This is a genomic window from Streptomyces sp. NRRL S-1022 (assembly GCF_000720135.1).
Classification (GTDB): domain Bacteria; phylum Actinomycetota; class Actinomycetes; order Streptomycetales; family Streptomycetaceae; genus Streptomyces.
The window spans coordinates 222,315-270,940 of sequence record NZ_JOIU01000004.1 but is presented as its reverse complement, the minus strand read 5'-3'; the positions used below and the strand labels follow the sequence as shown (position 1 = coordinate 270,940).

Below are 48,626 nucleotides of genomic sequence, written 5' to 3'. Positions count from 1 at the left end.
GTGTGCGGTGCAGCTTAGACACCTCCACCACACCGGAGGTCTTCGCCATGATCAAGACCCCGGCCCTGTTAACAACGCTCGTGATCAATACACCTAGGCTGGACCACCGTGCCGGCGGAGCCGCCTCCGGCGCCGAGTGCCTGCCTGCCCGGCCGCGGGGGAGGGCCGGTGGCCCACTCCGACGGCCCCTCGTCCGGACGGCCCGCGAACCCGCGCAGGAGTTCTCGTGCAAGACGACGTTCCGGCCCCCGAGGCCGAGCCTGTCCTGGAGCGGCCCGCACGCGCCTTCGCCGAGGCGCAGGAACTGCCCGCGCCGTCGGACACGGACGCGGACGCGGTGGCCGCCAGGGCGCGGATGGCGTCCCTGTGGACCGGGCACGCCGGTACCGAGCCGGACGTCGAGGAGGAGTGGCTCGCGCTGCCGGGACACGACGGCGGCCGGATCCGGGTGCGCGTCCTGCGCCCCGTCGGCAGCGACGAGGCCCTGCCGGTCGTGCTGTACCTGCACGGGCTGGGCTGGATGCTGACCGACGCGTACGCGCACCGGCACCTGGTCACGGACCTCGTCCTCGGAGCGGACGCCGCCGTGGTCGTCCCGGAGTACGACGCCCCGGACGACGTCCGCCACCCGGCGGCCGTCGAGCGGGCGTACGCCGTGGCCGGGTGGATCGCCCGGCACGGGGCGGGATGCCGGCTGGACGGGAGCAGGATGGCCGTCGTCGGGGCCAGCGCGGGCGCCCAGCACGCCGCCGCGCTCACCCTGCTGGCCGCGCGGCGGCGCGGTGGTCCCGGCTTCCGCCACCAGGTGCTGATCTGCCCGGTGACCGACGCGGCCATGGACACCCCGTCGTACCACCGGTTCGCCGAAGGCTACTTCCTGACCCGCGCCGCCATGCGCGACTACTGGCAGCGGGACGCGCCGGACCCCCGGATCCGCACGCACGACACCGTCTCCCCACTGCGCGTGGCCACCCGGGACCTGCGGGGGCTGCCACCGGCGCTCGTCCTCACCGCGGAGGCGGACGTGCTCCGCGACGAGGGCGAGGCGTACGCGGCGCACCTGAGGGCGGCGGACGTCCCCGTCGTCTCCCTCCGCTACCACGGGACCATCCACGGCTTCCCGCTGTTCGACCTGCTCCGCGGCACGGACGCGTCCAGGGCGGCGCGCATCCAGGTGACGGACACCCTGCACACCGCCCTGCACGCCGTCTGACCCGCCGGGTCCGGATCGCGCCACACCTCGCGCGGACGAGCCGGCATCAGAGCGTGGGCGCAGCCCGTCCACCCGCGCCATCCCCATGCGGGCGTGCACCCTGAGGCGGGCTGCTCGTGGACCACGTCGTCGGGCACCGGCGAGTCCGTCAACGCGTGGTGGAACGCGTCGACCCGGTCACGTGGCGCCACGGCGGGGAGACCGGGCAGTAGCACACACCCCCCGGCACACCCTCCCCGAAGTCGGGTGCCCGGCCGTCGCGGTCGACGATACGGCGCACCGGAACGGGCCGGCGGCCGGTGAGCGCGGACGGACCACAACCGGTGCACGCACGGTCAAGCCACCCCGGCCACCCGCCCTTAGGGTCTCGTACGTGCCGGCGGCTGCCCCGGGCACGGTGCCCCGCACGCGCTCGGCGCGCCGACCTGCCCGGCCCCACCGGCGAGGCGGACCGCCCACGGTGCGGGCAGCGGTGCCCGGCGAACCGACCAGCAGATCAGGAGCCAGCGTGTCCCGTACCCGCCTTCGCGGTTTCTCCCGCTCCGACACCGGCCGCGCGGAAGCCTTCAGCGACGGCGTGCTGGCCATCGCCGTCACGCTGCTGGCCCTCGGCCTCGCCGACCCGCCGCACCGGCCGGGCGGCCTCGGCCACGCCCTGCTCGCCCAGTGGCCCTCCTACCTCGGCTACCTGGCCTCCTTCGGCTACGTGTCGGTGATCTGGCTCAACCACCACCAGGCCTTCGTACGGGTCCGCGTCATGGACCGCGGGCTGCACGCCGCCAATCTGCTGCTGCTGTTCACCACGGCGGCGCTCTCCTTCCCCACCGCGGTGGTCGCCGACGCCCTCCAGGCGGACCCCGCGGGCTCCGACGCACGGGTCGCCGTCGCGCTCTACGCCGGGCTGGCCGCCGCGATGTGCCTGAGCTGGGTGGCCTTCTACCAGCAGCTCGCCCGCCGGCCCGAACTGCTGGCACCGGGCGTGGAACCCGCGTACGTCCGGCACGGGCGGCTGCGCTCCTGGGCCGGTGCCCTCGCGTACGGCGGGGCCGGGCTGCTCGGCGTGCTCGCCGCGCCCCTGTGGGCGGTCGCCGTCTTCGTCGCGCTTCCGGTCTTCTACTTCCTCACCAGCGAGGGCCTCCCCGGAGGACGGGACGGCGCCCCCGCCTGAGAGCGCGGCACGCTCCCGCTGACACCGGCGGCTTCCGTCCCGTACACTAGGTAGACCTACCTACCTAGTTTCACGGCGACGAGGAGACCGGTGTGACCACCGCGGAGAGCGGCCGGCGGCGGCCGGCCCGGGAGCGGCTGCTGGCGGCCGCGGCCCGCCGTTTCTACGCCGACGGCGTGGCGGCGACCGGCATCGACACCATCACCGCGGAGGCCGGCGTCGCGAAGATGAGCCTCTACAACAACTTCGCCTCCAAGGCCGACCTGGTCAGGGCCTACCTCGACGCCCGGCACGAGGAGTGGCTCGGGCTGTACCGGGCCCGGCTGGAGCAGGCCCGCGGCCCGCGCGACGGCGTCCTCGCGGTCTTCGACGCCTACGCCGACCACGCGGCGTTCGCCTACGAGCACGGCTTCCGCGGCTGCGGCCTGCTGAACGCCGCCGCCGAACTCCCCGCCGGGGACGCGGGCCGGGCGGTGGTGCGCGCCCACAAGGAGGAGGTCGAGCGGCTGATCGCCGGCCACGTGCGCGAACTGCTGCCCGGCCGTCCCGACGAGGTGCGTGCGACGGCCGAGCACCTCGCCTTCCTCCTGGAGGGCGCGATGGCCCGTGCCGGTCTGGAAGGCGACGGCGACCGCCTCCGGCACGCCCGCTCCCTGGCGGCGGACCTGCTGGACCGTCTGTGAAGCGGCCCGCCGGGCACGGCCGGTCCGCCGGAACCGGCGCCCTGTGCGTCCTGGCCGCCTCCGTCCTGTGGGGCACGACGGGTACGGCCGCCACCTTCGCCCCGGAGGTGGGCCCGCTCGCCGTCGGTGCCGTCGCCATGGGCCTGGGCGGGCTGCTCCAGGCCCTCGCCGCCGCCGCGCCGCTCGCCCGGCACGCACCCGGCCTGCGCGCGCGGCGCGGCACGGTCCTGCTCGGCGCCGCCTCGGTGGCCGTCTACCCCCTGGCGTTCTACAGCTCCATGCGTCTGGCCGGAGTCGCCGTGGGCACCGTGGTGTCGATCGGCACCGCCCCGCTCGCCTCGGCCCTGATCGAACGCGTCGTGGACCGCCGCCGGCTCACGCGCCGCTGGACGGGCGCCGCCGCCCTCGGCCTGCTGGGCACCGTCCTGCTGTGCGTCGCCGAGGCCGGCCGCTCCGCCGGCGGCGCGGGACCGGCGTCCGCGGGCGGCACGCTGCTCGGCGTGGGCCTCGGCCTGGTCGCCGCGGTGACCTACGCCCTCTACTCCTGGGCCGCGCACCGGCTCATCAGCGGCGGGCTCCCCTCGCGCGCGGCGATGGGCGCCGTCTTCGGGCTCGGCGGACTGCTCCTGCTGCCCGTCCTGTCGGCCACCGGCGCCCCGCTCCTCGGTTCCTGGTCCAACGCGGCCGTCGGCACCTACATGGCGGTGGTCCCCATGTTCGCCGGGTACGTCCTGTTCGGCCGGGGGCTCGCGCGCGTGCCCGCCAGTACGGCCACCACCCTGTCGCTGCTCGAACCGGCCGTCGCGGCCGTCCTCGCCGTCCTCGTCGTCGGCGAACGCCTGCCCGCGGCCGGCTGGGCGGGCATCGTCCTCGTCATCGCCGGCCTCGCCGTCCTCACCACCCCGGCACCGGCCGCCCGCCGCCGGCGGCGGTCCGGCGGGCCGGTCCCGGGTGGCGGGGCGCGCGGTACGGCGCACCCGGCCGGGGTGCTGCCGCCGGGTGCGGACGCGGACGGCGGCTGAGGACGCCTCAGACGGCCACCCGGGGCTGGGCCGGGTCGAGGTGATGGACCGCGGTCCGTGCGGCGTGCGGGGCGAGCAGCCCCTGCAGCTCTTCCGCGGCGGCCTTCAGCAGACCGGCGTCGCGGTCGGCGTGCAGGGTCTCCAGGACGAAGGCCACCCGGGCGGAGTCCGCGGTGACCCGGGTGCGGTGGGCGTCCCGGTGGTTCCAGTGCCGGGTCAGGACGCCGGCGGCGTCCGCGTAGATGATCTCGCCGGGCCTGGGGTGCTCGACGGTGCCGGGTTCGCCGAGCGGGGTGAAGGACTCGGTGCCGTCCGCGTACCGGATGTCGACGTCACCGCTGACCCGGTCCAGGTCGAAGGCGCCGGCGGGCAGGCCGTGCCGTACGGAGACGGCGTTGTACGAGTCGACGGCCGGGTTGATGCGGGGCAGCGAGCCCTTCTTGGCGAGGCGGCGCCCGAGGGCGTCGACGCTGGGGCGGACGCGGCGCGGGTTGGTGCCGAAGGCGCGGTAGGCGGTGTGCCAGGCATCGATGCGGGGGTCGGTCTCGTCGGCGGGCTGCCAGGTGCCGTCGGCCTGTTGCTGTTCCAGTTCCGCCAGCGCGGCGGCGGTGTGCGGCCAGGGCTCGTGGCCGCGCAGTCCGGTGGCGGTGACCAGGGCGATGAGGGTGCCGGGGAAGGCGTCGGCGACGGCGGGGGCGATGCGGAAGGCGGGCATGGGTGGTGTTCCGTTTCCTGCGGGCGGGGCGGGGTCAGGGCTTCCAGGGGCCGATGCGGTCCAGGCGGCGGCGCTGCCGGCGGGCCGTGGACAGGTCGAGGCCCTGGCCCCGCGCGGTGAGGTGCTCGGCGACGGCGGTGCGGTGCTCGACGGGTTTGTGGTCGTCGTACTTGAACTTGGCGCGTACGTCGGTGACGTCGAGGCGCAGGCCGCGGATGCCGGGCAGCATCCGGCCGTACGGCGGCCGGCCGGCGGCGACGGGCGCGTGGTCGCCGTCCGGCTGGAAGTGGGCGAGCTGACGGCGCAGCAGCGCGGCCTTGGCCTCGGGATCGTCGACGATGTGGGCCCGGCAGGTGAACTGCACGGCCGTGTAGTAGCTGGTGGGGACGCCGTCGGTGGGCGGGGTGCCGGCCGGGGCGCGCCACGGCCCGGGGACGAAGGCGTAGTCGCCGAAGACGGTGAAGGTGACGTCCGGGTCCTGCTCGATCGCCTCCCAGACCGGGTTGGGCCGGGCGAAGTGGATCAGGAGGTGGCCGCCGTCGACGGTGAAGTGGGTGGGGACGGCGAGGGGTGCCCGGCCGGGCGGGCCGTTGACGCTCAGGATGCCGAAGTCGTGGCCCTCGGCGAGCCAGGACCGCCATTCGGCCTCGTCCAGGCCGGCGTCCCAGGGGTGGATGAACATGCGGTTTCTCCTTGCGGGTGTGCCCTGCGCTCAGGTCAGGGCGAGGAGGCCGACGGCGACGGCGGCCGTGCCCAGACCGACGAGCTGACCGCGGTGGACGCGTTCGGCGAGCACCCCGCGGGCGAGCAGGACGGTGCCGGCCGGATAGAGGGCGGTGACCACGGCGACGACCGTGAGGTCTCCGCTGCGGGCGGCGAGCAGGAACAGCAGGTTCGCCACGGAGTCCAGCACGCCCGCGGTGGCGGACAGCGCGTAGGCGGGCCGCTCGGTGCCCAGCCTGCGGTGCAGCAGCCCCGCCGCGGCCAGGGTGACGGCCGAGGAGACCGCCCGGCCGGTGATCAGCGGGGCCACCCCGCTGCCGGACGGCGCCTGGTGCAGGAAGACCAGCTGGAGGGCGATGGCGGCGCCGGCGCCGAGGGCCAGCAGCAGCGCGGTGCTCGAAGGGCGCGCCGCTCCCGCGCCGTGGCCGGCGCTGACCAGCACCACCGCCACTAGCGCGAGCGGCAGACCGACCAGCCCGGCGGCGGTCAGGTGCTCGCCCTGCACCAGGCCCACCGCGACGGGCAGCGCCGCGGACACCAGGGCGGTCACGGGGGACAGCACGTTCATCGGGCCGATCGCCAGGGTGCGGTAGAGCAGGGCGAACGCGGCGGCCGAGGCGACCCCGGACGCCGCGCCCCAGCCGAGTGCGCCCGCGTCGAACGTGGCACCGAGGAACGGCCACAGCAGCAGCTCGACCGCGAGCGAGGCCGGAGCCGCGACCATCACCGTCCGCAGCACATGGGCCTTGCGGGCGCCGAGGCCGCCGAGGAAGTCGGCGCATCCGTAGGCGAGGGAGCTGCCCAGAGCCAGCAGCAGAGCGATCACGGTACATCCCTTACAATCATCGGAACGACCGAACCGTACAACGAAACGACCACCCGGTGTCAATCGAACGACCGCGCGGTACATTGTGGTGGTCCCTCGCGAGGATGTGATCGGATGGCCGAGACGGCCGCAGCCCTTCAGGCGCTCGCGCGCAACGTCCGGACGGCCCGCACCCGCGCCGGCCTCTCCCTGGACGAGCTCGGCCGGCGTGCCCAGGTCAGCAAGGGCGCCCTGGTCGGACTGGAGAAGGCCCAGGGCAATCCCAACTTCGCGACCCTGGTCCGGCTGGCCGACACCCTCGGGGTCTCGGTGTCCGCGCTGATGGAGGGGCCGGCCGAGGACCGCGTCCGGGTGGTCGCCGCCGACGCCGTGGCACCCCTGTGGACCGGCGCGCGCGGCAGCGAGGCCCGGCTCATGCTGACCACCACGGGGCCGGCCCCCGTCGAGGTCTGGCGCTGGCGGCTGGAGCCGGGGGAGGAGTACCCCAGCCACCCCCACCAGTCGGGGGTCGTGGAGACCGTCAGCGTCACGGAGGGACGGATGACCCTGGTCGTCGACGGCACCGAGCACACCGTGGAGGCCGGCCAGACCGCCACCTTCGAGGCCGACGCCCCGCACACCTACCGCGGCTCGGGCACCGGGACCTGCCACCTGATCATGACGGTCCAGCTGCCGCCCGGCCCGGCAGCGTGAGGACGGCCGTCCGCCGACCGCCCGCCCGACCGGTGCGGACCCGCTGAAGCCCCGCCGGAGGGGACGCCCGTCCCGGCGCCCGCTCGCACGCGGCGGCGCCGCCCGGCCGGTGGCAGCGGGGCGGCGCGGTGCGGGCGGCCGAGGCCGCTCAGCGGGCGGGGCCGAGGACGACCGGCAGCTCGGCGAGGCCGCGGAAGGCCGGGAAGGGCACCTCCAGCCACCGTGGCCCGGCGGCGGGGTCGGCCAGGGCCATGCCGGGGAACCGGTCGAACAGCCGGGTGAGGGCCAGCTGCGTCTCCATCCGGGCCAGCGGGGCGCCCAGGCAGTAGTGGCCGCCGTGCCCGAAACCGAGGTGGGCGTCCTGCGCGTTGCCCGGCCGCTGCACGTCCAGCTCGTCGGGGCGGTCGAACTTCAGCGGATCGCGGTTGGCCGAACTGATGGCGATCTGGACCAGGGCGCCCTTGGGGATCAGGGTCCCGCCGTACTCCACGTCCTCGGTGGCGTAGCGGAACGTGGCGCTCTCCACCGAGCCGTCGTAGCGCACCAGTTCCTCCACCGCCGCGCGGATCAGCTCCGGGTCCTCCCGTACGGCACGCAGCTGCGCGGGATGTGACAGCAGGTGGTGGACGGCGTTGCCGATGAGGTACGCGGTCGTCTTGTGACCGGCGAACATCAGCAGGAACGCCGTGGAGACCAACTCGCTCTCGGTGAGCCCGTCGTCGTTGTCCCGGACCGCGATGAGCGCGCTCAGCAGATCGTCGCCCGGACGGTCCCGCTTGGCGGTGATGAGCTCGGTGAAGTACGCGTGCAGATCCTCCTCGGCCTGCTGCTGGGCCCGCTTGGCCTCCTCGCCGAACCCGGTCTGCGCCACCGTGGTGGACAGGTGCTGCATCCGCGACCGGTCCTCGGGCGGTACGCCGAGCAGGTCGCAGATCACGATGATCGGCAGCGGGAAGGCGAACCGGGGCAGCAGGTCGAAGCGTTCCCGGGTCGGGCACGCGTCGAGCAGACCCTGCACGATCTCCTCGATCCGCGACCGCAGCGCCTCCACGCGCCGGGGCGTGAACGCGGAGTTCACCAGCCGGCGCAGCCGCGTGTGCTTCGGCGCGTCGGAGTTCAGCATGTTGTCGTCCAGCGCGACGGACGAGTCACCGAAGATCCTCCGGTAGGCGTCCATCGCCCCGTACATGTCCTTGCTCAGCCGCGGGTCCGCCAGGGCGGCCCGGGCGTCGTCGTACCGGGTGATCAGGTACGTGTCGTTGCCGTGCGGCGGTCTCATGGGGCAGACGGGTGCCGCGGTGCGCAGATGGGCGTAGAACGCGTGCGGATCGCGCCGGAACTCCGGGGTGCACCGCTCGGCCGCGGTGACGGCCTCTTGCGTGCTGGTCACGGACGACTCCTGAGGTCGAAGAGGGCTTGGGCGTTGCCGCCGAGGATGCGCTGCTGGGCGGCCGCGTCGACCGGCAGCTTCTCGATCAGGTGGATGAAGTCCTCCAGCGGCGCCGCCATCGGCGGTGAGTCGGTGCCGAACAACATCCGTTCGGGGCCCAGCACGTCGGCGTTCAGGCTCAGGTGCGCCGCACTGAACGGGCTGGTGTCGACGTACATCCGCCGCAGTGCCGCGGCCGGGTCGGCCGAGGGCCGCGGGGCCGCCGGGTCCTGCCGGGGTGCGGGCCGCTCCGCCGGGGAAGCGGAGGCCGCCCCCGGCCGGCCGGCGGGCGGCGCGCCCCCGGCCCAGTGCCGGGGGCGCGCCGCGGTCTGCAGGCGCTCCGGCAGCAGCGCCAGCGCGCCGCCGCCGGTGGCGCCGATCAGCCGCAGACCGGGGTACTTGTCCAGCCATCCCGCGAACGCGATCGCGGCCATGCCCAGGGTGACGTCGCCGAAGCGGCCGATCTGCTCCACGAAGCCGGTCTCCTCGACCCGCTCCGTGCCGACCGGTTCGGCCGGGGCGTGCACCAGCACCGGCACCCCCGCCTCCGCGGCCAGCGCGAAGAAGGAGTCGGCGCGCGGCGAGCCGAGCAGTTCCCCGTGCACGCTGGACGTGGTGATCAGGCCGACGAAGGCCGGGTCCGCCAGGGTCTCCCGCACGCCTTCGAGGTGGTCGTCGTCGCCGAACGGGTTGGCGTAGACGTACCCGCGCAACTGGTCCGGGAACTTCCGGATCAGCCCCGACATCCAGGCGTGGAATGCGCGCAGCCGGTCGCGTGGCTGGGCGTAGTTGTCGACGCCCGGGACCCGGGCCATCGCACCGGCCCCGACGGGACTGCCGATGACGGTCAGGTCGATGCCGGCCGCGGCGCGAGCGGCGAGCATGCCGTCGACGTCGGTCAGGCTGGGGGGCATGGGGAAGCGCTTCGCCGCTTCCGGTGGGGACAGGTGCCCGTGGATGTCGATGATCACGTGTCGGTTTCCGGTTTCGGTGCGAGTGCGCGGGTGACCGCGGCACAGTCCTGGTCGCCCAGTCCCTGCTCGGTGGCGCGGACGTGGGTCTCCGCCGCGGCGGTCGCCAGCGGCAGGCTCAGGCCGACTGCTGCTGCCTGCTTGGAAGCGAGCATGAGGTCTTTCGCCATCAGCCGCAGCCGGAAGTCCGGCTCCTCGAAGCGGCCGGAGGCCAGGCGCCGCGACTTGAACGCCATCACCGGCGAGGCGAAGCCGCTGCCCGCGATGGTCTTGAGGACCAGCTGCCGGTCGAGGCCACAGGCCTCCGCCAGTTCGGTGGCCTCGGCCAGGGCCTGCACCTCTATGCCCATCAGCAGGTTGAGGAGCAGTTTCATCCGCATGCCGGACCCGAGTGCGCCCAGATGGACCACTTCCTTGCCCAGCGTCTCCAGCAGCGGGCGGGCGGTCTCGAACGCCCGCTGCTCGCCGCCGGCGAACAGCCGCAGCTCTCCGTCGCGGGCGTGGTCGCGGTTGCCTAGCATGCCGACGTCGAGGACCGCCGCGATCTCGCCGGTGATCTGCACGACCTCGTCGGGGGCGACGGTGCTGGCGCAGATCAGCACACCGGGGTACGGGCCCTCGGCCAGCACGCCGCCCGGCCCGTGCAGCACCGCGCCGAGGGCCTGGCCGTCGGCCACGACACAGAGGGCGGCGCTGGTGCCCGCGACGGCGTCGGCGGGGCTGGCGGCGGCGTAGGCGCCCGCGCGGGCGAGCGGGGCGGTGCGCTCCGGGGTACGGTTCCAGACCCGGACCTGTATCCCCTGGTCGAGAAGGCGGCCGGCCAGGCCGGCGCCCATCGTGCCGAGACCGAGTACGGCGACGGAGCCGCGCACGGGGGGCGTCATGCCGACACCCCCTTGGTCTCCTTGACCACCCGGAACCGCATCGACTGCCGCTGGTCGACGAACTCGCGCAGCGGGGCCACCAGCTCCTGGTGCTCCTCGCTCTGCTGCCAGGCGAAGAAGTCCTCGGCGCTGCGCCATTCGCTGGTGATCACCCACTGGCGGGAGTCGTCGACGGGTTCGCCGAGCCGCTCCACGATGTGTCCGGGGGTGCTGGACACGGACTTCCGGAGCTGCTCGTACAGATCCAGGAATCCCTGTTCGCCGCCCTCGATCACGCGGACCGCGAAAACCACGCTCAGCTTGCCGGCCGATCGGCCGTTGTCGTTGGCGCCCATGTCTCCTCCTGTGTGAGAGTCGGACGGACACGACACCAACGGACTCATGTCCCTCGGACGGCTGCAACTCCGAACGGGGGACGACCCAGTGGGGACAAGGGATACACGCTCCGTCATTAGTCATTTCGGGTGACTGAGGCCCGGTGTGCGTGAATCCGGTCCCAGGACCAGGGGGCGACTCGGCGCGCGCCGGTGATCGGCGTCCGGGCCGGGGCGGCCCGGTGTACGAGCCGCTGAGCGGGCGCCTGATCGTGGCGCGGGTCAACGACCCCCGGGGCGACGCCACCTGGCAGGACGTGGCCCGTCGTCACCAGGCGGCCAAGTCCCGTACGGCGGCCGGGTGACGGGTCGGCACCCCTGGATGACATGATGGCCGGCGACACAAGGCGACGGCGGTCCGAGGAAGCCGGTGCGAATCCGGCGCGGTCCCGCCACTGTGACCGGTGAGCGAGCCCCGGCAGGCCACCGCCCCCGAGCGGGGTGGGAAGGCCGGCCGGGACTCGCTCACCGGGAGCCAGGAGACTCACGCGGTCGCCTCCTCACACGACACCGGGGCGGATCTCCCCGGGAGGGGAGCGGCGCGGTATGCCCGGGAGACGGACGGAACAGACAGCGGACGGAACGGTGCCCTGCCGGGTCGTGGTGTGCCGGGACTGCTGCTGCGGCAGCCCCAAGGTGACGGGTGACCACGCGGCGCAGACCGCGCGGTTGCGGGCGGAGGTGCCCGTGCGCGTCTCCGACTGCCTCGACGTGTGCGACCAGGCGAACGTCATCGTCGTGCAGCCCTCCACCGCAGGCCGGGCCGCCGGCGCGCGGCCGGTCTGGCTCGGGCTGGTCAACGACCCCGGGGCGACCGAGGACATCGTCACCTGGGTACGGGCCGGCGGCCCGGGCGTGGCCCCCCGGCCGGACATCCTCGACCTGTACGCCTTCACCCCACCGCGCCGGCGCACGCGGCCCTGACCGGGGCCGGCCGGATCGCGCCCCCGCCGGCCCACCGGGCACACCGCCGCCCACCCGGCACGAGAGGAAGACCACGCTGGTCGGAGGCGGTCCTGGCGGGGCGCCGGTCCCGCGGTACGGTCGGTCCGACACCGACGACGGCATGACGGAACCCGGTGTGAATCCGGCACGGTCGCGCCACTGTGTGCGGGCCCCGCGAGGGCGCCCGTGCGTCAGACCCGGGGCCGTCGGAGGCCCCTCGGGAACCGTCCGGGGGCCCTCCGACGTCCGAGCGACTCCCACCCGACCCGGAGCGCAGCCGCAGACGCAGGTCGCGCGGCGCGGGCCGGCCGGCCCTAGTCCGCCTCCGGTGCCGTCAGCGGGCGGCCCAGGCGCAGGTTCCACCGGCCGGTGCGGCCGGTGAGTTCGGTCATGGTGAGCGGTGGCACGTCGAGCCGCCAGAACAGCGCGGCAGGCAGGTCCAGCGCCTCCACGACCGCGGCGCGCACCACCTCCGGCTCGACCACGGCGAGCGTACGGCCCGCCGCGGATCGCGCGTCGGCCAGCCAGCGCGCGATCCGGCCGCACAGGTCCCGGACCGACTCGCCGCCGTGCGGCGCGCAGGCGGGATCGGTGAGCCAGCGGCCCACCGCCTCCGGCTCGGCGGCCCCCACCTCCTCCAGGGTGCGTCCCCGCCAGCGGCCCACGTCCAGGCCGGCCAGGTCCGCTGCCGGCACGCCGTCCAGGCCCAGTGCCGCGGCCGTCTCACGGCAGCGCGCGCCGGGGGAGACCAGCACCCGCGCCGCGGCCGGCAGCGACCCGGCCGCCGAACGGGCCCGCCGCGCACCGCTGTCGTCGAGGGAGCCGCCGTCGTCGAAGCGGGCCTGCCGCAGCGACACGCTCGTCGCGGGCGAGACGAGAAGGACCCGGCTGGTCACAACAGTCGCTCCTGTCACTGGTGTCCTGGTGTCCTGGATGCGGGCCCGGCCGGGCGGGGCGCCCGCGGACACCGGCGCCGGCCGCGCACCGCGCCCTCGCGAACTTAGCACCGGGTGAGGAGCACCCTCCGGGCCCGGTGCCGCCCCGATGTGCGGCATGCTTCGGCATGGGGGCTGCGGAGGTGCCGTGAGCGGGAGAGCAGCGGGAACCGGAGGGCCGGGGCCGGGCGGGATGAGGCCCTGGCGGTTCGTGGTGTGGTTCGGCGTGGTCAGCCTGCTCGCCGACTTCGTGTACGAGGGGGCCCGCTCCGTCACCGGCCCCCTGCTGGCGTCCCTCGGCGCCTCCGCCCTGGTCGTCGGTGTGGTCACCGGCGCCGGTGAGGCGGCGGCACTGGGACTGCGCCTGGTGTCCGGCCCGCTGGCCGACCGCACGCGCCGCTTCTGGGGCCTGTCGATCGCCGGGTACGCCCTGACCGTGCTCTCCGTGCCGCCGCTGGGCGTGGTCGGCGTCCTGTGGGCGGCCTGCGCCCTGGTCGTCGCCGAACGGGTCGGCAAGGCGGTGCGTTCCCCGGCGAAGGATACCCTGCTCTCGCACGCCACCGCCCTCACCGGACGCGGCCGGGGCTTCGCCGTCCACGAGGCGATGGACCAGGTGGGCGCCCTGGCCGGCCCCCTGACCGTGGCGGGCGTCCTCGCGCTCACCGGTGATGCCTACGGCCCCGCGCTCGGCGTCCTCGCCGCGCCCGGCGCGGCGGTGCTGGGCCTGCTGTTCTGGCTCCGGGCACGGGTCCCGGACCCGGAGGCGTACGAACGGCAGGCACCCGGGCCGGCCGGGGCGCCGCCGCCGGACGGCCGGCTGCCCGCCGCGTTCTGGACCTACGCGGCGTTCACCGCGGCCACCACCACCGGCTTCGCCACCTTCGGCGTCCTGTCGTACCACCTCGTCCAACGGCACCTGATGGCGGCGCCCTGGGTGCCGGTGCTGTACGCGGCGGCGATGGCCGTGGACGCGGTGGCCGCGCTCGCCACCGGCTGGCTGTACGACCGGATCGGCCCGCGGGTGCTGGCCGTGCTGCCGGTGCTGGCCGCCGCCGTCCCGGCACTCGCCTTCACGCCCACCGTCGGCCCGGCCGTGGCGGGATCGCTGGTGTGGGGCGCGGCCACGGGCATCCAGGAGTCGACGCTCCGGGCCACCGTCGCGGACCTCGTGCCCTCGCCGCGCCGGGCCACCGCGTACGGCGTCTTCGCCGGGGTGGTGGGCGCCGCGAGCCTGGCGGGCGGAGCCCTGACCGGAGCCCTGTACGGCCACTCGATCCCCCTCCTGATCACGGTGGTCGCGGTGATCCAGGCCCTCGCCCTCGTCCTGCTCGCCGTGACCGGTCCCCGCCACGCATGACGAGGGCCTGACCCGCCCGCTCGTCCCTCGCCGAAGGGAGCGGGCGCCCGGCGGGTCCCCGGCGCCCGGGGTGCGCGTGCGGGCGCAGGGACGCGCCGACGGGGACCGGGGCCCGGGCGTCGGGGTGCCAGGGTGCACAACTGCCGCCCAGGCGCATGTGGTTACGTGTCCGACGACATCGCCTGCCCTGCCCGGAAGGAACCAGGACATGACCACCCCGCACGCCTTCCCCCTGGAACCCGCCCCGATCCACGTGTCCGACGAGGTCCTCGACGACCTGCGCGCCCGTCTCGCACGGACCCGCCCGCCACTGGACGAGGGGAACGAGGACGGGTCCTACGGCGTCCCGGACGGCATTCTCCGTGAGCTGGTCGCCTACTGGCGGGACGGCTACGACTGGCGCAAGGCCGAGGCCGCCATCAACGTCTACGAGCACTACCAGGTCGGCGTCGCCGGTGTCCCGGTGCACTTCATGCGCAAGCCCGGCCGCGGCCCCCGCCCGATCCCGTTGATCCTCACCCACGGCTGGCCGTGGACGTTCTGGCACTGGTCGAAGGTGATCGACCCGCTCGCCGACCCGGCCGCGTCCGGCGGCGACCCCGCCGACGCCTTCGACGTCATCGTGCCGTCCCTGCCCGGCTTCGGCTTCCCCGGCCCGCTCACCGGCTTCCCGGACGTCAACTTCTGGAAGGTCGCCGACCTCTGGCACACCCTGATGACCGAGACGCTGGGCTACGCGAAGTACGCCGCCGGGGGCTGCGACATCGGCGGCGTCGTCACCAGCCAGCTCGGCCACAAGTACGCCGACGAGCTGTACGGCATCCACATCGGCTCCGGGCTGCCGCTCGACTTCTTCGCCGGACCCCGCGCCTGGGACTTCGCCCGGAACCGGCCCCTCACCGACGACCAGCCCGCCGATGTCCGTGCCCGCATCATCGAGATGGACCACCGCTGGGCGTCCCACCTCGCCGTGCACATGCTCGACGGAGCCACCCTCGCCCACGGGCTGAGCGACTCGCCCGCCGGACTGCTCGCCTGGCTGCTGAAGCGCTGGAACGACTGGAGCGACAACGGCGGCGACCTCGAATCCGTGTTCACCAAGGACGACCTGCTCACCCACGCCACGATCTACTGGGTGAACAACTCCATCGCCACCTCCATGCGTTACTACGCCAACGCCAACCGCTACCCCTGGACCCCCGCCCACGACCGCACCCCGGTCGTACAGGCTCCGGTCGGCCTCACCTTCGTCACGTACGAGAACCCGCCCGGCATCCACACCGCCGCCGAGCGGGTCCAGGCGTTCGAGAACGGCCCGCAGGCCGGCTGGTTCCACCACGTCAACGTCAACGCCCATGACCGGGGGGGCCACTTCATCCCCTGGGAGAACCCCGACGCGTGGGTGGGCGACCTGCGCCGCACCTTCCGCGGCCGCAGGCCCTGAAGTCAGGAGGTCCGGGCCTGGTCGTACAGGGCCTTGACCACGTCACCGAAGTACGGGCCGAACATCCGGTTCGGCAGGAACGTGTAGCCGAAGCTGTTCACGGAGGCCTGCAGACCGGTGCCGGACGCCTCGTCGAAGCCGGTGAACCAGGGGCCGCCGCTGGAGCCGCCCGTCATGTTGCACCCGAGGCCGTGGTCCTGCGAGAAGAGGAAGTCCTTCGAGCTGTTGCCGCTGCAGTAGATGAGCTTGGTGCCGTCGTACGGCGACGCCGCGGGGAAACCGAAGGAGTGCATCGGCTTGTTGTAGCCGCCGTTGAACTGGACGCCCTGCGCGCCGACGACCGAGGTGAGGGTCCTGCCGTTCAGGGGGGTGACGACCGCGGCTCCGACGTCGTAGTTGATGTCCTCGCTCGCTTCCCATTGCGGGGTCGTGAGCGTCTTGGCCGCGGTCCACTGGCCGTACGGTGCGTTGCCGTTGTCGTAGCCCGGCACGAAGACCCAGTTGGTGTGCCAGCTGCCCTGGTACTTCACGCAGTGCCCGGCCGTGAGGACGGTGCTGGCGTTCTGGCTGGTCACGGCGTCGCCGGTACAGGAGGCGGTGCGTCCCTGGAAGGTGAAGAAGACCCGCCCCGAGGTTCTGACGACGGCGCCGCCGCCGGTCCAGGGGCCACCGGCCTGCGGGAAGGAGGCGAGTGCGGGGCGGGTGGGGGCCACGGAGACCGGACGCCCCGTGTGCGGAGGGGACTTGAGGTGCCCGGCGGCCTGCTCGGTGAGCAGCAGATCGAGGGGAGTGGCGCTGCGCATGCGCTCGGCGGTCCAGAAGGCGCGGGCCTCGTGCTGTGCGGCGGCCGGGGCGGTGTGGGCCGCGGCCGCCGGCCCGGCGGGTGCGGCGCCGGCGGTTCCGGCCTGGAGGAGGCCGCCGGCGAACAGGGCTCCGACGGCCAGCGGAATGCCCGCGGCGGTGCGTTGGCGTCTCACGCAGGTCTCCTTCTGCCGTGCCCGGGCCGGTCGGGCCCGGGCAGGGTGGGCGAACGAAGAACGGTGCGGAAGGACGTGCGTGAGGCAGGGTGCCACGGCAGCCGTGAATTGTCAGGAGCACGTAAAGAAGAAGTCGTCGGTGCGATCAGCGGCCCCGGCGCCGCAGCAGCAGATCTGCGACCACCGGCCGGTGGTCGGAGGCCGTCGTCCCGGACTCGTACGCGCCGGTCACGGTCACGTCCGGGGAAACGGTCACGAGGTCGATCCGGCTGACCGGGCCGGCCGCCGGATAGGTCTTGCCCCCGTCCGGATCCGCGTCGGCCAACGGCCCCCACAGCCGCGCCAGTTCGGGCGCGTCCGGTTCGGCGTTGAAGTCGCCCAGGAGGACCTTCGGGCCGCGGTCCTCGGCCAGGACCTCCAGCATGTCGTCGACCTGGGCCCGCCGCACCGAGGGGTCCTTGCGGTAGTCGAGGTGGGTCGCGTACACGTGCACGCGGACGCCCCGGACCCCGACCGCCACCTCGGCGAAACCCGGTGCGGGGGCCGGCACCGGATCCGGCGTCTGGGTGGACAGCCGGGTGATCTCGTGGTTCCAGGCGCCGCGCACCGGAAAACGGCTCAGCACCGCCACGCCGTACTGCCGTCGCTCGCCGCCCGGGGTGGCGGGAGGGAGGTCGTAGATCGGCGCGAAGAAGACCCGCATGTGCAGCCGGCCGGCCAACTCCCGGGCCTCGTCGGCGAAGTCGCTGCGGGTGCCCCAGTGCACGTCGACCTCCTCCAGGCCCACCACGTCGGCGTCGAGGTCCCGGATCGCCGCCGCCGTGCGGTCGAGGTCGAAGACGCCGTCCTGACCCGCTCCGGCATGGATGTTGTAGGTGGCCACGCGCAACGGCACGCGTGCGGTGCCCGGTTCGGTGCCGTCCGTCCGGTCCGCCGCGGTGGCGCCCGGAGCCGCCACGCCGAGAGCGGCGGCGACGGCGAGCACGGCGGCGACGGCGGCGGCCGGTGCGCGGTGAAGGGAGCGTCGGGGCTTTCGGTCCACTGCATCCTCCAGCGGTGATCCTGTCGGGTTCGGCGGCGTGCGTTCACCCGTGGCGCTGCTGTCCGGGACCCGTCCCGTGGACCGCGGGCGCCGGATTGCCCTGGTGGGTGAAGGCGGCCCAGTGGTGGACGTGGTGCAGGTCGCAGCGGGCCGCCTCGTCCCGGAGCGGGTCGTCCAGCGGGAACGGGAGACTGCGGTGCGGGTCCAGCATCCACGACTGCGCGGCGCGCAGGGCGTCCGGCGGAGCCAGCCCGCCGGCCGTGAGGTGGTGGTGGAAGACGGCCATCATCACGGCGGTCGGACCGTCCCGGACCGCCCACCGCGACCCCACGACGTCCGCGGCTCCGCTCGTGACCAGCGCGGTCGCGAGGGTCAGCGCCTCGTCGTGGTCGCGGGTGCTCAGGTCGGTCTCGCAGGCGCTCAGCACCACCAGCGGACCGGCGCTGTCCGGCGGGACGTCGGCGGCGGCATCCAGGATGCCGGCCACGGTGAGCCGGCCGGTGTCCCGGTCCGCGCCCGGAGCGCCGGCCAGCCGCAGCGCGGAGTCCGTGGGCCGCGGCGCGGCCCGGGCGTGACAGGCCAGGTGCACCACGGACGCCGGTGCCGTGCCGCCGGGCAGCACCGCGAGCAGCTCCGCCGGTGTGCCCGCGGCGTCCGGTGCCTCGTCCGTGCCGAGGAACTCGCCGTAGCGCAGCGCCCCGGGGTAGCACGCAGCCCGCAGCGCCTCCGCCTCCACCTCGGCCCAGGGGAGGGTCAGTTCGGGGTCCGCGACGAGCACCTGCCGCCCGTCGGCGGGGGACATACGGCGCCGGCCGGCCGCGGCGAGGAACCCTGCGCCGGAAGGGGCGTAGCTGATGACGGCTTCCTCGCAGGCGTACCGGTGGCCCTGCCCGCCGGCGCTGCCGGTCCGGGCGGCGTGCCACGGTACGACGCCGAGCAGGCCGCAGGGCACCAGCACGATCCGCGGCGGCCGGGCCGACGGCCGCCGCGCGGACGGCGATGGGCGCACCGCCGAGAGCACGGGCCCCATCACCGCGGGCCAGGCCCAGTCGCACAGCTCACGCAGCGTCACCTGCCAGTGCCCGTCGTAGGCGGACTTCCAGCTCACGTGCAGGTGCGGATCGGCGAGCGCCCGGGAACGCCGCGCCGCGGCGTCGAGGTACCGCTCCAGCGGTTCGCTGCCCGGCCGGATCAGTTCCGGCAGCGGCAGCATGGCGGGTGCGGCGCCGGGACGCAGGATCAGCGCGTGCCCGGGGAACGACCCGTGGGGCAGGGGCGTGCCGGGCACCAGATAGACCAACGCGTCGGTGCCCGAGGCGGCCAGGCCCTCGGTGAGCGCGGCCACGTCCGCCGTACCGGCCATCTGCCGGACGCCCCGCCCCTGCCCCGGCCGGGCACGGACACCCAGCGCGGCGAGCGCCTCCCGCCGCAGGGCACTGGGAATCGGCGGACCGCCGGCTGGGCGGGTCGGCGATCCGGTGGGCGGCAGGCTGCCGGCCGGTCGGAGCGGTGCATCGGGGGTCCGCGGGATGCCGGCCGGATGGAGCGGGATGGCATCGGGATCCAGGCGCGGTGGGCCGGTGCGGACGTGTGCCCGCCATCGTCGGGCCAGCTCGGGGTGGCCTGCCGCGTCGAGGAGCCGGGGGATGCCACGCGACGCGACGGCGGCCTGGTGCACCAGGCCACGCCCCTTCTCCAGATCGGCCACCGCGTCGGCCGGCCGCCGCAGGATGAGGGCGGCCCACGCCAGCCGCTCCGCCAGCAGGTCACCGTTCAAGGCGGCGGACAGACCGTGGTCGGCGCCCGTCTGGAGCAGGACGTCCGCGGCCAGCTCGTCCAGCGCCTCACGGCTGACCTCCAGGAACGCCTGTTCGTCCGCGCGGGCGTGCGGCCCCGTCCGGGTGGCGGCGCGCATCATGTGGGCTTCCGCCAGCTTCGTCAGGACGTCCACCCGGCGGTGTTCGCCCCTGCCCTCCGCAAGGAGCGTGCGGGCGCGGGTCAGTTGGGAGATGGCGCCGTCCAGCAGCACCGGATGGTTCAGGCCGCGTTTGACGGAGAGGAACAGCCGCAGGCCGAGCGCGGCACACCGGTCGTACTCCTGCTGCCGGTACGCCGCCGGGGCCTGCTGTTCACGCCGCGCCTGCTCGACCGCGCGCCCGAGGTCCGCCAGCTCGGCGGCGACGTCCAGCGGCTCGGGCACCGCGCCGCGGGAGGCCTGCCGCCCGTCCCCGCCCAGCTGCTCCAGCTCCTCCAGTCGCCGCGCCAGCTTGCCGCGCCAGGTGCTGTCCGCGGGCAGCGCGGTGTGCCGGGCGCGCAGCTCCTCGATCAGCGGCGGCAGCGCCCCGTGGTCACCGGTGCGTTTCGCATGGCTCAGTTCGAGGTCCGCCGTGGACAGGAGCAACTCCAGGGTGAACGGGGCGTCGAGCGGCAGCGAGCCGTCGCGGCGCAGCCGCGCGCCCAGCTCCCGCAGGGCGGCCAGGGAGCTGTCCGCGTCCTGGAAGCTGCCGCCGTGCAGCGCGACCTGCTCCAGGACCTCGGCCAGGTCCACCCGCAGCGTCACGACCCACCAGGAATCCGGCGGGCTGCCGTCGATCGCCTCCTTGAGCAGGGCCGCCGCGTCGTCCAAGTAGCCGGTGTCACCGGTCCGGTAGGCCAGCAGCCGTTCGACGTGGGCCGCATGGTGCCGCTCGTACACACCGAGCGTGAGGGCGAAGTCCCGCAGGGCACCGTTGAGAAAGGCGGCCAGTCCGGGCTCCAGGGTGAGGCCGAGCGGCCAGTCGTCCAGACGGTCGCGGCTGTCGTCGGCCGGGTCCGGCGCCGGCCGCTCCGCCAGGCTGAAGTCGGCCGATCCGTCCGCCAGGAGTTCTAGCACGACCAGCAGGTGGGCGTGGAGCCTGGCGACCCGGCCCCGTTCCGGTGCGTCCGGCGGGAGCGCGTGGAGCGCCCGCAGCACCAGGTCGGCGGCGCGGCGTACGCCGTCGGTCCCGGCCGCGCTGCCGGCGGCGGCCCGGCGCAGCAGTGCCACGGCCTGCGGATCCTGCTCCAGCACCGGGGGTTGAGGGCCGCGGGCCCGGGGCTCCAGCGCTGCGCGCAGCCAGACCAGGATGCGGGTGAACTGCGCCGTGCTGCGGGCGCCGGCCAGGTCCACCAGGCCGCGGACGGCGTCGAGCAGCGCCTCCTCGGGGTCGTCGGGGTCGGGAGGGCCGTCGGCGTCGTCGGGGTTGCCGGCGTCGTCGGGGCCGTCGCCGTCCCGCGCGGCCCCGGCGGCGTCCGTGGCCCTCGTGTCCGTGGCCCCCGCGTCCGTCGCCTCCGCCCCGGCGGCCGTCGCCTCCGTACCGGCCGGCGGATCCGCCAGGTCCACGCCGGGGGCCAGCATCCGCTCGATGACCTGTCCGACGTTCGCGGTCTGCCGCCGCAGCTCCGCGTCGAGCGGGGCCGCGGCGATACGGCCGACGACCTCCTTGGCCTCTTCGAGGTCCCGGCGCAGCGACTCGGTCAGCACCCCTTCCTTCTTGCCCGCCGTGAGCAGCGCGTCCCGCAGGACGGTGGTGGTGCCGTCGGCGCGGGGCACGGCCCAGGGCGTGAGCAGGAAGACCAGGATCATGCGGGCCTGCACGGCCAGCCGGTCGTCCGCCGGCGCACGGCGGTCCGTCCACCGCAGACGCCGCAGCGCCTCCGCCCGGTCCGCGGCGTCGGACTCGGACGGCGCGTGCTCCCTCCTGCTGTTGCAGCGCACGCCGAGCACGAGACCCAGGACGACGAAGGCGAGGGAGAAGTCCTCCCCGTGCTCCGCCAGCGCGGCCTCGACGCGGCCCAGCCGGTCGATCACCGGGCCCGACGCCTCGGTGAGCTCCTCCTCCGTGCCGGCGCGCCACAGCCGGCCGACGTCGTCGAGGACGCCGGCCAGCTCCCGCTGCCGCTCCGCCGCCCCGGCGCCGTCCTCGTCCCGCCGTACCCCGCCGCCCATCGGCTCCCCCGCCGTGCGCCCGCCTCGTCCCCGCATCATGCCCGGCGAGGGGGCCGGTCCACCACCAAGCGGGCCCACGACCGCAACCCGGCCCGCTCGCCCACGCGTTCCCATCGCGACCGCGAAGGTTTCCGGGTACATGCGGGGTAAGGATCACGCGCTCAGGCAGAGGGCGGTGGCCATGGACGAAGGTCCCCGGAGCGGGCAGCCGCGGTCCGACCGGGCCGGGCCCGTCACGGCGTCGGGCGCGTACCCCGGCAGTCCCGCCGACATCGTCGAGGCCCGTGACCTGGCCCGTGACTTCCTGACACGGGCCTGGGCCGATCACGGCCGGCCGGTGTCGGACCGGGCGATGGACGTGGTCCAGCTGGTGGTCAGCGAGCTGGTGACGAACGCCTGCAAGCACGCGCCGGGGCCGTGCCTGGTCGACCTGGAGCTCTCCGGCGGCAGCGTCCGGATCACCGTCCGGGACAGCGCGCCGGAGCTCCCGGTGGCCCGGGCCGCCGATCCGGGCCGGGTGGGGCAGCACGGCCTGGAGATCGTGACGGCCGTGTGCCAGGGCTTCGAGGTGCACCGGGAGCCGCTGGGCGAGCGGACGACCGCCTCGGTGGTGCTGGCGGACGGAGTGCCGGCGGACGGCTCCGCAGGCGACGCGGCCGGCCGGGCTCCGGCGCCGTGACGGGCGGCCCCCCGCCCCGCTCGTGCCGGTCGCCGCGAGGCACGTCCGCCCGAACGCGGTGACTATGTAGGAGGTAGGAAGCAGACAGGCAGCCAGGCGCGACGCGGCGCGCGCTCCCACCGAGTGGGAGAGGAGCACGGGGCATGGGCAGCACGGACACCTCGCGACCCGGCCGGGGCCGGCCCCTGGCAGGTGCCGGCACGTCGCCCACCGGCCTGCTCGATCTGCTGAGCGTGGCCGCGGTGGTGCTGGACACGGGCGGACGCGTGGTGTTCTGGAGCCCCCAGGCGGTCGACCTGTTCGGCTACAGCGCCGAGGAGGCGCTGGGCCGGTTCGCGGCGCAGCTGCTGGTCCACGAGGAGCACCGGGACGAAGTGATCGCGCTGTTCGCCGAGGTCATGGAGTCCGGCACCGACTGGGCCGGGGCCTTCCCGGTCCGGCACAAGAACGGCAGCACCCGGCTGGTCGAGTTCCGCAACATGCGTCTGCTCGACGACCTCGGCGACACCTACGCCCTGGGGCTGGCCGTGGACCAGGCGATGCTGGCCCAGGTCGAGCGGGGCGTCGCCTTGTCGGCACGCCTGGTCACCCAGTCCCCGATCGGCCTGGCCATCCTGGACACCGACCTGCGCTACCTGAACGTCAACCCGGCGCTGGAACGGATCCACGGCATGTCCGCCGCCGACCATCGCGGCCGGCGGGTCAGCGACGTCCTGTCCTTCCTGGACGGCGAGGCCATCGAGGGCCGGCTGCGCCGGGTCCTGGAGACCGGGGAGCCGGTGACCGACCGGTACATCGTCGGCCGTCCCGCCTCCGATCCGCAGCGCGACCACGCCTGGTCGGTGTCGTACCACCGGCTGGAGGACGCCGCCGGCCGGGTGCTCGGAGTGGCCACGTCCGTCATCGACATCACGGAGCGCCACGAGGCCGCCATCGCGGCGACACAGGCTCGCAACCGGCTGGCCATGATCGCCTCAGCCTCCGCCTCCATCGGCACGACCCTCGACGTGTCGAAGACGGCGCACGAGCTGGCCCGTGTCGTCGTACCGGACCTGGCCGACGTCGCCTCCGTCCACGTTCTGGAGAGCCTCCTGCGCGGACGCATCCCGTCGGCCGCCGGCCCGGCCCGCTTCCGCACCGTCGCCGTCGCCGCGGACCGGGCCGACGAGGCCGACGTCGTCGCCGACCCGCCCGGAGAACTGGCCCGCTACGAGAGCGACCGGCTGCTCACCCGGTGCGTGCGCACCCGTCGGCCGGTCATGGTGGCCGAGACCACCGGCGGGGACCTGCGGCGCATCGCCCGCACCGACGAGGCCGCCTCCCGGCTGCAACGGGCGGGGGCGCACTCCTACCTCGCGGTGCCGCTGCTGGCCCGCGGCGAGGTCCTGGGGGCCCTCTGCCTCCTGCGCACCGGCACGCCCGCCCCCTTCGACGAGGACGACACGCTCCTCGCCTGCGAGCTGGCCGGCCGGGCCGCGACCTGCATCGACAACGCCCGCTGGTACCAGAGCGCGCGCAACACCGCCCTCACCCTCCAGCGCCGGCTGCTGCCGCAGCTGCCGTCCCGCCTGCCCGGCCTGACGATCGCCTGCCGCTATCTGCCGGCCGGAGCCGTCAGCGAGATCGGCGGTGACTGGTTCGACGCCATGCGCCTGCCCGGCGACAAGACCGCGCTGGTCGTCGGGGACGTGATGGGCAGCGGTATCAACGCCGCCGCCAGCATGGGGCAGCTGCGCAGCGCCACCCGCGCGTTCGCCGAGCTCGACCTGGACCCGGCGGAGGTGCTCCGGCACCTCGACCGCCTGACCGAGGACGTCGAGCACACCATCGCCACCTGCGCCTACTGCCGGTACGACCCCGAGCGCGGCGAGTGCCGCATCAGTCTCGCCGGCCACCTGCCCCCGGCCCTGCTGCGGTCGGGCCGGCCCGCGGAGCTGCTCGACCTGCCGTCCGGTGTGCCTCTGGGGGTCGGCGGGACGGCGTTCGAGACGACGGTCTTCCCCTTCCGCCCCGGTGATCAGCTCGCTCTCTACACCGATGGCCTGGTCGAGACCCGCAGCGACCCGATCGACGCCCGCCTCGGCACGCTCCTGCGGGCCCTGACCGCGACGGCCGACCAGGATCTGAGGGAGACGTGCGACCGGGTCCTGGAAACGCTCCGGCCACCCGGGGGCGACGACGACGTGGCCCTGCTCGTGGCCCGCGCCGAGCCCTGACGGGGGAGCACCCGAGACGAGACCCGACGCGGGCCACCGGACGCGGGCCGGGGCGTACGACACCCGGCACGGACCGCGCTCGCCCGCCCGCCCCGGCGCACGCGACGGGCGCGGGCGACCGGGCCGGGGCGTGCCCGCCGGTCACCGCCCGCGGGTCAGCCGGCCCACTACAGCGGACGCTCACCGGTGTCGGGCGCCCGGAGCCGGCTGAACGATTCCCGCTCCAGCCGGCGGACGTGTTCCCGGGTCAGCCCCACCTGCTCGGCCACCTGCTGCAAGGTGCGGCTCTGCCCGTCGTGCAGCCGCCCCCGGCGGCGTGCACCCCGGCCTCGATGCGCCGGGCCGGCGCCACCTCTTCCTCGGCGGTGAGCAGCGGGGTCGCGGCGATCTGGGCCTGATACCGGCCCAGGAGGTCAGGGTGCTCGCCGGTGTCCGGGACCCGGCTGCGCGGGCGGCGGCCCTCCGATTCCTGTCGATCTGCTGCCGATCGCTTCGGCTCGCACCTGTCGGTCAGTACGGGTGGGAGCTCAGGCGTTCGATGGCCTCCAGGACGCCCTTGCGCTGGGCGTGCGTGCGCTCGTACCCCTGGAGGACTTGCAGGTCGGACTCGGACAGCAGGGGCAGGCGCTGCTCGATCTCCTCCACGCTCAACTGGCTGAAGCCGACGATGGGCAGGCTCTCCTCGCTGCTCACCGCTCCCTGGACCTGCTCGGCCGCGGCGGTCACCTCGGTCCTCTCTCCCGCCGGCTCCTCGGGCGGCCCGGGGCGCTGCCCGGGGTGTGCCGCGTGGCGCAGCAGGTCGGCGACGGCCAGCAGCGGGCGGGCGGCCCGGTGGGCGAGGCCGCCGTTCGCCGTCTGTTCCACGCGGAAGCCGTCCCCGGCGGAGGCCACGGCCCGGGCCTGCCGGGCGAGGCTGTCCTCCAGCTGGTCCAGCAGCTCCCGGTCGTGGTCGCGCATCTCCAGGAACAGGTCGAGCGTGACGCGGTCCTGGGCCTGGTCGGCGAGGACCTCGCCGGCCTGGCTGGTGGCGAGGGCCCGGGCCGCGGCGGCGTACTCGTCCTCGGTGTTCCTCAGCAGCTGCCGCTCGTCGACCGTGCCCCGGCCGCGCATCACGCCCGTCACGGCCTTCTGCCCCAGGGTCAGCGGGAGCGTGGCCGTCCTCACCGTGGTGCGGGCGGCGAAACGCGCCATGTCGGTCACGCCGCCGAGCAGACCGCGGGGCCGCAGACCGCTGAGGTGGAGCTCGATGCTGTGAAGCCGGTCCTGCATGTCGTCGGCCTGGCGTTGCAGCAGCTGCCGGTGGGGGCCGGGCGGAGCGGCCTCCGCATCCGCCCGCAGCCGGTCGCGCGCTGCGGCATGGGCATGGTGGGCATCCTCAAGTGCCGGGATCAAGGCCTGCGTCATCGCCATGAGGGGGTGCTCCTGCGGGGTTCGGGCGGCGTTAAGCCGCGCGGGAGTACGGCTGCCCGGCCGGCCGTACTCCCGCGGCCGGGCACCTTCGGTCATCCTGCGAGATCCGCGCCAAGATCACTCGTCGGGAGCGGGGCCGCCCCCGGGCGGGAAGGCTGCCGGCGCCCGGCCTTCTCCGTGCCGGCACGGGCCCGGGGAGCACTTCAGGCGGTTCCACCGTCCGGGTGAGGACAGCGGAGGCACCGGGGCGGCGCGGAGCCAGGACCGGCTCGGGTCCCGCGGCTCCGCTGCCATCGGCGTCGCACACAGCGCGCCAGGTCCGCGACTCCGCCGCACCCCCGGACCGCCCCACCCGGCCCGGGGCACGGCCCGACCCCGGCACCCCGGAGCACACGGACGGCACCCCCGACCGGTGGGGTTTGGCCGTACCGGGTACTACACCCGCGTCACCCTTGGTCCGGGCGCTGGGTGAGGGAGGTGAAGCGGGCCACGTCGATGTTGCCGCCGGAGGCGATGATGCCGATCCGTCGCGGTGGGCCGGCGACGCGTCCGGCCAGCAGGGCGGCCAGGGACGTGGCCCCGCTGGGCTCCAGGACGATCTTCAGCCGTTCGAAGGCGAAACGCATCGCGGTGACGATCTCGTCGTCGCTGACGAGGGCGATCGAGTCCACCAGGCGCTGGTTGACGGGGAAGGTGATCTCGCCGGGCGTGGGCAGGGCCTGGCCGTCGGCGATGGTGCGGGGGACCGGGACGGTGACGCGCGCCCCGGCCTCCAGGGACCGCCTGGTGTCGTCGCCGGCTTCCGGTTCGACCCCGATGACGCGGATCCCGGGATGCAGCGCCGTCGCGGCGGTGGCGCTGCCGGCGATGAGCCCGCCGCCTCCCACGGGCACCAGGAGGGCGTCCAACGGGCCGGTCTCCTCCAGGAGTTCCAGCGCCGCGGTGCCCTGGCCGGCGATGACGTGAGGATGGTCGTAGGGCGGGATCAGCGCCAGGCCGCGGTCCTCGGCCAGGGCGTGGCCGAGCGCGGTACGGTCCTGGGTGTAGCGGTCGTAGGTGACGATCTCCGCCCCGTACCCGGCGGTCGCCTCCCGCTTGGAGCGCGGGGCGTCCTCGGGCATCAGGATGACGGCGGTGGTGCCCAGTTCGCGGGCGGCGAGGGCGGTGGCCTGGGCGTGGTTGCCGGAGGAGTAGGCCGCGATGCCCTTCGCCAGCTGGTCCGGGGGAAGCTGGGCGGCGGCGTTGTAGGCGCCGCGGAACTTGAAGGCCCCGATCCGCTGGAAGTTCTCGGCCTTGATGAACACCTCCGCTCCGACCAGGGAGTTCAGGGTGCGGGAGGTGAGGACCGGGGTGCGGTGGGCGATGCCGTCGAGGCGGGCGGCGGCCTCGCGGACGTCGGCGAACGAGACGGGCAGGGGGGCGGCGGCCATGGGAGTCCTCGCTGTGTCCTCGGCAGGGGGAATGGGGCGGGAGGGGGTCACCAGCCGGTGACGCGCGGCCAGTACGCCTCGACGGCCGGCGCGGGCCCTGCCGTGCCCCGGGTGCCGTCGACGACGTGGTAGCCGTGGTGCTGGGCGGCGGTGGCGCAGGCGTGGTTGGGCAGGACGCGCAGGCGGGTGCCGATGGGCAGCTCGGGCAGGGCTGCGCCGTTCCGGGCGGTGAGGGTGCCGTGTTCCTGGCTGGCGGCGGTCATGACCAGGTCCGGGATCAGGGTGCCGTCGAGGTCGGTGACCAGGCCGTAGCCCTGGTCCTGCGGCTGGGCGGCGGTGCCGCGGTCGCGGGACATGGCCATCCAGCCGCCGTCGGTGACGATCCAGCCGTACTCGGGGCGGTGTCCGATGACGGTGACCACGACCGACAGGGCCAGGTCGGTCAGGTCGCACACGCCGAGGCCGGCCATCACCAGGTCGAAGAACACGTGGTTGCCGGCGCGGAGTTCGGTGACCCCGGTGAGGTCGTCGGCGGCGTGGGCGGTCGGGGTGGAGCCCACGCTGACCGTGGTCACGGGCAGGCCGGCCGCGCGGAGCCGCTCCGCGGCGGCGACGGCGGCGTCCCGTTCGGCCCGCGCCGCCGCACGGCGTTCCCCGGCGGTGTGGCAGAAGTACGACTCGCCCGCATGGGTCAGTACGCCGTCCAGGCAGCCCGCGTCGTGGAGGACGCGGGCGATGCCGACGAGCCCCGGGGCGTCGGGCCTGAGACCGCCGCGGTGGCCGTCGCAGTCGATCTCGACCAGTGCGGGCAGGGCGACACCGGCCTCCCGGGCGGCCGAGGCGACGAACGCCGCCTGCTCGGTGCTGTCCAGCAGGACGCGCAGAGTGACCCCGCGCCGCACCAGGGCGACCACCCGGGGGAGTTTGTGCGGTTCGATGCCGACGGCGTAGGTGATGTCGCGGTGACCGGCGTCGGCGAACGCCTCGGCCTCGGCGAGGGTGGAGACGGTGACGGGGCCCGGGCCGCCGTCGTGCAGGAGGGCGGCCGCGTCGAGGCTCTTGGCCGTCTTCACGTGCGGGCGCAGCTCGACCCCGAGGCGGTCCGCCCGCGCCCGCAGCCGGGCGGTGTTGCGGCGGACCCGGTGCACGTCGACGACGGCGAACGGGGTGTCGGGGTCGGCCAGCGTCCGGACGGTGCGGGAGACGGCGGTGGACATGGACGAGTGCCCCTTCACTTCGTGTAGTTGTAGACCGTGGCCCGGGACACGCCGAGCAGGTCCGCGATGGTCTGCGCGGCGTCGCGCGAGTCGAAGTAGCCGTCGCGCTGCAACTGCCGTACGAGCGCCTTCTTGTCCTCCCGGCTGAGCGAGCGGGGGGTGGCGGCGCGCTCGGCGGCGCGGGCCTCGACCGCCTGGCGCAGCTCGCGCGCGTTGCGGTCCCGCAGGGTCTCCAGCGGCTGGTCGCGGTGCTCGGCGTCCGTGGCGACGAGGTTGGACAGGGCGAGGGTCACCGGGGACAGGACGGACACGTCGAGGTTCAGGCACAGGGCCGCGACGTACTCCCCGGCGGCGTTCTTGATGCCGATGGACGTGGACTTCGCCGGGCGGCCGTCGGGGAACCGGTTGGGATAGTTCTGGATGACGCTGGGGTACTGCGGGTCGGCGATGCGGGCCAGACCCAACTCGGTGGCGGAGTCGCCCACCTGACGGCCCGACAGGTTGTTCTCGATCGCGCGGATGGCGTGGTCCGGGTCCCGCAGGTCGTGCAGCACCACCTCGCACAGGCCGGGAAACATGCGGCCCAGCGCCACGGCGATCTTCTCGGCCTCCCGGACGAGGTGCTCGTCCGCGCCGTCCCCGTCCCCGCCGGCGTCGCCCACGCCACCCCTTCCGTAGACATGTAGTCCATCTTTGGATTCGCAGTCTAAGTAGTGGGGTGGGAGAGCGTCAACCGACGGTCAAGAGGGCAGGCGGAACGCACACCGGCGCGGAACCGGCCCGCGCCGTCAACTACCTTCGTGACCAAGACTGTTCCGCACAGCACGCGTCCAGGACGTTCCACCGAGGGGGACACATGGCCGACCGGTCCAGCGCAGAGCACCGCCTGTGGCTGCGCAGCTTCCATCAGCCGGCGCCGGGTGCGCCGCGGCTGCTCTGCCTGCCGCACGCCGGCGGCTCCGCGGGCTTCTACCACCCCTTCTCCAAGGCGCTGTCGCCCGCGGTGGACGTGCTCGCGGTGCAGTACCCCGGCCGCCAGGACCGCCTGTCGGAACCCCCGGTGGACTCCGTCCGGGAACTCGCGCGGGGCGTGTTCCGCGCCCTCGACGAGCGGGACGACACGCCCGTCGCCCTGTTCGGGCACAGCATGGGCGCCATGGTCGGCTTCGAGCTGGCCCGGCTGCTGGCGGACGCCGGCCGCCCGCCCGCGGTGTTCTTCGTCTCCGGCCGCCGGGGCCCGTCCGTCGAGCGGGACGAGAGCGTCCACCTGGGCGACGACGCGCGGCTGATCGAGGAGGTCGTCAAGCTCGACGGCACGCACGCGGCCGTGCTGCAGGACGAGGAGCTGCTGCAGATGATCCTGCCGGCGCTGCGCGCCGACTACCGCGCGGTGGAGACGTACCGGCGCACCCCCGGGCCGCGCCTGGGCTTCCCCTTCGTCGCGCTGACGGGCGACGAGGACCCGCGGGTGACTCCCGAGGAGGCCCGCACCTGGTCCCAGGAGACCGACGGCCCCTTCGAACTCCACGTGTACCCGGGTGGCCACTTCTACCTGGTGGCGCAGCAGCAGGCCGTCCTGTCCCGGATCGAGGCCACGCTGCGGCGGTTCGGACCCGGCGCCGGAGCGGCGGCCTGATCCCCTGCCCACCCGACCGCCGGCCGGCCTCCGCCGGACCCGCGGCACGGGCGGCACCGGTGCACCGGTGCCGCCCCGGCGGTGTGCGTCAGCCGAGCACCTTGGCGGACTCGATGACCACGGGCTCCGTCGGGACGTCCTGGTGGCCGCCCCGGCTGCCCGTCTTGACCCCCTTGATGGAGTCGACGACGTCCTGGCCCTCGGTGACCCTGCCGAACACGGCGTAGCCCCAGCCGGTCGGGGACTTGGCCGAGTAATTGAGGAAGGCGTTGTCCGAAACGTTGATGAAGAACTGCGCCGTCGCGGAGTGCGGGTCGTTCGTCCGCGCCATCGCCACGGTGTAGTTGTTGTTCTTCAGCCCGTTGTCGGCCTCGTTCTGGATGGGCGCCTGGGTGGGCTTCTGGGCCATGTCCGGGGTGAAACCGCCACCCTGGATCATGAAGCCGCTGATTACCCGGTGGAAAATCGTGCCGTCGTAGTGGCCGCTGCGCACGTACGACAGGAAGTTCTCGACGGTCTTCGGCGCCTCGGCGTCGTTGAGTTCCAGCACGATCCGGCCGAAGTTGGTGTTCAGCTCGACGGTCGACATCAAATATCTCCTTATATCCGGTGGGGCTTGCCCACGCCTAGGCTACGGAATATACGACCACACGGCACACGCACCGTGGCGCGGCGCCCCGTGCCCCGAACGGCCGTCCGGGTGCGTCACCGCAGCGGGGGAGTGTCTCCGGGCGCCGGGGGCAGGGCCAGGTGGGCCAGGTCGCCCGGCGGCGGTGTGGTCACCGGCCACAGCGGCGGGGCCTCCCCGTCGGCGAGCGCGGCCGGAGCGTCGGTGAGGTGCATGCGCTCGCGCAGCCGGCCGTAGAAGTCCGTCGGGCCGAGCCGTACCGCCTTGAGCCGGCGCGGCGCGGCGTACACGCCGATCCAGTCGCCGGGACTCAGCACCCCGCGCAGCTGCCCGTCGATGCTGACCACGGCCTGCCCGGACCGTTCCAGCACCCGCAGCGCGATGGGCTCGTCCGGTGCGGCCACCACCGCGCGGTTGAACACCATGTGCGGGGCGACCGGGGTGAACACCAGGGCCTCCGCACGGGGCGAGACCACCGGACCGCCCGCGGCGAAGCTGTACGCCGTCGACCCCGTGGGCGTGGCCACCAGCAGCGCGTCGGCCGAGTAGTAGGCCAGGAGCCGGCCCGCCAGGTAGACCCCGACCGACACCTGCCGGTCCCGGGCCAGCTTCTCCACGACCACGTCGTTCAGCGCGGTGACGTTCAGGGCGACCCCCCAGTCGCCGCCCGCCTCGCAATCCGTGCGCACCCGCGGCGGGGGCAGCATCGGCCCGCGGCCGTACCGCAGCAGCGCCTCCATGTGGGCGGGCACCTCCAGCCGGCACGACGCCCGCAGGGTGAGCAGCATCCGCCGCTCGATGCCGATCCGTTCCTCCCGTACGGCGTCCAGCGCGGCCCGCACCTGCGGGGCGGGCACCTCCGTGAGGAAGCCGACCCGGCCGAGGTCCACGCCGAGGACCAGGGCGTCGTTCTCGGCCGCCAGCCGGGCCCCGCGCAGGAACGTGCCGTCGCCGCCCAGGGTGACGATGAGGTCCGGGTCGCCCGCGCTGTCGACCTCCTCGCGGGCGCTGTGCCGGGCGCCCTCCTGCCACACGTCGATGTCCCGGCATCCCACCGCGTGCTCGGCGCACCACGCGCGCACGGTCCGGGCGGCGGCCACCGCCTCGGGGCGCCCGCCGTGCACGACCAGGCCGACACGCTTCACCGTCATACCCGCACACCCGCCTCCCGGTCGGCTCCGTACCGAGCGTCGTCCTCGTCGTGGACGACGCCATCCTCGCCGCGGACCCCGCCGGCCCGGCGCGCGCCACGCCGCCCGGCGGCCACCGCGCGGCCTTCCGTGCGCGTCCGGTCTGGTTTTGTCACCGGTGTGTCACAGCGGCCGCACCGGGGAACCCGGGGTCCCGGCGCCCGCTCTGTCCCGTTGGGCACCGGCGCCCTGCCGGTCGCCCTGACCACGCACCACCGACAACCGGGGGACCTCATGCACCACCGACACACCAGCCGCGTCACCGCCGCGGCCCTGGCCGCCGTCGCCGCCACCCTGTCGCTGACGGTCTGTCAGACGGCGAGCGCCACCGCGGCGCGCACGGCCCCGACCCCGAAGGCCCCCGCTGCGACCGTGGCGGCCGCGGCGACTCCGCGGGCCGCCCACGCCACCGGGTCCACCGAGGCCGCCCGGTCCGCGCCCGCCCACGACACCTCCCGCTCCACGCCGGCCTGCACGGCGAAGGCGCTGGAGGCGTCGGCCTACCAGGCCGCCGTCCGGCCCCGGGGCACGGGCACCGGGGCCGCGGTCGTCCAGTTCACCAACGTCTCCTCGGCGGCGTGCGTGCTGCGCGGCCACCCGACGGTGGCCGGGGCGGGCAACGGCTCGCCCCAGCGGTCCGTGCCGCTGAAGGTGACCCCCAAGGGCACCGCGGCCACCGTGCGCCTCGCGCCGCACGGCAAGGCGTGGCTGAAGCTGACCTTCGTACAGGTGCAGGGCGAGGCGGACGGGTACTGCGTCTCCGGCGCGACCCCGTCCGTGTTCCCGACGCTGGTGGTCGGCCTGCCGGGGGCGGGCAAGCACCAGGTCGCCCTGGACGACGGCCTTTTCGCCGAGTGCGACAACAAGGTCACCGCGACGGCGGTGTCGGCGGTGAAGCCCGCCTGACCCTTGTGCGCGCCGGGGACCGGGGTCAGTCCCGGTCCCCGGCGAGGAACGGCTCCAGCAGCTCCAGCAGCGCCTCCGGGCGGTCGAGCGGGACGATGTGGCCGCAGTCCGGGATCACCCGGCCGGTCAACCGGTCCGCGTAGGGTCGCAGTTGGCGTTCCAGCGCGCGGCCGGCCGGGTGGGCGCCGATCGTGAGCGCGGGCACGGTGAGGCGGGCGCCGGCCACCGCCTCACGGATCTGCCGGGCGGTGACCGCAAGGGCCCGGTACGGCCCGAACGCGGCGCGCAGCGCCCCGCCCCCGGCGTAGGCGCGGACGAACTCCGCCCGGACGTCCGGCCGTACGCCCCGGCCGAGGGTGCCGCGCTCCAGGAACCAGTCGACGTACGCCCCCTCACGTCCCACGAGCACGGTCTCCGCGAGGCCGGGTTCGGCATGGAAGCCGAACCACCACGGCGGCCCGCCCGCCAGGAACTCCCCGGCGCCCGGGAGGTCGCCCAGCAGCGACTCCATCAGCACCAGCCGCCGTACCCGGCCGGGCCGCCGCATGGCCAGCAGGAACGCGGGCGGGGCACCGAGGTCGATGCCGGCCACGGCGGCCGGGCCGGCGTCGAGCGCCTCCAGCAGGGCCTCGGCGTCGGCGGCGAGCGTCCCGGCGTCGTACCCGCCGGCCGGCCGGTCGCTGGCGCCGAAGCCCCGCAGGTCCGGTGCGATCACCCGGTGGCGGCGGGCCAGCGGGCCGATGACGTCGGTCCACAGCCGCCAGGTGTGCGGGAAGCCGTGCAGCAGCAGGACGGCCGGCCCCCGGCCGGCCGTGGCGACGTTGAGCCCGACGCCGTTGACGGTGACCCGGCGCAGCCGCACGCCCGGGACGGAGAGGACGGTCATGAACGCTCCCATGAGTAACCGATGGTGACAAGGGAACGTTAGGTAACTAGTCTCGGCGTCACCAGACCGCACTTTCCCGTGAGTTGGTGAGCCTCAGGTGACCTCCCAGGCCAAGGACGCCCCCGCCGTGCGCGGCGACCTGTTCGACCCCGCGTGTCCGACGCGCCGGCTGCTCGACCGGATCGGCACGAAGTGGACGTCGATGGCGGTGAAGGTGCTCGCGCAGGCGGCCCCGGACGAGGTGCGCTTCGCCGAGCTGCTGCGCCGGATGCCCGGCGTCTCCCAGAAGATGCTGTCCGTGACCCTGCGCAGCCTCGTCCGGGACGGACTGGTGGCCCGCCGGGTGGAGCCGTCCGTACCGCCCGGTGTCCACTACCGGCTGACGCCGCTCGGCCTGTCGCTCGACGCCGTCCTGGCCGCCGTCCGGGACTGGGCCGAGGAGCACATGGCCGAGGTGGACCGCGCCAACGAGCTGAGCGACGGTCAGCAGGACCGGCCGGGATCCGCCGGGGTGTGACCTTCTTCCTTGCGGCCCCCGCCCCGTTGCTGTGAGTCTCCCGTCGAACGATTTTCCGAGGAACTGTTATCGGCACCGCACCCGGCGGTCTCCCAGGTAACGGACAGCATCGTTCGGCGTCGAGGACAGGGAAGTTCTGATGAGGACACAGCACACGGTGGACACGGCGGCGCTGGTGACCGCCGCCCGAGCGGGGGACCCGGCGGCCCAGGACGCCCTGGTCAGCGCCTATCTGCCGCTGGTGTACAACATCGTGGGCCGCGCCCTGAACGGCTCCGTCGACGTCGACGACGTGGTCCAGGAGACCATGCTCCGGGCCCTCGGCTCGCTCGGTGACCTGCGCAGCCCGGAGAGCTTCCGCTCCTGGCTCGTGGCCATCGCCATGAACCGGGTCCGGGCCCACTGGCAGGACCGGCAGCTCGCCCCGGACGCCGTGGAGGAGACCGCCGACGTCGCCGATCCCGGCGCCGACTTCGTGGACCTGACCATCGTCCGCCTCCAGCTGTCCGGCCAGCGCCAGGAGACCGCGCGCGCCACCCGCTGGCTGGAGCCGGACGACCGCGAGGTGCTGTCGCTGTGGTGGCTGGAGTGCGCCGGTGAGCTGACCCGGGCCGAGGTCGCCGCGGCCCTCGGGGTGACGCCGCAGCACACCGCGGTGCGGGTGCAGCGGATGAAGGCGCGGCTTGAGGCGGCCCGGGTGGTGGTACGGGCGCTCGACACCCGGCCCGCCTGCCCGGAACTGCACGGGGTGCTGGCCGCCTGGGACGGCCTGCCCTCCGCCCTGTGGCGCAAGCGAATAGCCCGGCACGCCCGTGAGTGCGCGCGCTGCGGCGGCCTGTGGAGCGGTCTGCTGCCCGCCGAGGGGCTGCTGGCCGGGCTGGCCCTGGTCGCGGTGTCGTCGGCGCTGCTCACGACGACCCGGTCCGCCGTGACCGGCATGACCGCGACCGGCTCCGCCGCATCCGTGCCGGCCCACGCCGGAGCCGCCGGTCTGACCGCGGACGCCGGCACCGGCGGACCGGCCGGCGCCTTCGGACCGGGGCAGGGTGACCCCGCGACGGACCAGGGCGCCGCCGTCGCCGGTCAGGAGGCCGCCGTGGACCACGGCGCCGCCGGCGGTGGCACCGGCGAACCGGTCGGGCTCCGCGGCGCATCCCGCCGTCGTACGGCCGGCCGCGGTGAGGCGCGGCGACGGCGGCGGGTACGGCGCCGGGCCGTCGGCGGTGCCGTCGTGGCGGCCTGTGTGGCGGGCGGCGGCCTCTGGTACTTCGGCACCGACTCCGGAGAGCCGCAGACCAGGCAGGCGACCGCCGCGCGGACCGCCGGCGCTCCCGCCGTGGACCTCGCGCAGCCCAGCGCCGTCGCGACCTCGGCGTCGCCCTCGCCGTCCGCGTCGCCGTCCCCCTCGCACACCAGGAAGCCGCGCCCCGCCAAGAGCCCCCGGCCCACGCGGAGCAGCAGCACGCCGAAGGCCGCGCCGGCCGCCCCGACGACCCCGGCCGCCTCCCGGGCCCCGCAGGCCCAGCCGGCGCCCGCTGGCACCGTGGCACAGGTGGTCGCGCTGGTGAACAAGGAGCGGGCGACCGCCGGTTGCGGCCCGGTCACCGAGGACCCGCAACTCGACAGGGCCGCCCAGGGCCACTCCGACGACATGGCCGCGCGCAACTTCTTCGACCACACCAACCCGGACGGCGCGGGCCCCGGCGAGCGCATCACCGCGGCCGGCTACCGCTGGTCCACGTACGGCGAGAACATCGCGAGGGGCCAGCAGACGCCGCAGTCGGTGATGGACTCCTGGATGAACAGCCCGGGCCACCGCGCGAACATCCTCAACTGCTCGTTCAAGAACCTCGGCGTGGGCGTCCACGACGGCTCCGGCGGCCCGTGGTGGACCCAGGACTTCGGCACCAGGCTGTGAGCCGCTGCCCGGAGTGGGCCCGAAGGCGCGGCGGAACACGTCGATGAACGCGCCGGCCGAGGACCGGCCGCAGCGGCGCGCCACCGTGGTCACCGGCGTCCTCCAGGCCGGCGGAACCAGCGCGTGGTGCAGCCGCAACCTGCCGGCGGTCGCGGCGGTCGCCGGTGTCCTGGTCGTCCCCGGCCCCGCCCTGTACCCGTGCGTCGCCCTGGCCGCCGCCGGGCTGTACGTGCCGTTCTCCCTCCAGGTCACCCTCGGCCAGGACCACCTGCCCACGGGGGTCGGCCTCGGCCCGACCGTCGGCGGACTGGCGTGCTCCCTCGGCGGGCAAGTGGCCGACGCCACGTCCCTGCGGACCGCCCCGGCCCCGCTGCTTCCGGTGCCGGCGCTCAGCCGGCCGCTGTTCCGCGCCCTGCCCGGACCGGCGGGCCCCGGCGGCCGGGACGGGACGCCGGCCGCCGCCGCTCAGCGGGCCGTGCCGAAGTCCTGGGTCCAGTAGCTGCCGGGCTGGGCGAGACCCACACCGATCTCCTTGAAGCCGCAGTTCAGGATGTTGGCCCGGTGGCCCGGGCTGGACATCCAGGCCGCCATGACCTGCCCGGCCGTGCCGTACCCGTAGGCGACGTTCTCGCCGTAACTGCTCCAGGCGTAGCCGGCGCGCGTGATGCGGTCGCCCGGAGCGGAGCCGTCGGATCCGGTGTGCGACATGTTCTGGTGGGCCGCCATGTCCTCGCTGTGCGCCTGCGCGGCCTTGGTCAGCACGGGGTTGAGGGTCAGCGCCTGGCAACCGGCCTTGCCCCGTTCGGCGTTCACCAGCCGCAGGATCTCGGCGGTGACGCCGGACGCGGTGGCCGCCGGCGCCGGGGTGCTCGGCGTGGCCGCCGGTTTCGGGGTGCCCGGCGCGGCGGGGGCCGTGGACGCGGCAGCGGTGGCCTGGGGGGTGCCGGGTACCGCGGTCCGCCGGGACTGGTGGACCGTGACCTTCTTCCGCGTGTGCTTCCCGGCGTGCTTCTTCGCGTGCGGGTGCACGGTCACGCGGACACTCGGCGGGGCGCCGGCCGGGGCGCTCGGTGACGCCGTGGCCCCGGGCGCGGGCGGCACGGTGGCCAGGGGCGCGCCGGTGGTGTCGGCATTGCTCGGGTAATCCCCCGGCGCGTACTGCCACTGCGCCGCGGGTGCGGTCGTCGCGACGGTCTGCGCCGGGCCCTCCGGGCCGTACGGCCACTCGGTGCAGGCCAGGGCGACGGACGGCACGCCCACGGCCCCAACGGCGGCGGCAGCGATGACTATTCGCCGGTAGTGCTTCGTTTTGCGGTGCTGGCCCATACGTCAACCTCACTCGGTGATCGCCGAGCGCTCATTGTTGGGATGGGTGCACAGCGGGCGCAAAGGGCCCTTCTACTACCTTGCCTCGTAGACCGGCACGCCCCTTGTCAGAGCAGCCGGGAGATGCCGACTTCGCGACCGCGACGTTTGCGCGACACTGGCGGACCGTCATGAACGGGCATCTGCCGGGGGATGCGGTGCCGTGCCGAGTGGAGGGTCCGTCGTGACCCGGAGCATGACTCGTGCCCACGGCAAGACGGACAAATCCTATATGTCGCCGGAGTGGCGCCTACTATCGGCGCCGCTTAGTTGCCGAGGCGGCTGTGACGGATGTCACCTCCCGCCGGGGACGAGGACCGCCGGGTGATCGGTGCGTGGAACGGCGGCCGAGCCGAAGGCCCGGCCGCCGTACACCCGTGTCCGGCCGCCGTCACTCGTTCCTGAAGACGGCCTTGCTGACCTCGGCGGGGTTCTGGAACTCCTTCTTCCCGAGGTGGGATATCCGCTCGGTGACCTCCTTGGGCGCGTGATTGTCCTCGGCGACCTTCCGAAGCTGATCGGAACTGGCCGGGTACTCCGCGCCGGACAGAGCTTTCTGCAGATCAGGTGGGGTGATACCCGCCATGGCTCCTCCAGGCGGTGAGTTGGATCAGGGTCATCGGGCCGGCGCCGCATGCTGCGCCGGACTGGTCAGGTACCCCTCCCGCACAAGCGGATTCAGGAATTCCATGAGTGATGGGTCCGGGGACGCACGGGTACCCGGCCGCTTCGGACACCCGCGCGCGACACGTGCCGGACGACACGGGAGGCTCCGATGAGCGAGAACACCCCTTCTCAGGCCGAGGGCGAACCGGAGGAGGCCGCCCCCGAGCAGCAGCCGCCCCGCACCACCCCCTCACAGGCGGAAGGCGCCGACCCCGCCGACGAGGACGCGGACGGGAACACCGCCGAGGACGACCCGTAAGGAAGCGCGATGAGCACGGCACACCCCAGCGTCACCGAGGTGCTGGGCGCGTTGAAGGACGTGACCTACCCGGCGGGCAGGGACCGCCTGGTCGCGGCGGCCCGGCAGGCGGGGGCCTCCGAGGAGGTTGTCGAGGCCCTGCGCGGCCTGCCCGCCGAGGAGTGCACCGGGCCCGCGGACGTGGCCCGCTCGGTCCGCGTGGACCCGGACACGGACCCCGGCCGCACCGCCGCGCGGCGGGCCCGGCGCGGCGGCAGGCCGGGCTTCTCCCAGCACCTCCGGGAGGAGCCGAAGACCACGATCCACGAGGAGTTCGACCGCTGACCGGCCCGACTCGTCCCGCCTTGACGGCCCCTGGGGCCCGACCTAGCGTGAACCGGACACTCCGGACCGGCAGGACAGGTGGCTTCGGCGATGACGCATCCGCACGATCCCCCCGGCAGCGGATCCGCCGGCCGCCCCCTCCAGGTCGAGGCGCACGGGCTGGATGTGATCGCGGACACGGAGCGCCGGGGCACCCCGCGCTCGCTGTTCTGGCCCTGGTTCGGGGCCAACGTCTCCGTGCTCGGGATCAGCTACGGCGCCTTCGCCCTGGGCTTCGGCCTGTCCTTCTGGCAGGCCCTCACCGCCGGCGTGCTCGGCATCGCCGTCTCGTTCCTGCTGTGCGGCTTCGTCGCGGTCGCCGGCAAGCGCGGCTCGGCACCCACCATGGTGCTCAGCCGGGCCGCCTACGGGGTACGCGGCAACCGGCTGCCGTCCGTCGTGTCCTGGATGCTCACCGTCGGCTGGGAGACCGTCCTGACCGCGCTCGCCACGATGGCCACCGCGACCGTCTTCGGCCGCCTCGGCTGGGGCGGCGGCACCGGGACCAGGGTGGCCGCCCTCGTGGTGGTGGCGGCGCTGACCGTCGTCGGCGGGGTCATGGGCTTCGACCTGATCATGCGGCTGCAGACCTGGATCACCCTGATCACGGGCATCCTCACGATCGTCTACATCGCCCTCGTCGCCGACCACGTCCACTGGAGCGCGGTCGACGCCCTGCCGGCCGGCTCGGTACAGCAGTTCATCGGGGCGCTGGTGTTCATGATGACGGGCTTCGGCCTCGGCTGGGTCAACGCCGCCGCCGACTACTCCCGCTACCTGCCCCGCGGCTCCTCCAGCCGGGGAGTGATCGGCTGGACCGCCTTCGGCGCCTCCCTGGCACCGCTCGTCCTGCTGCTCTTCGGCCTGCTGCTGGCCGGCTCCTCCGGCACGCTGAGCAAGGCGATCGCGGCCGACCCGATCGGGGCGCTGACCACCCTGCTGCCCACCTGGTTCCTGGTGCCGTTCGCCGTCGTCGCCGTCCTCGGCCTGGTGGGCGGCGCCGTCCTCGACATCTACTCCTCCGGCCTGGCACTGCTCTCGGCCGGCCTGCGCGTGCCCCGCTACCTGGCCGCGCTCTTCGACGGGGTGCTGATGATCGCCGGCGCCGTCTACATCGTGTTCTTCGCCGACGACTTCCTCGGCCAGTTCATGGGTTTCCTCACCACACTCGGTGTGCCCGTCGCCGCCTGGGCCGGCGTCATGCTCGCCGATCTGGCGCTGCGCCGCCGCGACTACGACGAGGGCGACCTGTTCCGCCCGCACGGCCGCTACGGCGACGTCCCGCTCCTCCCGCTGCTCCTCACGCTCGCCGCCACCGCCGTCGGCTGGGGCCTGGTCACCAACACCGCCGCGAGCTGGCTGACCTGGCAGGGCTACCTGCTGGAACCGTTCGGCCTCGGCGGCAGGACCGGCGCCTGGGCCTACGCCAACCTGGGCGTCCTGGCCGCGCTGGCGCTCGCCTTCCTCGGCTCACTGCCGGCGGGCCGGGGCCGGGTGCGGTCCCAGGAGGCCCAGGCACCGGGCCCGGTGCTCGACGAGGGTGTGCTCAACCCATGAGCGCCGGTCATCTCGCCGTCATCGACATGCAGCACGTGTTCGCCGACCCCGACAGTCCCTGGGCGGCCCCCCGCTACGCCGACGCGGCGGCGGGCGTGCGCAGCCTGCTGCCGGCCTTCGCCGGCCGGGTCACCTTCACCCGGTTCCTGGCCCCCGAGCGGCCGGCCGGCGCCTGGCGCGCCTACTACGCGCAGTGGCCCTTCGCCCGCCGGGGGCCGGACGCGGACCTGTGGGCGCTGACGGACGAGTTCGCCGCGCTCGCCGACCATGTCGTGGACACCACCACGTTCGGCAAGTGGACCCCGGAACTCGCCGCCCGGGTCGGCCCGGACGGCCGCCTGGTCCTGGCCGGCGTCAGCACCGACTGCTGTGTGCTGTCCACCGCGCTGGCCGCCGCGGACGCCGGCGCCGAAGTGCTGGTCGTGGCGGACGCCTGCGCCGGCGTGGACGACGACTCCCACCTCAGGGCCCTGCGGGTCATGGAGCTGTACCGGCCGCTGGTCCGGGTCACCACCGTCGCCGGCCTGCTCGCGCGGACCGAGCCGTGACCGGCAGCCGCCCGGCCGGTGAGCGGCTGCCCGGCGAACACGCGTGACCCAGCCTTCGGCGAGGCCCGTGCGGGCGGCCGTACGAGCAGGACACGCCCGTGTGCGCGGGGCACCCCCTCCCCACCGGACCTCCCTCCGATCGTCACGCATGCCCGGCACCCCACCGGGTACGCGTGGCGGGAGCCCGCCCGGGCACCAGCCCGCCCCGGCGGCCCGTACGACCACCGCAACCTGGGGACCAGCCATGGAGACACCCGCACACGAGGCCCAGCCGACGCCCGCCCAGCAGGCACTGGACGCGCTGGCCGAGAACGCCGAGGACCAGGCCGCCCTGGACACCCTCGCCCACAGTGACGTACTCGTCCCGGTACCGGACGACGCGGTGGACGGCGAGGGTGCCGACGCCACGACGGTGGCCCTGCCCGTCCTGGAACAGCCCGGGGGCGACCACGTCGTCCCGGTGTTCACCTCGGAGGGCGAGATGGCCGAGCTGCTGCCGTTCGTCTCGCGCTACCGCCTGATCCCGCTCGCCGCGCTCGCCCAGGGGTGGCCCGCGGAGGACCTCTCCCTCGCCATCGACGGCAGCTCCGCCCACGCCCTGACCCTCACCTCACAGGGAGTGCGCACCCTGCTGGCCCGCTGACCGGACGACGGGCGACCGGCGAGCGATCACGCACCACCCGCGCCCGCGTACCGCCCGGACCCTTCCCGTCGCAGGCCGGCCCGGATCTGCCCCCGCCGCCGGCGGTCACCGCCCGCCGCGGCGGGCAACCTGCCGGAGCCGGATCCGGGCGAGCGCGAAGGAGTCGATGGTCGTGAGGGCCGTCCTGCGGGGCACCGCCGCCGGGGGCGGTCTCCCGCGGTGGAACTGCGCCTGCGCGCTCTGCACCGCCGCGCGCGAGGGCGGACTGCCCGCCCGGACCCGCGAGTGCGCCGCCGTCACCGGCAACGGCCGCGACTGGTGGCTGCTGAACGCCTCACCCGGCCTGCGGGCCCAGCCGGCCGCCACCCCGGCCCTGTGGCCAAGCCCCCGGGACACCCCGCTGCGCGGCGTGCTGCTCACCGACGCCGCGGCCGGCAAACACGGCCGGCCCGGCCGAGCTGCGCGCCGCGGCGGGCGTGAAGATCTACGCCGCGCCGGCGGTGCGCGCGGTCCTCGACCCCCACGCCTCCTGGGAGTGGGCCGACGGGCTGGCCGACGGCGGCTTCGTGCCGGCCGGGGGTCTCGTCGCGACCGCGCACCCGGTGGGTGCGACGGTACCCGCCGGGCCGGGGTGGACGGCGTACCGCGTCGAGGACCTGGCGAGCGGGCGCGTGCCGGTGTACGCGCCCTGCGTCGGTGCGTGGAGCCCCGTCCTGGACGAGCTGTGCGCCGACGCCGACTGCGTTCTGCTGGACGGCACCGGCTTCAGCCCCGGCGAGACGGCCACGGTGGCGCGCCCCGCTGCCCGGCAGGCCGTCCCGGGCCGTCTTCCGGTCGGCGGCCCGGACGGCTCCCCGCGGCACTGGCCCGTCATCCCGGCCCGCGCCGCATCCACACCCACCTCGCCGACGGCAACCCGCTCGACCCCGCCTCGCCCGCACGCGCACGCGTGACGGAGTACGGCGCCGAGATCCTGCCGGACGGGACCGAGCTGGTGGTCCAGGGGCCGCGGAGCGGGGCCGGCCCGGTCCGAGCGAGGGGCCCTAGTCCTCCTGCCCGGCCAGCATCCGGCGCAGGACCGCGCGCTGGACCGGCAGCACCTCGGCGTGCAGCGTGCGGCCCTTGGGGGTGAGGGCGACCCACACCCCGCGCCGGTCCTCCACGCACACCGAGCGCTCCACCAGACCGTCCTTCTCCAGCCGGCCGATCAGCCGGGACAGCGCGCTCTGGCTGAGATGGACCCGGCCGACCAGGTTCTGCACCCGGCACGAGTCGCCCTGCACGGGCGACTGGGCCGCCAGGATGTCGAGCACCTCGAAGTCGCTGGCGCCGAGTCCGTGCGGATGCAGGGCCCGGTCGATCTCGCACATCGTGTGCGCGTGCACGGTGAGGATGTCCCGCCAGCGCTCTTCGAGCCGGGTGTCGGCCGTCGTGACTGCCATAACCGCACCGTAGCACCGATCCAGCCAATCGTTGAGTGTGCAACTAGTGGCTCGGGGGACGGCGTCCGGTCCTCAGGCCGAAGGGTCCTGCAGCAGCCCCACGAGGTTGCCGTCGGGGTCCTTCACGAAGGCGATCAGCCGGCCGCCGCCGACGTCCTGCGCGTCCTGGAGCAGCTCGGCCCCCGCCGCGAGCAGCGCCGCGAGCCGCTCCCGCAGATCCGTCACGTGCCAGTACGGCACCGGGCCCGTCATGCCCTTGGCGTGCCCGTTCGGGTCGAGGCCGACGTCCTGGCCGGCGGCCTTGAAGCCGACGTAGTACGGCTCGTCCGCGTACGGCTCGACGCCCAGCAGCGCGCCGAACAGGGCCTTGGCGCGCGCCAGGTCCTTCACGGGGTAGATGATCGTCTGCAGGCCGGCGGTCATGTCGCTCACTCCTTCACGGCGCGGAACCCGACGGGTCCCCGTCGGTGCTCCCACGCTAGGCCCGGGACACCCGCGACGGCTTCTCCGATCCTGACCGGTCGTCGCCGTCACTCGTTGCGCAGCACCTCGGCGACCGTGAGGCGGGCCGCCCGGCGGGCGGGCACCAGCGCGCCCAAGACGGCGATCACCACCCCCGCGAGCGCCGCCGGGGCCAGCACGGGCGCGTGCCAGACGTCCGTCATGGAGGGGGGCAGCGTGATGTCGACCCCGGCCGCCATGCGCGGCACCACCACCCGGTGGGCGGCGATGCCCAGCGGGACACCCAGCAGCGACCCCAGTGCGCCGAGCACCGCCATCGACGTCACCGTCATCACGGTGACCTGGCGCGGGGTCATGCCGATCGACTTCAGCATGCCGAGGTCCCGGCGCCGGTCGTGGGTGTTGAGGACGGCAGTGTTGAAGACGCCCAGCGAGGCGACCAGGGCGAGCATGAGGGTGAGGGCCGTCGCGGAGCCCACGATGGTTCCGGTCACGCTGTTCGAACCGCTCGGCTGGACGAACAGCCCCGGATCGGCCGCCTCCACCGCGCGGGCGTACGCCTTCCGGTCCGTGCCCGCGCGCAGCTTGACGTGGTAGGCGATGGGCCGAACGCCCGGCATCAGCGCGGTGACCGTCGGCCAGTCGCCGACGACCAGCCGGTCGTCGGTGTCCATCGTCTCGCCGACGACGGTCACCTGTTCCTCGCGGCCGTCCTTCCGCAGCCGCAGACGGTCCCCGAGACGGACTCCGTTGCGGCGCAGGAACGGCGACCCGGCCACCACCTCCCCGGTCCGGTGCATCCAGCGGCCCTTCGTGAGCACGCTGTCCAGCGACGGACCGCCGCGCCGGCCCTCGAACATGACCACCTGCGTGCTGCCGGCCAGGACCGCTTCGTCGTCCGACCGCACCGTCACATGACTCGCTCCCGGCAACGATCCGAGCAGCGCCTGGAGTTCACGGTCGCCGTGCACCGGCCGCACCTCGGTGCCGTGCCGGAACGCGCCCACGTAGACGGTGACGTCGTAGGTGGGGCGACCGCCGGTGCCGTAGCTGCTCAGCGTCGCCGCCAGACCGGTCGCGAACGTGACCGTCGTCACGCCCAGGACCACCGCGACCAGCGTGAGCGCGCTGCGCGCGGGCCGCGCGAACGGCAGCCCCATGCCGAGGCTCACCGACCGGGGCAGCCGGGCGCCCGCCAGGCGCCGCTGGATGCCGAGCGCCCGTCCGGCCCGCGGGGCACTGCCCGCGCTGATGGCCCGCGCCGCCGACAGCCGCCGCGCCCGCACCGAAGGCCCGAGCGCGGCCAGCACGCACAGCAGGGGCATGCCGAGCAGGGCGAGCAGGTTCACCCAGGGCGCGATCCCAAGGGTGCCGTGCAGCACACCCGAGGCCGGCCCGCTGAAGACGAACCGCAGGAACGGCCGCGCCAGCAGATTGCCGGCCCAGGTGCCCAGCGCGCAGCCCAGGACGGCCGGCACGGAGATCATCAGCAGGTAGACGCCCAGGACCTGGCCCGGCGTGAAGCCCACCGCCTTCAGGATGCCGATGTGCCGGAACCCGGAGACCACGGCCCCGCCGACCACGTTGGCGACGATGAGCACCGCCACCAGGATGCCGAGGACGCCGAACGCCATCAGATACGGCGCGTACGCGCGCGCGTTGCTGCCGATCCGGTGCTTGAGCGACAGGTACGTCTGGGATCCGGCGAGCGCCCCCCGGGGCAGCCCCGCGGTCACCCCGGACAGCTCCGCGCGCAGCCCGTCCTGCGTCGACGCGTCCCGGAACCGGAACAGCATCTGCCGGCCGGTGGGGTGCAGCGCCCCCATCTGCGCCGGGGTGACCCAGGCGTCCGCCGTGTGGCTCAGGTCGAACGCGAACCCGACGATGGTGAGCTTCGGACCCGACGGCACCCGGAACGTCCTGCCGAGGTCGTCGGCGGTCCAGTCGCGCTGCCGGTTCAGCACCATCTCGCCCGGCCGGGCCGGCCACCGGCCCGCCCACAGGTCCACCCGGTCCACCGGGCCGCCCGGACCGGAACGCCCCACCACCGTGATCTCGCCGCCGAGACCGAAGTCCGCCGCACCGCGCGGAACGCCGAGCGTCGCCTGCGGGAACGGCCCCGCCACCGCCTCCACCCCCGGCCGCCGCGCCGCGCGCGTCACCTGGGCGTCCGACACCTTGCCCCTGTCGAACGCGGCCACGACATGCGGCCCGTGCAGTCTCTCGAAGGCGTGGTCGAACGGCGCCGAGGCGGCGTCCACCAGACCCAGCGCCACCACCAGCGACCCGGTCGACACCAGCGTGACGAGCCAGATCACCAGCGTCTGGAGCCGCCGCCTGCGCACGGCCGCACGCGCGGCCAGCCACACCGCACTCATACCGACGGCTCCAGGGTGTGCTCGCCGGTCACCCGGCCGTCGGCCAACAGCACCAGACGGCTCGCGCAGCGCTGCGCCAGGTGCTCGTCGTGCGTCACGATGACCAGGGTCTGCCCGATCTGGTTCAGATCGATCAGCAGGTCCATCACCTGCTCCCCGGCCCGGCTGTCCAGCGCGCCGGTCGGCTCGTCCGCCAGGAGCAGCGCGGGCCGGTTCATCAACGCCCGGGCCACCGCCACCCGTTGCCGCTCACCGCCGCTCAGCACCGCCGGATAGGCGTTGCGCCGGCCGGCGATGCCCAGCTCCTCGAACAGCTCCAGCGCCCGCCGCCGGGCCTGCCGGCCGGCGTACCCGTCAGCCGGCCCGCCAGCGCCACGTTGTCCAGGGCCGACAGGTCGTCGATGAGGTTGAAGAACTGGAAGATCATGCCGATCCGGCGCCGCCGGTACAGCGCCAGATCCTTCTCGCTCAACTCCCCGACGTCCTCCCCGTGGACGACGACGCGGCCGGCCGACGGCCGGTCGAGGCCCGCGATCATGTTGAGCAGCGTGGACTTGCCGCACCCCGAGATGCCCATCACGGCGACCGCCTCCCCGGCCCGGATGTCCAGCGACACCCCGTCGAGCGCCACCGTCTCGCCGTACTCCTTGCGCACTCCGTCGAGCCGTACGACGGCGTCTTCCGATCCCACCTCTGTGACCATGGGCAGGACGCTAGACGGCGGCCGCAGCCCGGGGCATCCCTCCCCGGACGGCACTCGTCCGCCCGGCTCATCCCGGGGATGCAGTGCACTGGATCCCCAGGCCGATGCGGCTGTCGGTGCCGTCTGCGAGAGTGGGGCCATGGGGGAGGACGACATGCTGACGGTGGTGCTCGCGGTGGCGTGCGCGGCGGTCCTGGGGCTGACCGCGGCGCTGGTGCGCACCCGGCACCGCTGGCAGGCGGCGGTGGGGGAGCGGGGCTGGCTGCTGGAACGGGAGCGGGAGAGCGCCGCCGAGGCCGCGATCGCGGCCGAACGCGACCGGATAGCCCGCGAGTTGCACGACATCGTCAGTCACAACGTCAGTCTGATGGTCGTCCAGGCGAGCGCCGCCCGCGAGGTGCTCGGCACGATGCCGGACGAGGCGGCCACCGCGCTGCGGGCCGTCGAGGACGCGGGCCGGGGCGCGATGACCGACCTCAGACACCTGCTGGGCCTGCTCGCCCCCGCGCAGGACGGCACGGACGGCGACCCGGGACCGGCCGCGGATCCGGCAGCGTATCGGGGCGCGACACCGGTGCGTACGCCGCTCGCGCCGCAGCCCGGCCTCGACCGCCTCGGCCCGCTGGTGGACCGGATATCGTTCGCCGGCCTGCCCGTCGAGGTCCGCGTCTCGGGCGAGCCGCGGTCGCTGCCGCAGGGCGTCGACGTGACCGCCTACCGCATCGTCCAGGAGGCCCTGACCAACGCGCTCCGGCACGGCGACGGCGGCAAGGCCCAGGTGACCGTGCGCTACGCCGACCACGCCCTGCGCGTCGAAATCCTCAACACCGGCCCCAGCGTGCTCACCGGGACCGCACCGGCCGGCCCAGGACGGCATGCCCAGGGCACCGGACGCGGCCTGCTCGGCCTGCGCGAACGGGTCGCCGTCTACGGCGGCGACCTCGACGCCCGGCGCAGACTCGGCGGCGGCTTCCGCGTCCGCGCCCGCATCCCCCTGGACCGGCCGTGACCGCGGACGCGCCCGGGCGGGCGCCCCGCGTCCTGATCGCCGACGACCAGACGCTGATCCGGACCGGCTTCCGGCTGATCCTCACCGCCCGGGGCATCGAGGTGGCCGGCGAGGCCGCCGACGGCGCCGAAGCGGTCACCGCGGTCCGCGAACTGAAGCCGGACGTCGTCCTCATGGACATCCGCATGCCGGTCATGGACGGCCTGGAGGCCACCCGGCGCATCCTGGCCGACGCTCCCGGCTGCCGGGTGCTCATGCTGACCACCTTCGACCTGGACCGGTACGTGTACACGGCCCTGTCCCTCGGGGCCAGCGGCTTCCTGCTCAAGGACGTCACCCCGGAGCACCTGGCGGCGGCCGTACGGCTGGTCGGCACCGGCGACGCCCTGCTGGCCCCGCAGATCACCCGGCGCCTGGTGGAGCGGTACGCGGCCGAGGCCGGGCGGACCCCCGTACCCGTGCCCGAAGGGCTGGCCGCCCTCACCCCCCGCGAGCGGGAGGTGCTGACGCTGATGGGCCGCGGCCTGTCCAACGGCGAACTGGCCGCCGAGCTGACCCTGAGCGAGGCCACGGTCAAGTCCCACGTGGCCCGCATCTTCGCGAAGCTCGGTCTGCGCGACCGCGCCCAGGCGGTCGTCCTCGCCTACGAGACGGGACTGGTGACACCGGGCGACAGCCGCGCCGGCGCGCGGAGGGGAACTGAGTAGCCGTACTCATGCCCGGCCGCCGCGCACACCCGAGACTGCATCCATGAAGCCACTCTTCAGCGCAACACCTTCTGCCGGCCGGGCGGTTCGGCTCACCCGGGTCCGGAACCGGGCCGTGCCGCTCGCCCTGTGCGCGCTGGTCCTGGCCGCCTGCGGCAGTGAACGGGCGGGCGGCGGGCAGACCGGGAGCGACGGTGCCGGCAGCCGGTCCGTGACCGCCCGCACGCACTCCGAGGGACCGGAGTTCGTCCGGTTCATGGACCTCCTCACCTCGCTCGCCGAGCCGTGCGTGCCCCAGCCACCGGCCACCGTCCCGCCCGAGCCGTCCGAGCCGGGGAAGCCGCGCACCGCGCCCACCCGGCTGCCCACGCTCCCGGGCAGGCCGGCCCCGCAGACGTCCGGGACGCCGGCCGACCCCCGCGAAGAGGTGGCGCTGACCGGCGTGGAGAAGTGCGAGGCCCGCGTCCACGCCCGGCGGATCGGCGACGCCCTGGCCAGGACACCGGACCCCACCCCCGGTCAG

The 48,626-nt window shown here is 74.7% G+C and carries 49 protein-coding genes, 2 pseudogenes and 1 riboswitch (1 of these 52 only partly in view); of the genes and pseudogenes, 25 read left to right on the top strand and 26 right to left on the bottom strand.

The genetic code is table 11. From position 1 onward, the window contains the following. The first annotated feature begins 226 nt into the window (after window positions 1-226). The 4 genes from IG05_RS0106000 to IG05_RS0105985 all read left to right on the top strand — a co-directional run bounded on the left by IG05_RS0106000 (window position 227) and on the right by IG05_RS0105985 (window position 4,086). Window positions 227-1,213: an alpha/beta hydrolase fold domain-containing protein gene (locus tag IG05_RS0106000; protein ID WP_030339823.1), complete on the top strand. Its 987-nt coding sequence runs from the start codon at window positions 227-229 to the stop codon at window positions 1,211-1,213. 508 nt (window positions 1,214-1,721) lie between these two features. Next, the gene (locus IG05_RS0105995) at window positions 1,722-2,381 is read left to right on the top strand and encodes a TMEM175 family protein (protein WP_030339820.1); all 660 of its coding nucleotides are present in this window, start codon (window positions 1,722-1,724) and stop codon (window positions 2,379-2,381) included. A 92-nt stretch (window positions 2,382-2,473) separates the two neighbouring features. Continuing rightward, the gene (locus IG05_RS0105990; protein ID WP_030339818.1) at window positions 2,474-3,064 is read left to right on the top strand and encodes a TetR/AcrR family transcriptional regulator; all 591 of its coding nucleotides are present in this window, start codon (window positions 2,474-2,476) and stop codon (window positions 3,062-3,064) included. Beyond that, complete coding sequence (locus IG05_RS0105985; protein ID WP_199808253.1) at window positions 3,061-4,086, top strand: DMT family transporter; 1,026 nt, start codon at window positions 3,061-3,063, stop codon at window positions 4,084-4,086. Before IG05_RS0105990 ends, IG05_RS0105985 begins: the two co-directional genes overlap by 4 nt. Window positions 4,087-4,093: 7 nt before the next feature. Here the strand turns inward: IG05_RS0105985 and IG05_RS0105980 are convergent, their stop codons facing one another. The 3 genes from IG05_RS0105980 to IG05_RS0105970 are packed head-to-tail and all read right to left on the bottom strand — an operon-like array spanning window position 4,094 to window position 6,350. Then, window positions 4,094-4,801: a B3/4 domain-containing protein gene (locus IG05_RS0105980; protein WP_030339816.1), complete on the bottom strand. Its 708-nt coding sequence runs from the start codon at window positions 4,799-4,801 to the stop codon at window positions 4,094-4,096. Window positions 4,802-4,835: 34 nt separating this feature from the next. Beyond that, complete coding sequence (locus IG05_RS0105975) at window positions 4,836-5,483, bottom strand: FMN-binding negative transcriptional regulator (RefSeq protein WP_030339815.1); 648 nt, start codon at window positions 5,481-5,483, stop codon at window positions 4,836-4,838. 30 nt (window positions 5,484-5,513) lie between these two features. After that, entirely contained in the window at window positions 5,514-6,350 is an 837-nt protein-coding gene (locus IG05_RS0105970; protein WP_030339814.1) for an EamA family transporter, read from the bottom strand. A 114-nt stretch (window positions 6,351-6,464) separates the two neighbouring features. Between IG05_RS0105970 and IG05_RS0105965 the strand changes: the two genes are divergently transcribed. After that, window positions 6,465-7,043, top strand: a complete 579-nt coding sequence (locus IG05_RS0105965) for a helix-turn-helix domain-containing protein (protein WP_030339813.1) — start codon at window positions 6,465-6,467, stop codon at window positions 7,041-7,043. Window positions 7,044-7,191: 148 nt separating this feature from the next. Here IG05_RS0105965 and IG05_RS0105960 read toward each other — a convergent pair whose 3' ends face one another. The 4 genes from IG05_RS0105960 to IG05_RS0105945 are packed head-to-tail and all read right to left on the bottom strand — an operon-like array spanning window position 7,192 to window position 10,662. Then, window positions 7,192-8,433: a cytochrome P450 family protein gene (locus IG05_RS0105960; RefSeq protein WP_030339812.1), complete on the bottom strand. Its 1,242-nt coding sequence runs from the start codon at window positions 8,431-8,433 to the stop codon at window positions 7,192-7,194. Beyond that, the gene (locus IG05_RS0105955; protein WP_030339810.1) at window positions 8,430-9,443 is read right to left on the bottom strand and encodes an amidohydrolase family protein; all 1,014 of its coding nucleotides are present in this window, start codon (window positions 9,441-9,443) and stop codon (window positions 8,430-8,432) included. Before IG05_RS0105955 ends, IG05_RS0105960 begins: the two co-directional genes overlap by 4 nt. Next, window positions 9,440-10,327: an NAD(P)-dependent oxidoreductase gene (locus IG05_RS0105950; protein WP_030339809.1), complete on the bottom strand. Its 888-nt coding sequence runs from the start codon at window positions 10,325-10,327 to the stop codon at window positions 9,440-9,442. Before IG05_RS0105950 ends, IG05_RS0105955 begins: the two co-directional genes overlap by 4 nt. Then, window positions 10,324-10,662 (bottom strand): antibiotic biosynthesis monooxygenase family protein, encoded by a 339-nt coding sequence (locus IG05_RS0105945; protein ID WP_030339808.1) that lies wholly within the window; start codon window positions 10,660-10,662, stop codon window positions 10,324-10,326. Before IG05_RS0105945 ends, IG05_RS0105950 begins: the two co-directional genes overlap by 4 nt. A gap of 221 nt (window positions 10,663-10,883) precedes the next feature. Here IG05_RS0105945 and IG05_RS49915 point away from each other — a divergent pair, with 221 nt between their 5' ends. Further along, complete coding sequence (locus tag IG05_RS49915; RefSeq protein WP_267883300.1) at window positions 10,884-11,006, top strand: hypothetical protein; 123 nt, start codon at window positions 10,884-10,886, stop codon at window positions 11,004-11,006. Between the two features lie 55 nt (window positions 11,007-11,061). After that, a riboswitch (cobalamin riboswitch) is annotated at window positions 11,062-11,187 on the top strand. A gap of 60 nt (window positions 11,188-11,247) precedes the next feature. Next, a complete protein-coding gene (locus IG05_RS0105935; protein WP_107051296.1) occupies window positions 11,248-11,625 on the top strand; it encodes a hypothetical protein in 378 nt (125 codons plus the stop codon). Between the two features lie 335 nt (window positions 11,626-11,960). Here IG05_RS0105935 and IG05_RS0105930 read toward each other — a convergent pair whose 3' ends face one another. After that, entirely contained in the window at window positions 11,961-12,542 is a 582-nt protein-coding gene (locus IG05_RS0105930; RefSeq protein ID WP_030339806.1) for a histidine phosphatase family protein, read from the bottom strand. A 232-nt stretch (window positions 12,543-12,774) separates the two neighbouring features. Between IG05_RS0105930 and IG05_RS0105925 the strand changes: the two genes are divergently transcribed. Then, the gene (locus IG05_RS0105925; RefSeq protein ID WP_030339805.1) at window positions 12,775-13,938 is read left to right on the top strand and encodes an MFS transporter; all 1,164 of its coding nucleotides are present in this window, start codon (window positions 12,775-12,777) and stop codon (window positions 13,936-13,938) included. A 208-nt stretch (window positions 13,939-14,146) separates the two neighbouring features. After that, the gene (locus IG05_RS0105920; RefSeq protein ID WP_030339804.1) at window positions 14,147-15,382 is read left to right on the top strand and encodes an epoxide hydrolase family protein; all 1,236 of its coding nucleotides are present in this window, start codon (window positions 14,147-14,149) and stop codon (window positions 15,380-15,382) included. Window positions 15,383-15,384: 2 nt separating this feature from the next. Here IG05_RS0105920 and IG05_RS0105915 read toward each other — a convergent pair whose 3' ends face one another. From IG05_RS0105915 to IG05_RS0105905, 3 genes are all read right to left on the bottom strand, one after another. Continuing rightward, window positions 15,385-16,359: a trypsin-like serine peptidase gene (locus IG05_RS0105915; RefSeq protein ID WP_030339803.1), complete on the bottom strand. Its 975-nt coding sequence runs from the start codon at window positions 16,357-16,359 to the stop codon at window positions 15,385-15,387. Window positions 16,360-16,504: 145 nt separating this feature from the next. Next, window positions 16,505-17,401: an endonuclease/exonuclease/phosphatase family protein gene (locus IG05_RS0105910; protein ID WP_030339802.1), complete on the bottom strand. Its 897-nt coding sequence runs from the start codon at window positions 17,399-17,401 to the stop codon at window positions 16,505-16,507. Between the two features lie 43 nt (window positions 17,402-17,444). Then, window positions 17,445-21,407 carry a CHAT domain-containing protein gene (locus tag IG05_RS0105905; RefSeq protein WP_158838795.1) on the bottom strand — a complete coding sequence of 1,321 codons (3,963 nt, stop codon included), beginning with the start codon at window positions 21,405-21,407 and terminating at the stop codon, window positions 17,445-17,447. Between the two features lie 142 nt (window positions 21,408-21,549). On the opposite strand from IG05_RS0105905, the gene IG05_RS0105900 reads away from it, so the two are divergent. Then, window positions 21,550-22,047: an ATP-binding protein gene (locus tag IG05_RS0105900; RefSeq protein ID WP_030339800.1), complete on the top strand. Its 498-nt coding sequence runs from the start codon at window positions 21,550-21,552 to the stop codon at window positions 22,045-22,047. A gap of 143 nt (window positions 22,048-22,190) precedes the next feature. Next, the gene (locus tag IG05_RS0105895) at window positions 22,191-24,263 is read left to right on the top strand and encodes a SpoIIE family protein phosphatase (RefSeq protein WP_030339798.1); all 2,073 of its coding nucleotides are present in this window, start codon (window positions 22,191-22,193) and stop codon (window positions 24,261-24,263) included. A gap of 167 nt (window positions 24,264-24,430) precedes the next feature. Here IG05_RS0105895 and IG05_RS44670 read toward each other — a convergent pair. The 6 genes and pseudogenes from IG05_RS44670 to IG05_RS0105870 all read right to left on the bottom strand — a co-directional run. Further along, window positions 24,431-24,565 (bottom strand): annotated as a pseudogene (locus IG05_RS44670) (sigma factor-like helix-turn-helix DNA-binding protein); the annotation flags it as partial. After that, on the bottom strand, window positions 24,511-24,672 hold the full coding sequence (locus IG05_RS49050) for a sigma-70 factor domain-containing protein (RefSeq protein ID WP_420707565.1): 162 nt from the start codon (window positions 24,670-24,672) through the stop codon (window positions 24,511-24,513). The gene IG05_RS49050 and the pseudogene IG05_RS44670, both read right to left, overlap by 55 nt. 101 nt (window positions 24,673-24,773) lie before the next feature. Beyond that, the gene (locus IG05_RS0105885; protein ID WP_030339797.1) at window positions 24,774-25,673 is read right to left on the bottom strand and encodes a hypothetical protein; all 900 of its coding nucleotides are present in this window, start codon (window positions 25,671-25,673) and stop codon (window positions 24,774-24,776) included. Window positions 25,674-26,119: 446 nt separating this feature from the next. Beyond that, the gene (locus IG05_RS0105880; RefSeq protein ID WP_030339796.1) at window positions 26,120-27,103 is read right to left on the bottom strand and encodes a threo-3-hydroxy-L-aspartate ammonia-lyase; all 984 of its coding nucleotides are present in this window, start codon (window positions 27,101-27,103) and stop codon (window positions 26,120-26,122) included. 47 nt (window positions 27,104-27,150) lie between these two features. Next, window positions 27,151-28,320: an alanine racemase gene (locus IG05_RS0105875; protein WP_030339795.1), complete on the bottom strand. Its 1,170-nt coding sequence runs from the start codon at window positions 28,318-28,320 to the stop codon at window positions 27,151-27,153. Window positions 28,321-28,334: 14 nt separating this feature from the next. Beyond that, a complete protein-coding gene (locus IG05_RS0105870) occupies window positions 28,335-28,982 on the bottom strand; it encodes a helix-turn-helix transcriptional regulator (protein ID WP_030339794.1) in 648 nt (215 codons plus the stop codon). 194 nt (window positions 28,983-29,176) lie between these two features. Between IG05_RS0105870 and IG05_RS0105865 the strand changes: the two genes are divergently transcribed. Then, window positions 29,177-29,956: a thioesterase II family protein gene (locus IG05_RS0105865; RefSeq protein WP_030339793.1), complete on the top strand. Its 780-nt coding sequence runs from the start codon at window positions 29,177-29,179 to the stop codon at window positions 29,954-29,956. Between the two features lie 88 nt (window positions 29,957-30,044). Here the strand turns inward: IG05_RS0105865 and IG05_RS0105860 are convergent, their stop codons facing one another. Together IG05_RS0105860 and IG05_RS0105855 are read right to left on the bottom strand one after the other, a co-directional pair. Beyond that, window positions 30,045-30,545, bottom strand: a complete 501-nt coding sequence (locus IG05_RS0105860; RefSeq protein WP_030339792.1) for a peptidylprolyl isomerase — start codon at window positions 30,543-30,545, stop codon at window positions 30,045-30,047. A 116-nt stretch (window positions 30,546-30,661) separates the two neighbouring features. After that, window positions 30,662-31,735, bottom strand: coding sequence for an NAD(+)/NADH kinase (locus IG05_RS0105855; protein ID WP_030339791.1), 1,074 nt, complete (start codon window positions 31,733-31,735; stop codon window positions 30,662-30,664). Between the two features lie 273 nt (window positions 31,736-32,008). Between IG05_RS0105855 and IG05_RS0105845 the strand changes: the two genes are divergently transcribed. Next, window positions 32,009-32,680, top strand: a complete 672-nt coding sequence (locus IG05_RS0105845; protein WP_030339790.1) for a DUF4232 domain-containing protein — start codon at window positions 32,009-32,011, stop codon at window positions 32,678-32,680. A 25-nt stretch (window positions 32,681-32,705) separates the two neighbouring features. On the opposite strand, the gene IG05_RS0105840 is transcribed toward IG05_RS0105845, so the two are convergent. Next, window positions 32,706-33,566, bottom strand: coding sequence for an alpha/beta fold hydrolase (locus IG05_RS0105840; RefSeq protein ID WP_051789528.1), 861 nt, complete (start codon window positions 33,564-33,566; stop codon window positions 32,706-32,708). Between the two features lie 97 nt (window positions 33,567-33,663). On the opposite strand from IG05_RS0105840, the gene IG05_RS0105835 reads away from it, so the two are divergent. From IG05_RS0105835 to IG05_RS0105825, 3 genes are all read left to right on the top strand, one after another. Next, window positions 33,664-34,083 (top strand): winged helix-turn-helix transcriptional regulator, encoded by a 420-nt coding sequence (locus IG05_RS0105835; RefSeq protein WP_030339788.1) that lies wholly within the window; start codon window positions 33,664-33,666, stop codon window positions 34,081-34,083. Window positions 34,084-34,222: 139 nt separating this feature from the next. Continuing rightward, window positions 34,223-36,001 (top strand): sigma-70 family RNA polymerase sigma factor, encoded by a 1,779-nt coding sequence (locus tag IG05_RS0105830; RefSeq protein WP_030339787.1) that lies wholly within the window; start codon window positions 34,223-34,225, stop codon window positions 35,999-36,001. A gap of 43 nt (window positions 36,002-36,044) precedes the next feature. After that, the gene (locus IG05_RS0105825) at window positions 36,045-36,500 is read left to right on the top strand and encodes a hypothetical protein (RefSeq protein WP_158838793.1); all 456 of its coding nucleotides are present in this window, start codon (window positions 36,045-36,047) and stop codon (window positions 36,498-36,500) included. On the opposite strand, the gene IG05_RS0105820 is transcribed toward IG05_RS0105825, so the two are convergent. Next, complete coding sequence (locus IG05_RS0105820) at window positions 36,467-37,327, bottom strand: CAP domain-containing protein (RefSeq protein WP_030339785.1); 861 nt, start codon at window positions 37,325-37,327, stop codon at window positions 36,467-36,469. The genes IG05_RS0105825 and IG05_RS0105820 overlap by 34 nt on opposite strands. 430 nt (window positions 37,328-37,757) lie before the next feature. Further along, window positions 37,758-37,952 carry a DUF2795 domain-containing protein gene (locus IG05_RS0105815; protein ID WP_030339783.1) on the bottom strand — a complete coding sequence of 65 codons (195 nt, stop codon included), beginning with the start codon at window positions 37,950-37,952 and terminating at the stop codon, window positions 37,758-37,760. Window positions 37,953-38,141: 189 nt separating this feature from the next. Here IG05_RS0105815 and IG05_RS48275 point away from each other — a divergent pair, with 189 nt between their 5' ends. The 6 genes from IG05_RS48275 to IG05_RS49045 all read left to right on the top strand — a co-directional run bounded on the left by IG05_RS48275 (window position 38,142) and on the right by IG05_RS49045 (window position 42,355). After that, window positions 38,142-38,291 carry a hypothetical protein gene (locus tag IG05_RS48275; protein WP_199808251.1) on the top strand — a complete coding sequence of 50 codons (150 nt, stop codon included), beginning with the start codon at window positions 38,142-38,144 and terminating at the stop codon, window positions 38,289-38,291. A gap of 9 nt (window positions 38,292-38,300) precedes the next feature. Then, complete coding sequence (locus IG05_RS0105805) at window positions 38,301-38,615, top strand: DUF2795 domain-containing protein (protein WP_030339782.1); 315 nt, start codon at window positions 38,301-38,303, stop codon at window positions 38,613-38,615. A gap of 90 nt (window positions 38,616-38,705) precedes the next feature. Further along, a complete protein-coding gene (locus tag IG05_RS0105800) occupies window positions 38,706-40,211 on the top strand; it encodes a purine-cytosine permease family protein (protein WP_051789526.1) in 1,506 nt (501 codons plus the stop codon). Continuing rightward, a complete protein-coding gene (locus tag IG05_RS0105795) occupies window positions 40,208-40,759 on the top strand; it encodes an isochorismatase family protein (protein ID WP_030339778.1) in 552 nt (183 codons plus the stop codon). The genes IG05_RS0105800 and IG05_RS0105795 overlap by 4 nt, the downstream gene beginning before the upstream one ends. 244 nt (window positions 40,760-41,003) lie before the next feature. Beyond that, window positions 41,004-41,402, top strand: coding sequence for an SseB family protein (locus IG05_RS0105790; protein WP_030339776.1), 399 nt, complete (start codon window positions 41,004-41,006; stop codon window positions 41,400-41,402). A gap of 476 nt (window positions 41,403-41,878) precedes the next feature. Beyond that, a complete protein-coding gene (locus tag IG05_RS49045) occupies window positions 41,879-42,355 on the top strand; it encodes a hypothetical protein (protein ID WP_063760068.1) in 477 nt (158 codons plus the stop codon). 90 nt (window positions 42,356-42,445) lie between these two features. Here IG05_RS49045 and IG05_RS0105780 read toward each other — a convergent pair whose 3' ends face one another. The 4 genes and pseudogenes from IG05_RS0105780 to IG05_RS41920 form a co-directional block, all read right to left on the bottom strand. After that, window positions 42,446-42,844: a MarR family winged helix-turn-helix transcriptional regulator gene (locus IG05_RS0105780; protein WP_030339774.1), complete on the bottom strand. Its 399-nt coding sequence runs from the start codon at window positions 42,842-42,844 to the stop codon at window positions 42,446-42,448. A 72-nt stretch (window positions 42,845-42,916) separates the two neighbouring features. After that, entirely contained in the window at window positions 42,917-43,267 is a 351-nt protein-coding gene (locus IG05_RS0105775; protein WP_030339773.1) for a VOC family protein, read from the bottom strand. Window positions 43,268-43,374: 107 nt separating this feature from the next. After that, window positions 43,375-45,684, bottom strand: coding sequence for an FtsX-like permease family protein (locus IG05_RS0105770; RefSeq protein WP_030339771.1), 2,310 nt, complete (start codon window positions 45,682-45,684; stop codon window positions 43,375-43,377). Continuing rightward, a pseudogene (locus IG05_RS41920) lies at window positions 45,681-46,387 on the bottom strand (ABC transporter ATP-binding protein). Before IG05_RS41920 ends, IG05_RS0105770 begins: the two are co-directional and overlap by 4 nt. A gap of 139 nt (window positions 46,388-46,526) precedes the next feature. On the opposite strand from IG05_RS41920, the gene IG05_RS0105760 reads away from it, so the two are divergent. The 3 genes in view from IG05_RS0105760 to IG05_RS49040 are tightly spaced (at most 43 nt apart) and all read left to right on the top strand, a layout consistent with a single transcriptional unit that may run on beyond the window. After that, window positions 46,527-47,396, top strand: a complete 870-nt coding sequence (locus IG05_RS0105760; RefSeq protein ID WP_199808250.1) for a sensor histidine kinase — start codon at window positions 46,527-46,529, stop codon at window positions 47,394-47,396. Then, a complete protein-coding gene (locus IG05_RS0105755; RefSeq protein ID WP_030339768.1) occupies window positions 47,393-48,103 on the top strand; it encodes a response regulator in 711 nt (236 codons plus the stop codon). Before IG05_RS0105760 ends, IG05_RS0105755 begins: the two co-directional genes overlap by 4 nt. 43 nt (window positions 48,104-48,146) lie before the next feature. Then, window positions 48,147-48,626 carry the 5' portion of a hypothetical protein gene (locus tag IG05_RS49040; protein ID WP_234335773.1) on the top strand. The gene runs 237 nt beyond the window's last position, so the window shows 480 of its 717 coding nt (coding positions 1-480); its start codon is at window positions 48,147-48,149; its stop codon lies off the right edge, out of view.

Coding starts and splice junctions, on each gene's coding strand:
- IG05_RS0105980 (WP_030339816.1), bottom strand. CDS start 4,801: ATGCCCGCCTTCCGCATCGCCCCCGCCGTCGCCGACGCCTTCCCCGGC.
- IG05_RS0105975 (WP_030339815.1), bottom strand. CDS start 5,483: ATGTTCATCCACCCCTGGGACGCCGGCCTGGACGAGGCCGAATGGCGG.
- IG05_RS0105965 (WP_030339813.1), top strand. CDS start 6,465: ATGGCCGAGACGGCCGCAGCCCTTCAGGCGCTCGCGCGCAACGTCCGG.
- IG05_RS0105950 (WP_030339809.1), bottom strand. CDS start 10,327: ATGACGCCCCCCGTGCGCGGCTCCGTCGCCGTACTCGGTCTCGGCACG.
- IG05_RS0105945 (WP_030339808.1), bottom strand. CDS start 10,662: ATGGGCGCCAACGACAACGGCCGATCGGCCGGCAAGCTGAGCGTGGTT.
- IG05_RS0105935 (WP_107051296.1), top strand. CDS start 11,248: ATGCCCGGGAGACGGACGGAACAGACAGCGGACGGAACGGTGCCCTGC.
- IG05_RS0105925 (WP_030339805.1), top strand. CDS start 12,775: ATGAGGCCCTGGCGGTTCGTGGTGTGGTTCGGCGTGGTCAGCCTGCTC.
- IG05_RS0105920 (WP_030339804.1), top strand. CDS start 14,147: ATGACCACCCCGCACGCCTTCCCCCTGGAACCCGCCCCGATCCACGTG.
- IG05_RS0105905 (WP_158838795.1), bottom strand. CDS start 21,407: ATGATGCGGGGACGAGGCGGGCGCACGGCGGGGGAGCCGATGGGCGGC.
- IG05_RS0105900 (WP_030339800.1), top strand. CDS start 21,550: ATGGACGAAGGTCCCCGGAGCGGGCAGCCGCGGTCCGACCGGGCCGGG.
- IG05_RS0105895 (WP_030339798.1), top strand. CDS start 22,191: ATGGGCAGCACGGACACCTCGCGACCCGGCCGGGGCCGGCCCCTGGCA.
- IG05_RS0105885 (WP_030339797.1), bottom strand. CDS start 25,673: ATGGCGATGACGCAGGCCTTGATCCCGGCACTTGAGGATGCCCACCAT.
- IG05_RS0105880 (WP_030339796.1), bottom strand. CDS start 27,103: ATGGCCGCCGCCCCCCTGCCCGTCTCGTTCGCCGACGTCCGCGAGGCC.
- IG05_RS0105875 (WP_030339795.1), bottom strand. CDS start 28,320: ATGTCCACCGCCGTCTCCCGCACCGTCCGGACGCTGGCCGACCCCGAC.
- IG05_RS0105865 (WP_030339793.1), top strand. CDS start 29,177: ATGGCCGACCGGTCCAGCGCAGAGCACCGCCTGTGGCTGCGCAGCTTC.
- IG05_RS0105860 (WP_030339792.1), bottom strand. CDS start 30,545: ATGTCGACCGTCGAGCTGAACACCAACTTCGGCCGGATCGTGCTGGAA.
- IG05_RS0105855 (WP_030339791.1), bottom strand. CDS start 31,735: ATGACGGTGAAGCGTGTCGGCCTGGTCGTGCACGGCGGGCGCCCCGAG.
- IG05_RS0105845 (WP_030339790.1), top strand. CDS start 32,009: ATGCACCACCGACACACCAGCCGCGTCACCGCCGCGGCCCTGGCCGCC.
- IG05_RS0105840 (WP_051789528.1), bottom strand. CDS start 33,566: ATGACCGTCCTCTCCGTCCCGGGCGTGCGGCTGCGCCGGGTCACCGTC.
- IG05_RS0105830 (WP_030339787.1), top strand. CDS start 34,223: ATGAGGACACAGCACACGGTGGACACGGCGGCGCTGGTGACCGCCGCC.
- IG05_RS0105825 (WP_158838793.1), top strand. CDS start 36,045: ATGAACGCGCCGGCCGAGGACCGGCCGCAGCGGCGCGCCACCGTGGTC.
- IG05_RS0105820 (WP_030339785.1), bottom strand. CDS start 37,327: ATGGGCCAGCACCGCAAAACGAAGCACTACCGGCGAATAGTCATCGCT.
- IG05_RS0105815 (WP_030339783.1), bottom strand. CDS start 37,952: ATGGCGGGTATCACCCCACCTGATCTGCAGAAAGCTCTGTCCGGCGCG.
- IG05_RS48275 (WP_199808251.1), top strand. CDS start 38,142: ATGAGCGAGAACACCCCTTCTCAGGCCGAGGGCGAACCGGAGGAGGCC.
- IG05_RS0105805 (WP_030339782.1), top strand. CDS start 38,301: ATGAGCACGGCACACCCCAGCGTCACCGAGGTGCTGGGCGCGTTGAAG.
- IG05_RS0105800 (WP_051789526.1), top strand. CDS start 38,706: ATGACGCATCCGCACGATCCCCCCGGCAGCGGATCCGCCGGCCGCCCC.
- IG05_RS0105795 (WP_030339778.1), top strand. CDS start 40,208: ATGAGCGCCGGTCATCTCGCCGTCATCGACATGCAGCACGTGTTCGCC.
- IG05_RS0105790 (WP_030339776.1), top strand. CDS start 41,004: ATGGAGACACCCGCACACGAGGCCCAGCCGACGCCCGCCCAGCAGGCA.
- IG05_RS0105780 (WP_030339774.1), bottom strand. CDS start 42,844: ATGGCAGTCACGACGGCCGACACCCGGCTCGAAGAGCGCTGGCGGGAC.
- IG05_RS0105775 (WP_030339773.1), bottom strand. CDS start 43,267: ATGACCGCCGGCCTGCAGACGATCATCTACCCCGTGAAGGACCTGGCG.
- IG05_RS0105770 (WP_030339771.1), bottom strand. CDS start 45,684: ATGAGTGCGGTGTGGCTGGCCGCGCGTGCGGCCGTGCGCAGGCGGCGG.
- IG05_RS0105760 (WP_199808250.1), top strand. CDS start 46,527: ATGGGGGAGGACGACATGCTGACGGTGGTGCTCGCGGTGGCGTGCGCG.